Genomic DNA, 45,464 nt, shown 5'->3' on the forward strand with positions numbered 1-45,464 from the left:
TGGTTGCGGGGGCACACAACCAATGTAGCCTGCACCTTGTGAGCGGTTTCGTGAAGAAGCTCACTGCATGACATTGTCGATTGACAAACCGTTGTTTTTATCAAAATTTTGTTTTGACAGCGGCCTCTGTAGCCTATTCCGCAGCAATACCCGAATACGGAGGTTACATAATGTCCCATTATGCGCTCCCACGCCAATACGCTTACGTTCAGAAAGCGCCCGCCGCCATGTCGCAAAAGCTCACTCGCTTGGTGATCCAGGAAATTCGACTCCTCTATCTGGAGGCCCCACCCCAGGTTCTGATCACACATATCCTCCGATGATCCGTCTTCCGTCGAACCCATCAAGCAGGGGGCGCCTCATACATATTTAAATAAATAATAATTAAATTATTACAAAATACTTACAAAAATAATTTTGATAATTTATATTATTTTTAAGTGTTTCAAAGTATTTCATAGAAATATATTTTCTATAATTATTTTATATAGATGTACTAATTTAGGTATGCTCATTAAAACTTGTTTTCCTCTTAAAAAACCCAAAATTACGCATGATATTATGCGATATTTATTTCTCAGCACTCGAAATTTAACCGTCAGAAGGAATCGTTCCAACCATACTTTATTATTTTGACATCAGATCGTTCTGCAATATAGTCTCTACACACAATGTAACGATACTCTATCAGTGCCGGTGGAGAGTCGGGTTTGTCCGGTCAGGACGGAGACGCATAGGGTGGATCAATGGCGGTCCACTGGCCCTAAATGGGCGATGACGCATCCCTGTTTGATGTGTCGTCTGGAAATGTATTGTGGACAGGGGTTTCCTGAAAGCCGGGCACGCACCAACCCTGCTGGCCGCTTTTCTATATTTCGACGTCTCATTCATGATCTGGGTTTTGTTAGGTCCTCTCGGCATTGCGATTGCGCATGACCTTCACCTGAATGCTGGGCAGAAAGGACTGCTAGTCGCAACGCCTGTGCTGGCCGGGGCCGCCTTTCGTGTGTTGGCTGGGGGCCTGGTGGATATGTTCGGCCCGCGCCGCGTCGCGATTGCCGCACAGCTTACAGTCATTTTCGGCCTTGCCCTGGTCTGGTACCTTGCACCTCATACTTACGGTCAGATGTTCGGACTGGCGGGCATTCTTGGCGTTGCTGGGGCATCTTTCGCCATTGCCCTTCCCCTTGCCTCCGTCTGGTATCCTCCGCAGTATCAGGGAACCGCGCTCGGCATTGCAGGCGCAGGCAACTCAGGAACCGCGCTGGCCTCACTTTTTGCGCCCGGACTGGCGGTTCTGGTGGGATGGCGCAACGTCATCGGCCTTGCGACGCTTCCGCTCATCTGCGTTCTGCTACTTTTCCTTATTCTGGCCAGAGAGCCTGTCAATCGGCCAGCATCTCCGGGCCTGCGCTCATGGGGTCCAGTTCTGGGATCCGGCGATAGCTGGCTGCTGATGTTTTTCTATAGCGTGACCTTTGGTGGGTTTGTGGGTCTTGCGTCGTTCCTCACCATTTATTTCAATGACCAGTACAATCTCTCTCCCACCGTTGCTGGTGCGTGTACGGCATTTGTCGTTTTCATAGGCTCTTTTGTGCGGCCAGTTGGAGGAGCCTTCGCCGACCGTGTGGGCGGCACGAAAGCCCTGACCATCCTGTATGCGGTCGCGGCAGGCTGCTTTTGCGTCATTGCCCTTGGACTTCCGACGATCTATCTCGCATTCCCGGTATTCCTCTTGGGGATGGTAACGCTCGGGCTGGGCAATGGCGCCGTTTTTCAGCTTGTTCCAGCCCGCTTCCCGCGTCAGGTCGGCATTCTGACAGGGCTGGTCGGTATGGCCGGCGGGGTCGGCGGCTTCTACCTGGCGCTCTCACTGGGGGAAGCCCGACAGATCGTCAATTCTTACGGGCCGGGATTTCTCGCTTTCGCCGGGATCTGCCTGATTGCCTGCATCGCCGTTGTACTGTGTCACCATCGCTGGCGGGAGATCGGCTGATGACTGGTCTTTCCGTCTTCTCTCCCCTTCCCTATGCGCCCATGCTGGCAGGTCTTGCTTTGGGGGGGCTGGCATTCTCCAGCCCCGTGAAAGCTGACGATACTCCCAACCCCCATGTCGGGGTTCATCTGTCCGAACGCTCCAGAACAAAAGCCGTCACTCAGCCGGTTCACACCCAGCAAAACCGCTCCGCGCACTCCCCGGACTGGGATGCTTTCAATGCGGGGAACGGAGCCGCATCCGGTTTCGGGTCAATGGCGGGCTTTGGTCAGGTTCGTTGGGCGGAAGACTGGAGCGATATCGTTAATACCCCGCCGGAACAGCGCAGGAATGACTGGTTCAGCCGCCTGAAATATATTCGCCTGAATGAAAGCGGAAGTATCTGGCTTTCTCTGAACGCGGAAGAACGCCTCCGTTATGTCTATGAAAACCAGCCCATGATGGGAACGGCAGGCAAGACCAACGCCAACCGGGTTCTTCTGCGCAATCTTTATGGCGCCGATCTTCATCTGGGAGCGCATGTCCGCGCTTATGCCGAGTTCCTGTACGGCGTCGCAGGAGGCTCCAATACCTACGGATACCAGACAGGGGTGCAGCGGGAACGACTGGATCTCCAGCAGGGTATTCTGGAAGTGAAGGGCAATCTTCTGGGAGCCAAAGCCGGCATTATTGGTGGTCGACAGGTCTTCCTTGATACGCCTGTCTTCATGCAGTCCGCCCGGGACCTGACGAATGCACAGCAGACCTGGGATGGTATCCGTGGCTATGCCATCTGGAAACGTTTTCGGGTGGATCTGTTTGATTTCATGCAGACCAACAAACTGCCTGATGCTGTCTTTGGAGATGGCACGAACTACAGTGCCCGGATGTATGGCGCCATGACGTCCACGGCGCTTCCTGCATTCAGAGCCATGGGAAAGAAGAGTCAGCTTTTCGCAGACGTCTTTTACATCGGCTATCTCTACAGTGGCTCCACAGCATCTATCCCGACGACAACGGGTACAGAGGCAGGTTCCAGCCGTCGGGACAATGTCGGCATGCGACTATGGGGAAATATCGGCCCTTTCTCGACGAGCCTGAGCGGTGTGTTTCAGGGAGGCCAGTTTCGGCCAGCACAGGAAAGGCAGCCCACCCGTGCTGTACGGGCTTATGCTGTTAATGCATCCCTGCTGTATAACCGTCCTGATCTTGCGACCAAGCCGAGCGCTGGTCTGCAGGCCGATCTTTTTTCCGGCGGCTCCTATCATAGCAAGGATGGCGCAGTCGGGACGTTTGCATCCCCTTATTTTCCCTTGCCGTACTATAACGATGTGACGTTGTCCGTAACGTCCCAGAACCTGATCGGTGTGGGGCCTCTGGCGACATTTGCTCTGCGGAAAAACCTTCACATCAAGCTGCATGTGCCTTTCTTCTGGCGGGAAAGCACACAGGATGCGGTGTATGGCACAGGCAAGATCTATTCTTGGCGCAATGGGTTATCTGGCGGCTTTATTGGGGCCACTCCCCAGACGCAACTTGCCTGGAACTTTGCTCCACATTGGACCTGGACTCACGACATCGCAGGCTTCATCGCATCTCGCAGCATGCGCACGGCAGGCGCAAAAAGCGACGCGTTCTACATGCAGACTCTCGAATTCAAGTTTTGACCATGACTGCCTCAGAGAACGGACAGATGACCATGAAAGAGAACATCATCATCATCGGCAACGGAATGGTTGGACATTACTGTGCCGAGCAGCTCGTCATGCACGGTCTGCATGAAACGCATCAGATCCATGTCTTTGGCTCCGAGCGCCACCATGCCTATGACCGCGTTCATCTTACGGAATACATGACGAGTCAGGATGCGCTGGCCCTGCGTTTGCATGAGGAAGATTTTCACTCGGCTCACGGCATCATCATGCATCTGGGTGTTCCTGTCATGCGGATCGACCGTGACGCCAGGGCCGTGGAAAGCGAAGAAGGTATTCTTCCCTACAGCACACTGATTTTAGCGACAGGCTCCGTCCCGTTCGTGCCGTCAATACCAGGCAATACCGGAAGTGCAGGTCTTGTCTACCGCACGCTTGAGGACCTGGACATCATCCGCGCTGCCGCTAAAGGAGCCAGCCATGGAACCGTCATTGGTGGCGGCCTGCTGGGACTGGAAGCCGCTCATGCCCTGAAACTTCTGGGGCTGGACGTCAGTGTCGTACAGCTTGGAACGCATCTGATGTCGGCCCAGCTTGATGAAGAGGGCGGTCGCGCGCTTCGCAGGCGCATTGAGACGCTTGGGATTGATGTGAGAACCTCCCACGCGACCAAAGAGATTGTCGCCGGCGAACAAAAACGTCATCGCTTGGTGTTTGCGAACAGTCCTTCTTTTGAAACCGATATGGTTGTTTTCTCTGCCGGTATCCGCCCGACCGATCAGCTTGGCAGGGCTTGCGGGCTGGCTGTGGGCGCACGGGGCGGCCTCGTGATCGACAATCAGTGCCGGACGTCCGATCCGGACATTTTCGCCATCGGTGAATGTGCGCTCTGGCAGGATCAGGTCTTTGGTCTGGTCGGACCGGGATACACCATGGCGCGGACCGTTGCTTCCCTTTTGGCCGGAGAAGACGCCGCCTTTACGGGCGCGGACATGTCCACCAAGCTCAAGCTTCAGGGTGTGGATGTAGGTTCGATCGGCGATGCGCACGGACGGGAGCCCGGCGCCACGAGCTATCGCTTCATCGGCGAGGCCGATGGCTCCTATCGGCGTCTCGTTCTGTCCGCGGACGGCCAGCGTGTGACAGGGGCGATCCTTGTTGGGGACAATTCCTATTACGACACGATCTTCCAGTATGTTCAGAACGGCATCAAACCGCCGGCTGACCCCGCCGCACTGATCCTGCCGCGTGGTGAAGGGGCAGAGCTTCTGGGCGCGGACGCCCTGCCTGATACGGCCATGATCTGCTCCTGCCACAACGTTACGAAAGGCTCGATCTGTAGCGCCATTGATGCGGGTTGCGCCGATCTGGCCACGCTCAAGCAGAGCACAAAGGCCAGTACAGGCTGCGGCGGCTGCGCGGCTCTGCTCAAGAGCGTGTTCGAAACGGAACTTTCCGCCCGGGGCATCGAGGTCGATCACAGCCTTTGCGAGCATTTTTCCCATACACGTCAGGAGTTGTACTCCCTCGTTCGTGTCCATGGCATCCGCAGCTTTGAAGAGCTGATGACACGCCATGGTAATGGCGGTTTAGGCTGCGATATCTGCAAACCAACCATTGGCTCGATCCTTGCCTCGGCATGGAACAAGCCGATCACCGATCCGCTCTATATTCCTTTGCAGGACACGAACGACACGTTCATGGCCAATATGCAGAAGAACGGGACCTATTCCGTTGTTCCCCGCATTGCAGGTGGCGAAATTACCCCGGACAAGCTGATTGTCCTGGGGCAGGTTGCAAAGAAATATGGCCTCTACACCAAGATCACCGGTGGCCAGCGTGTCGATCTGTTTGGCGCTCAACTCCACCAGCTTCCCGAAATCTGGGGAGAGCTTCTGGAGGCAGGATTTGAGACGGGCCATGCTTATGGAAAGTCCACACGGACGGTAAAATCCTGTGTTGGCAGCACATGGTGCCGTTATGGCGTGCAGGATAGCGTCGGTAAGGCGCTGGATCTTGAGAACCGCTATAAGGGGCTGCGCTCTCCGCACAAGCTCAAATTCGCCGTATCCGGCTGTACGCGGGAATGCGCCGAGGCCCAGAGCAAGGATGTGGGCATTATCGCTACGGAAAACGGCTGGAACCTGTATGTCTGTGGCAATGGCGGGATGCGTCCGCGCCATGCAGAGCTTTTCGCGACCGATCTCGATTCAGAAACGCTCGTGAAATACATCGACCGCTTCCTGATGTTCTACATCCGTACCGCAGACAAGCTCCAGCGCACGTCTGTCTGGCGGGAAGGTCTGGAGGGCGGTCTCGATTATCTCAAAGACGTCATCATCAAGGACAGCCTTGGCATTGCCGAAGAGCTGGAACAGCAGATGCAGCATGTGGTCGAAACATACCACTGTGAATGGAAGGATGCCCTGACGGACGGCGAGAAGCTCAAGCGCTTCCGCACTTTTGTCAATGACAGCCGCCCCGATCCAAACGTTCAGCTTGTTCCCGAGCGCGATCAGGTCAAACCAGCCCCCAATCAGGCTACCCTTTTGGAAGGCGCGGGTCCGGTGGAATGGACGGCCCTGTGCGACAAGAACGATCTGGTCCCACGATCAGGCGTGGTTGCCTGGTATGAAGGTGCGCAGATCGCCCTGTTTTATCTGCCGGAAACGGAAAACACATCCGCCCGCGTTTTTGCCGTGGACAACCATGACCCATTCTCGAAGGCCAATATCATCGGACGCGGCATCATAGGGGATCTGCGGGGGCAGCTCGTTGTCGCCTCCCCGCTTTACAAACAGCATTTCAATCTGGAAAACGGGATCTGTCTTGAAGATTCCAGCAAATCCCTGCGAACGTGGGACACGCGTCTGACCCCCGAAGGCAAGGTTGAAATCCGCGCCAGGGTTATGGAGACCATCGCAGAACGCCTGTCTGCTTAACTGTTCATGACACGGGAAGACATCCGTTCTGTCTGCCCCTATTGCGGTGTCGGCTGCGGCATCGTGCTGGAGGTTGAGAACCATCAGATCGTCAAGGTGCGCGGAGATACCGAGCACCCGACGAATGGTGGTCGCCTATGCACCAAAGGAAGTTCCTGCGACAAACCGGTGTCATCGTCTACACGGCTGGATATGCCGCAGATCCGGCCGCACAGGACGTCTCTGCCCGTTCCCACCCGAATGGACGCAGCCATCAGAGAAACAGCCCGTCGCCTGAAGCAGATTCTGGAAGAATACGGCCCGGATGCGATCTCCCTTTACGTCTCCGGCCAGATGTCTCTGGAAGCGCAGTATCTGGCGAACAAACTCGTCAAAGGATACCTGAGAACCCAGCATATCGAGTCCAACTCCCGTCTGTGCATGGCGGCGGCGGGAGCTGGCTACAAACTCTCCCTGGGCGCAGATGCCCCTCCGGGAAGCTACGAGGATTTCGACTGCACGGACCTGTTCTTCGTGATCGGCGCCAATATGGCCGACTGCCATCCGATCCTGTTCCTGCGCCTGATGGACCGCAAACGTCAGGGAGCTAAACTCATCGTCGTTGATCCACGACGGACCGCTACGGCAGACAAGGCGGACCTGTTCCTTCAGATCCGCCCAGGCACCGATCTCGCCCTGCTGAACGGCATTCTTCACATTCTGGTTCGTGATGACGCGATAGATCCGGACTTTATCGCCAGTGCAACGAAGGACTGGAGCGATATGCCAGCTTTTCTGGCAGATTATTCTCCCGAACGCGTTGCCGGGATTACCGGCCTTCCACAAGATGATATCGAAACAGCCGCCAGATGGATTGCGGAAGCCGATGCGTGGCTGACGCTGTGGACCATGGGACTGAACCAGAGCACTTCAGGAGCCTGGAATACCAACGCGATCTGCAATCTTCATCTTGCCACTGGCGCCATTTGCCGCCCGGGCGCCGGACCGTTTTCCCTCACAGGACAGCCCAATGCCATGGGTGGTCGAGAAATGGGCTATATGGGCCCCGGCCTCCCCGGCCAGCGCTCGGCATTGGTCGATGATGACCGGGCCTTTGTCGAGCAACAATGGAAGCTGCCCGCAGGAACCATTCGCAAAGCAGGTGGCCATGGCGCGATAGCCATGTTCGAAGCCATGACCCGCGGTGAAATCCGTGCCTGCTGGATCATCTGCACAAACCCTGTCGCGACTGTGCCACGCCGTGCCAACGTTACCGCGGCTCTTGAAGCCGCTGATCTGGTCATTGTTCAGGATGCCTACGCCGACACGGAAACGGCGGCTTATGCGGATATTCTTCTGCCGGGTGCGTTATGGGCCGAAGGAGATGGCGTGCTGGTCAACTCTGACCGCACCATGACGCTGGCCCGGCAGGCTGTCTCTCCGCCCGGTGAAGCCATGGCAGACTGGGACATCATTGCACGTGTCGCCTGTGAGATGGGCTTTGAGGAGGCTTTCACTTTCTCATCTTCTACTGAAGTCTTTGACGAAGCCAGCCGTTTCGCCAATCCCAGGACAGGCTACGATATTTCCGGAGTCAGCCACGACCGTCTGAAATCCGGTCCCGTCCAGTGGCCTAGCCAGACGGGAGACGCCCTGCCCCGCCATCCGATCCGCTACCGGCCTGACCCGAATAAACCGCCTGTTTTCGCCACTGACGACGGAAAAGCGGCTTTTCATGCCCGACCTTATCTCCCCTTGGAAGAACAGCCGGACGACGAATTCCCTTTCCTGCTCAACACCGGGCGCCTCCAGCATCAATGGCACACGCTCACCAAAACTGGTCGGGTCGATGGACTTAACAAGCTCAATTCCGGCCCTTTCGTGGAAATCGCTCTTGCTGATGCCGAACGGCTGGGCCTGTGCAAGGACGATCCCGTCGAACTCCGTTCCCGCCGGGGCACCGCAATCCTTCCCGCCCGTCCAACTGACCGCGTTGCGCCGGGAACATGCTTTGCACCCTTTCACTGGAACGACCGCTTCGGCGAAAATCTGACAATCAATGCTGTCACGGCCGATTTCACGGACCCCGTCTCCCTTCAGCCCGGGATCAAACACTGCGCAGTGTCCCTCTCGCGCATCGAAACTGTTTCTGTTCCCGCAGAGGAGAACGCTCCTGCCATGCCGCTTGATTATCTGACACAGCATCTTGGCCTCGCTCGAGCGGAACCCCTGGTCCTGTCCGTTGAAAGTCGCCAGTGGTTGACGGGATTCATGGACGGCCTGAAACTTGCCCCACCGGCAAACGAGCTTCCCTTTGTTCCCCCGAGTGCTCCTTTGCCGACAGAGCAGAAAGCCAGAATTAATGGCCTTCTGGCTGGTCTGTATGCCCGCAGCCCTGTGTCGAAGGATCCTGCTGTTTCGGAAAGTCCGACCGGTACCCAACCAAGGCTTCTTCTTCGGTGGGCGTCCCAGACAGGTCGGGCAGAAGGTCTGGCTGAAGAACTCGCTGTCTGGCTGAAAGAAAGCGGCTACGGTGTCGATGCCATGAGTCTGGATACCAGCAAACCCGCCGATCTTTGCGGAACGGTCCTCTTCGTCGTTTCCACCTTCGGCGACGGAGATGCCCCTGATAGCGCCAGTGCTTTCTGGGATGAGCTTCGCAATGCCCAGGAACTGCGCGAAGATATCCGTTACGCCATGATAGCGCTTGGGGATTCTTCATACGCCAGTTTCTGCGGGTTTGGTCGGGCTCTTGATGACCGCCTGATCGCGCTCGGCGCAACCCCGCTTATGCCACGACAGGATTGTGAGCCCGATTACGAAGAAACCGTTGAGGCTTGGCAGCACAGATTTCTGGCTGCCCTGGGTGCCAAAACGGTCCCAGTCCCAGCCGTTCCGTTACCGGACGCACCAGCCATCACCCGAGCCAACCCTGCGATTGCACGCATCAGCCTTAATCACTGCCTGACGGGAAGGAACAGCGACAAGGAAACACGACAGATCGTTCTGGATCTCTCCGGGACAGGATTGCACTATGAACCTGGGGATGCTCTGGGGGTCTGGCCCTGCAATGCTGACTCAACTGTTGAGAGCGTTCTAAGCTCTCTGGGACTACCTTCCGGCACAACAGTCTCAGTGCGAGGTCATGGAACTGTGTCGCTCGCAGACGCCCTGACCAGACATTTCGATCTGTCCCGACCGTCTCCGGCGTTGCTGGAAAAATTGGGGGCGCCGTCTTCCAGCTACCTGCCGGAGCTGCTGGCAACAGCCAAAATCGGCGTGCAGGCTCAGGATATCCCGAACCTTTTCCGCCGGATGCAGCCTCGCCTCTATTCAATCGCATCATCGCTGAAAGCATACCCTGACAGCGTACACATCACGGTGGGTGTCAATAATGAGCCCTACCCTGGTCTGTGCTCAAACTGGCTGGGAAGTTTACACGAAGATTCCGAGGTCCCGGTTTTCCTACAGACCACATCCCAGTTCCGTTTACCTGACGATCATACCAAATCTGTCATCATGGTGGGGCCAGGCACAGGAATTGCCCCCTTCCGTGCTTTCCTCCAGGAGCGGGCGGCCTGTAACAGCCCGGGCCGAAACTGGCTTTTCTTCGGAGAGCGTCATGCAGAAAACGGGTTTTACTATCGCGAGGAGCTGGAAGGCTTCATGGAACAGGGATGCCTGACACATCTGCATACGGCATTTTCCCGTGATCAGGACCAGCGGATCTATGTCCAGGACCGCATGGAAGAAAACGGCGAAGAACTCTGGAGATGGCTGCATGGAGGCGCATATTTCTACGTGTGCGGAGATGCTGCGCGAATGGCCAGGGACGTCGATAGCGCCCTGCGCCGTATCGTAGCCCGCTATGGCGGTATGTCCACGGAACAGGCCGATGAGTATGTCAGTAACCTTGTAAGAAATGGGCGATACGTCCGTGATGTGTACTGATATAGCTCCATGACAATGAAAATTCTTCTCGCAGACGAGAACTCCCAGCGGGCTGGCGCCCTGTCAGAGATTTTGAAAGCTGATTCTTCATTGGAGGTCATTCGACTTGAAGGGTACGAAAGTCTGATTTCAGCGGTCAAAGCTCACGTTCCTGACATTGTGCTCGTGGACATCTGCCGCGCCGACCGCGACGGACTGGACAGTGTGCGGGCGCTATCCTCCTCCGGGTTGGAGCGCCCCGTCGCCCTGTTTGTCGACGAAGATGACGAAGCGCTCATGGAAGATGCTTTTGCGGCTGGCGTCTGTTCCTACAACGTGATGGATACGCCGCCTCGGGACGTCAAACCCCTGCTTCGGTCGGCGATTGCACTATACCGTCGCTTTCAGGAAACAGCAGCCGAGCTGAAAGCGGCCCGACAGGTCCTTTCGGATCGGGAAACTGTCGATACAGCAAAGAAAATCTTCATGCGTAACGAACGCTGCAGCGAGGCAGAAGCCTATCGCTGGTTCAGACGCCGAGCCATGCAGCAGGCCCGTAAGCTGGTGGATGTTGCCACTGACTACCTCCGGGTTCACACCAAGGATGATGCATCATGAGTTCTGCCATCAGAATAGGCCTGCTGAGGCTGGCAGATAGCGCCCCTCTGATTATCGCCCGCAATCTCGGAATATTTGAAAAACATGGTCTGGATGCGGAACTGATAGTCTCGCCATCGTGGGCCAATATCGCAGATGGTCTTGTCTGGAATGGACTGGACGCTGCGCTGGTTTTCCCTCCTTTGGCGATCATGACGGCGCTGGGTCATCGCGGTCGGGAAATCGGCCTGCACCGGGGTATCCCTATCAGCCGTGGCGGCAACACGGTTGTTCTTCGTGGACAGCACCTCCCACCGTTCCTGGGAACGGATGACGTGACAAAGCACCGAAATTTTGAAAGCTGGCGTACGGGTTTAAGCCGGCGCCCCAAGCTGGCAGTAGTACATCTGTATTCGACCCATTTCCTCATTCTGATGGACTTCCTCAAAAGTTTGCATGCCCATCCAGAACAGGATGTGGAAATCGTCATCATGCCCCCCGACCGCATGATAGATGCTCTGGCCGCTGCGGAAATTGACGGCTTTTGTGCGGGCCCACCTTGGGGAACGGAAGCCGATCTGCATGGTCTCGGATCCATCGTAGCTGGATCCGCCAATATCCATACCGGTCATCTGGAGAAAACTCTCGTGACGACACAACGCTGGGGTCAGAGTGCGCCGGCGCTGACGCAAGCTTTGCAGGCCGCCATTGGCGAAGCAACACGCTTCTGTATGAACCCCAGCAATTCTGCGGAGATCGTTCGTCAACTTTCCAGCCCCCTGGCGAACGGCGGCCTGGCCCTTCCACGCGAAGCGACAGAAAAGATCATGCCTGATCAGCACAACCTCAACGCCATGCAATTCGATTTTTCGGCTTCAGACGTCGATCTTTCAATCAGTTGGATGATCCGGGCCATGCAGGCACAGGGTTGGTTAACCCCTGCGAATATGAAGCGGCTTTACGAACTTGGCTGGCTCACACCGGCCCCTATTTCCTAAGCTACACAGATCTTCCGGAGACAGAACCATGAGCACAGATTTACAGATATTTGAATTCGAACGTGATTTCGCCGATACGCTTCGCTGCATTCCAATGAGCGTGCGCATGAAACTCGATGAATGTGGAATAAAACTCAGTCTCCGCCAATGGAGCCATTTCAGTTACAACGATCGTTACGAACTCTGCTACCGTCCGACAGAATCAGATCCTGATAGGCTGACCTATCGTCGTTTCCTGAAAGACTTGATTCGCACACGCACCAATGAAGAACCTGTTTTTCTTGATCAGCCACAGTCTACTGAATGGCAGGATAGCCAGTCGGTGCCCCTGTGCCTCCAAAAGCAGATTATGGAGAAAGAACTTTCCTCTATACCACTGCAAAAATGGGCAACCTTAACGCCCTTGCAACGCTTTTCGCTTGTAAAGCTTTGCCGATCTGGCCACGAAAATCATAATCTTCCTGTCGCTTTGAAAGAATTTATTTTTCAGGGCCGCGAATAGTATATATTCAAAAAAAATTTTGTGAATGACGGACCAAAATCGATATATTTTACAGTCGATAGATATCCCATTTGTCCTTATACACGGAGAAATTTGGCTGCATATTTGTTAATATTCTTGTTTTTTTGAAAAATAAGTGAATGTTAAAATATTCCTTTTTTGTTTCCACTAACCTTACTTTGGATAATTCTTCGGAAATTCTCTATTGCCGCTACAGAGACGATGAATTGCCTTTCCCGCGATCTGGAGAAAACCAGAGCATTAAATGCAATCCACGGCTCACGCCTCAGGGAAGAACCAGAACATAACTCGTGCTTCTGCCACCCGCCGCCTCCTTATCCAAGACACCGCGCTCTACGAGATCATTGATATCCCGCAGGGCTGTATCTGGTGACGTCTTTGCGAGCTTTGCCCATTTGGATGACGTCAGCTTACCCTCGAACCCGTCCAGCAGACGGTTCAGCATGAGACATTGCCGGTCATTGATTGATTGACCTACCAGAGTGTCCCAGAAGCGGGCCTTCTGAATGACCTTTCCCAGGACCAGTTCAGCACGGTCAAAAGCACGATCCAGAGCCCCCAGAAACCAGCGCAGCCAGGGCGTGATGTCCATGTCTCCTTTCTGGGTGGCCTCAAGAATGGCGTAATACTCTTTCCGCTCCTGACGGATCTGGGCTGACAGGCTGTAGAAACGCTGGTCTGTCTGCTCCGAACGCGCCAATATGAGGTCGCCAATGGCCCGCGCCATGCGCCCGTTCCCGTCCTCGAATGGATGAAGGGTAACAAACCACAGATGTGCAATGGCCGCCTTGAGCACAGGGTCCAACGCCTGCCCAGCATTGCACCAGTCGAGAAAAACCTGCATCTCCGCGGGCACGCTGCTGGCGGACGGGGCTTCATAGTGGACTTTCTCGCGTCCGACAGGCCCTGATACGACCTGCATCGGACCGGTTCTGTCATCACGCCATTCTCCGACCAGAATGCGCGACATGCCGTTTCGGCCAGTCGGGAACAAGGCCGCATGCCATGCGAACAACCTCTCTGCGGTCAATGGATCGGCATAATGCCGGGTCGCGTCCAGCATCATCTCCACGACACCTTCAACGTCCCGATCCACTGGTGCCAGCGCGCCAATATCCATGCCCAGCCGTCGCGCGATGGACGAGCGCACCTGCTCACGATCGAGATTTTCGCCCTCGATCTCGCTCGATTTGAGGACATCTTCCGTCAGGGTCTGGAGCAGGGCTTCCGATCTGAAATCGAACCCCAGACTTTCCATGCGTCCCAGAAGCCGACCCTGTCGGTGACGCACGGCGGCCAGTTCATGGGAAATGATCTCTTTGTCCCATTGAAAATTCGGCCATTCCGCGCGCTGATAGATATATCGCACCATTTTCCCTGCATCCTTTGCGGAGAATATGCCATCTAATCGCCGCAGGGTGCAACGTCAATCACCGCAACAGATGCGGCTATTCCCTCAGGCCAGCGATCCCGAGTTCGTCCCACATGCCCCTTTATGCGTGAATGTCTTTCGCGCATATTTATCATTGACAGATCTACGTTCATGCTCCTTATATAATCGCATGAAACACCTTCACGCAGATAAAGCGGTCCTTTCAGACATCGCGGCAGTCGTAGCGGGACACCCGTTCCGAGGGAAAATCGACCCGACCGATGGGGCGGAAACGGCTGTCGTGCAGATGCGGGACACGTCCACGTCGGGCGTGGACTGGACGTCCTGCGTGCGCACCGAAGTGGCCGGACGTCGTGAGCCGGACTGGCTGCGTCCGGGGGATATTCTCTTCCCCGCGCGGGGCAATGTGTCACTGGCGGTTCTGATCGATGAGCGCATTGGCAGCCTTCAGGCCGTCGCCGCTCCACACTTCTTTCTGCTGCGCGTGTCGCGTCCAGACGTGCTGCCCGCCTGGCTGGCCTGGTGGCTCAATCAGGAACCGGCGCAGCGGCATCTGGAGCAGAACGGCCAGAGTTCCACCCTCGTCCGCAACATCGCCCGACCGGTGCTGGAGGCCACGCCTGTTATGCTGCCTCCCCTGCCCCGACAGGAACAGATTGTGGGTCTGGCCAACGCCATGCAGCGCGAGGAAGAGCTTCTGCACCGCCTGCGCCAGACCAACCAGCAGATCATGACCGGGCTTGCCAGAGACCTTCTGGCGGACTGACACTCCCTTGACGTTTTGAAACAGGATTTGACCTCGTGACCGAGCAGATTTCACAGGATACGATTAACAAGGCACTATGGAGCGCCTGCGATACCTTCCGTGGCACCGTCAGCCCCGATACCTACCGCGATTACCTGCTGACCATGCTGTTCCTGAAATACATCTCCGATGTGTGGCAGGACCATTATGACGGCTATAAGAAAGACTATGGCGACAACCCCGCCCTGATCGAAGCCATGATGGCGCAGGAACGCTTTGTTCTGCCCAAAGGTGCGGACTTCTACACCCTCTATAAAGAGCGCAATGTCCCCGGCAATGGTGAGCGAATTGATAAAGCCCTGCACGCCATTGAAGAGGCCAACGGCACCAAGCTGAAGGACGCAGGCAAGAGCGTCTTCCAGGACATCAGCTTCAACTCCGACAAGCTGGGCGACGAGAAGCAGAAGAACACCATTTTGCGCCATCTGTTGGAAGATTTCCACAAGCCGGACCTGAACCTGCGCCCTTCCCGCGTCGGCAATCTGGACGTGATTGGCAACGGCTATGAGTTCCTGATCAAGAACTTCGCTGCCAGTGGCGGGCAGAAGGCCGGGGAGTTCTACACCCCGCCGGAAGTCAGTGAACTGCTGGCCCGTATTCTGAGCCCGAAGCCGGGCGAGACGATCTGTGATCCGGCCTGCGGCTCGGCGTCCCTGCTGATGAAATGCGGACGGCAGGTGACGCAGAACCACAAGGGCAGCCGGGACTACGCCCTGTATGGGCAGGAAGCCATTGGCTCCACATGGTCCTTTGCCAAGATGAACATGTTCCTGCACGGCGAGGACAATCACCGCATTGAATGGGGCGACACGATCCGCAACCCCAAGCTGCTGGATGACAGAAACCACCTGATGCGCTTTGACGTGGTGACGGCCAACCCGCCTTTCAGTCTCGATAAATGGGGACATGACGAGGCGGAAGGCGACGTGCATCACCGCTTTGCCCGTGGCGTGCCGCCGAAAACCAAGGGCGATTACGCCTTTATTCTGCACATGATCAGCACCCTGAAAGACCGCACGGGCCGCATGGGCGTGGTCGTGCCGCATGGGGTGCTGTTCCGTGGCAGTTCGGAAGGCAAGATCCGCCAGAAACTGATTGAGGAAAACCTGCTGGATGCCGTGATCGGCCTGCCGGAAAAGCTGTTCTTCGGCACGGGGATTCCAGCCGCCATCCTGATCTTCCGCAAGGACCGCAAGACGAAGGACGTGCTGTTCATTGATGCGAGCCGCGAGTTCAGGGCGGGCAAGAACCAGAATGTGCTGACCGAAGAGAACATCACCAAGATTGTAGACACCTACCGCGCCCGCAAGGACGTGGACAAATACGCCCACCTCGCCACGCCGGACGAGATCAGGGAGAACGACTACAACCTGAACATTCCGCGTTATGTCGATACATTTGAGGAAGAAGAGGAAATCGACCTGAACGCCGTTCGGGCCGAACGGGCGGAGATTAAGGTGGAACTGGCAACGCTAGAAACACAGATGGACGTTTATCTGAAGGAGCTGGGTTATGCTTCCTGAGGGGTGGAGAAAAGCGTCACTAGAAGATGTTGCCGATATCCGTAGCGGCATTGCCAAAAGTCAGAAGACCATCGTAAATCCGATCAGTCTTCCGTATTTACGCGTTGCAAACGTGCAAGATGGTTATCTTGATCTTAGAGACGTCAAAACTATCGAAATAGATAAAGAGAAAATAAATCGTTTTTCCCTTCACTCCGGCGACGTTCTGATGAACGAAGGCGGTGATTTCGATAAATTGGGCCGTGGAGATGTATGGCGAGGCCAAATAATGCCTTGCCTACATCAAAATCACGTCTTTGCCGTAAGGCCAGACCAGAATAAACTTGATTCTTACTTTCTAGCCAATCTCTCGGCCAGCCCCTACGGCAAAGGATATTTTTTGTCCTGTGCGAAACGCAGCACAAATTTGGCAAGCATCAATTCCACACAATTAAAACAGTTTCCCGTAATCCTCCCCCCACTCCCCGAACAGAAGAAGATCGCAGCGATCCTCTCGACGTGGGATCGTGCGATTGAAGGGACTGAGAAGCTTCTGGCCAACAGTCAGCAGCAGAAAAAAGCCCTCATGCAGCAACTCCTCACAGGCAAAAAACGCCTGCCGGGGTTCACGGGGGAGTGGAAAATTTGCTCTCTTTCAGATGTTGCCACGGTACAAACAGCAACATCTAAAACTCAATATATCTGTGAAAATGGAGAACGATTTATTGTCGATATGGGTTCTGTAAACCGGTTAGGAAATCTCGTTTGCACGAAATCCACTCAGCATAATGCCGACCTTTTGCCAAAAGGTACGTTGGTCATGCCAAAAGATGATATCGGAGGCGGAAATATTATAGGTAGAACTTCTTATATTGATCGAGACGATCTGTATGTGCTGGGAGACCATGTTTATGCCCTCCATATTGGCGATTGTGACAGTAAATTTCTTCACTTTCTAATAAATTCACACCCAATAAATAAGAATTTACGTCGCAGGGCTAACGGCACGGCTCAGTTGGGCTTGGGAAAAAAGGATGTCCTTAGACAAAAAATAAAGATCCCGTCCGAATTTTCTGAACAGAAAGCCATCGCCGCCGTCCTGACCACAGCGGACGAAGAAATCACGGCCCTTGAATCCGACCTTGCGCGCCTGCGTCAGCAAAAGAAAGCCCTGATGCAGCAGCTTCTCACGGGCAAGCGCCGCGTGAAGGTCGATTAAGGTATTTCAGCTTACAGGACATTTGAACATTATGGCTCCCGCCCCAAAATTTCAGGAAGAATACAGCGCCAAGCTTCCGGCGCTGGCCCTCCTCAGCACCCTTGGCTGGCGGTTTCTGTCGCCATCCGAGGCGCTGGCGTTGCGGGGAGGCAAACAGAGCACCGTGGTGCTGGTTCCTCTCCTGCGAGCGGAGCTGAAAAAGCGGCGCTTTACGTTTGAAGGCCAGGAACACAGCCTGTCCGATCAGGCTATTGATGCGCTGGTGTCGCACGTCACGCATCCGGACTTTGTCTCCGGCCTCCGCGATGCCAATGACAAGATGACGACGCATCTGCTGTTCGGAATTGTTGCACACGAGTTCATCGGTGGGCGCAAGGCCAACCCGACCATCGCGCTGATCGACTGGCAGAACCCACAGAACAACAGCTTTACCTTCACGGAAGAATTCAGCGTCCTGCGCACGGATCTGACACAGACCCGCAGGCCGGACATTGTCTGCTTCGTCAACGGCATTCCGCTGGCGGTGATCGAGGCCAAGCGCCCCGATGGTCAGCCGGGCAAAGTCCCGACCGTGGAGGTCGGGATTTCCCAGAGTATTCGCAATCAGAACAAGGATGAAATCCCCCAGCTTTTCGCCTACAGCCAACTTCTGCTCTCCATCACCGGGCATGACGGGCGCTATGGCACCTGCGGCACGCCCAAGAAATTCTGGGCAAGCTGGAAGGAAGAGGACATTCCCGAAAGCCGGATGGAGGCGCTCAAGAACACGCCGCTTTCTGGGGCCCAGAAAGACGCGCTATTTGCCATACGCGAACCGTCTGACCGGACGTGGTTCGATGACTGGGCCTCCCGCCCGCTTGCCATCACGGATCAGGACCGGCTTCTGATCGGCCTGCTCTCCCCTGAGCGTCTGCTGGAGATGGCGCGGTTCTTCACGCTGGTCGACCGCAAGGCCGGCAAGATCGTGGCCCGCTATCAGCAGGTCTTTGGCATCAAACGCCTGCTGGAACGCATCAAGTCCCGCCGCAGCGATGGCGGGCGTGAAGGCGGCGTGGTCTGGCACACCACAGGGTCGGGAAAGTCCTTCACCATGGTGTTCCTCAGCCGCGCCCTCATTCTGGATGACGATCTCAAGCAGTGCCGTATTCTGGTGGTGACAGACCGCAAGGATCTGGAACGCCAGTTGAGCACCACCTTCTCCACCGGCGGCGAACTGGCGGACAAGAAGGACAAGGACGAAGCTCTCGCCACCTCTGGCCGCCGTCTGGCGCAGCAGATCGGGCGTGGGCAGGAGCGCATCATCTTCTCGCTCATCAACAAGTTTCACACAGCGACCACGCTGCCCGAGTGTCATAACGACAGCGCGGACATCATCGTGCTGGTGGATGAAGGCCATCGCAGTCAGGGCGGCGAGAACCATGCCCGCATGAAGCACGCTTTGCCCAATGCCGCCTTTATCGCCTTTACCGGCACACCGCTGCTCAAAGGCAGTGAAACCACCAGTCGGTTCGGCAAGATCATCCATTCCTACACCATGCAGCAGGCCGTGGCGGATGGAACGGTCACACCCCTGCTCTATGAAGAACGCAAGCCTGATCTGGATGTGAACGACCGCGCCATTGATGCCTGGTTCGAGCGCATCACGCAGGGACTGACCGAGGAGCAGGTTACGGACCTCAAGAAGCGTTTTGCCCGCGCCAATCAGGTTTACAAGGCGGATGACCGCATCCGGCTGATTGCCATGGATCTGGCCACGCATTTTGACAACAATATCGACAGCGACCTCAAGGGCATGCTGGCCTGTGACAGCAAGCTCTCCGCCATCCGCTACAAGCAGTATCTGGATGAGGTCGGGCGGTTTGAAAGCGCCATCGTCATGAGCCCGCCCTATACGCGCGAAGGCCATACGGAAGTCGATGAGCGCAAACAGCCCGAGATTCAGGACTGGTGGAAGGATAATGTCGGCAGCCAGAGCGAGGATGACTACACACGCGGCGTCATTGAACGCTTTGAGAAAGACCCGGACCTCAAGCTGATCATCGTGGTCGACAAGCTACTGACCGGCTTTGATGAACCGAAAAATGCTGTGCTCTATATCGACAAGCCGCTGAAGCAACACAATCTGCTTCAGGCCATTGCCCGCGTGAACCGGCTGCATGACCAGAAAAAGCACGGGTTGCTGATCGACTATCGCGGCATTCTGGCAGAACTGGACACCACACTGGCCCGCTATGACGAACTGGCAGCAGAAAATGTCGGCGGGTATGACCCGAAAGACATTGCCGGACTGTATAGCCAGATGAGCACGGAATACCGCGAACTCCCGGCCCTGCATAAAGCGCTCTGGGCCATTTTTGAGGGCGTGAAGAACAGAAGCGACCTCCAGCAGCTTCGTGCCGTGCTCATGCCCCGCATGGTGGAGGAGCACGGCCAGATGGTGGACGTGAACCTCAAGCGCCGGGATGATTTCTATGAGGCGCTGGCGAAATTTGCCGCCTGCCTGAAGGTTGCGCTGCAATCCGTGTCGTTCTTCGAAGATACCAGTTTTACGGAAAAAGACCGCGCCACCTACAAGGAGACGCTGAAGCAACTGACCAGCCTGCGCCAGATGGTCATGCAGGATACGGGGGAAACAGTCGATTTCGACCAATATGCCGAGCAGGTGAAAAAACTGCTGGACCGGCACGTGGCAGGCGTGAAGGTGCATGAGTCTGAAGGGCTCTATGCGGTCGGCAAGATGGGCCAGAAGCCGGACGACAACGAGCCTAAAAACTGGACCGAGGAAAAGACCCGCAACGAGACGGATCTGATCCGCACCCGTGTGACGAAAATGATCGACCACGAGATGCAGGATGACCCTTACGCGAAGGAAGCGTTCTCAGCCCTGCTGCGCAAGGTCATCGCGGAAGCGGAAAGCCTGTTCGACCATCCACTCAAGCAGTTCATGCTGTTTCAGGAGTTTGAGGAACAGGTAGCCAACCGCAAGCTGGAAAACATTCCGTCTGTTTTTGACGGGCACCGCTATGCACAGGCCTATTATGGCGTGTTCCTGAAAACACTCGCGGCCATTTTCAACCATAGGCAGACGGATGAGGAAAACCAGCGCTGGATTGATCTGGCGTTCGAGATTGACGCAATCGTGGACAAGGCCGTGCGGGAGAATTCGCTTAGCCGCCCAGATATGGAAAAAGCGGTTAAAAAAGAACTGCTGCCCCTTCTGTTCAGCGCGGGCCAGAAAGCGGGCTTTGGCGTGGACAAGGCGCAGGAGATCATCGAGCAGGTCATCCAAATCATGCGGGCTGGGCCTGCTGATACCCTACGCGGCTAAACATGGAAGAAACTCCCACTCGCGTCCTGACCTATGGGGGTGAGCAGATCCGCGTGAACCTGGCCCCCCGCACCCGCCCCGGCACAACCCTGCGGATCAAAGTGCATCCTGACCTGCGTGTGGAGGCTTCTGTACCAGATGGCACAACAGAGGCTGATCTGGACAAAGCGCTACACCAGAAAACCCGCTGGATCTGGCAGAAGCTACGAGACTTCCGGGCGGCACAGGAACATGCCACGCCGCGTACCTATGTCAGTGGGGAAAGCCATTTCTATCTGGGGCGGCGGCATCTGCTGAAGGTGCAGCATCAGCCTGATGCGCCAGAGACGGTGCGGATGTTGCGCGGGCGGCTGGAGGTGTCCGTGCAGGACCGCAACGTCTTGCGGATTCAGAAGCTGCTGGAACTCTGGTATTTTACGCGGGCGCAAGAGGTGTTTCGCCATCGTCTGTCTGCCCTTCTCCCCACAACGCTGTGGGTCAGAACATCTCCCGCTCTGAAGCTTCAGGTCATGCAGACGCAGTGGGGCAATTGCTCACCGGGAGGCACCATCACGCTGAACCCGCATCTAGTCAAAGCCCCACGGGACTGCATTGATTATGTGATCCTGCATGAACTCTGTCATTTGCAGGAGCACAATCATGGCCCAGCCTTCTGGTCACTTCTGGAGCGCGTGATGCCGGGCTGGGAACGGCATAAGGCAAGGCTGGACGGGATGGCGGAAATGATGCTGCAAGAATAGCTCTATGTGACTGCAATGGGGGGCAAGCGGAAGGTCCGTTTTTGGGCAGGAAATTCTTAAAGCAGAATTCTTTGCCCGTCTCAGGCCGATTCAACTCCTTAAGCGCAAGAAACTTGTGCGACGCAATGCAAAACATCAGGCGAAATGAGAGAAAGACAGTGAACGGAGCGGCGGAATGAATGAAGGCAATATGAGCGGTATTTTCGCCAATTCCGTGGCTTCCATCAAAATGGGAATCGAGGACTACGCGCTAGACACGCCGGCCCGCGCTCTGTCGGCAGTGCGCAATTTCTATGCAGGCGTCCTACTGCTCGGGAAAGAGGTACTAATCCGTGCAGTGCCCCTTGCCAATCCTAATGACGTCATTGGCGCCAAGTATGCTCCTGTGCCCGACGGAAAAGGTGGTGTCGATCATGTGATCGAGGGCTACCAGACGGTCGATTTCAACACGCTCAGCAAGCGTTTCAAGGATTTCAAAATCTCGATCAATACAAAGGGGCTTCAGGAACTGAACGTCCTGCGAAACCATATTGAACATCGTTATACCGATCAGCCCGCCCACGCAGTTCGCGAGGCCATTGCTCGCGCTTTCCCGATCACAGTCGCCATGTTCCAACAGGTCGGTGCGCATCCGGCCGAAGTACTCGGCGAGGCTTGGGCGATCATGCTCAACGTGCGCGGCCTCTACGAAGCGGAACTCATCCGATGCCGCGCCACACTTGCCGATGTCGATTGGATTTCAGCGACAGTTGCGGAGAAGCATCTAAGCTGTCGGGAATGTCATTCTGAACTGATCGAGCAGCGCGACAACACCAATACGGAGCAGGAGGCGCTTGAGCTTGTCTGCCGAAGTTGTGGAGCCGAACCCGATTGGAATGACGCGATCGTCGATGCTGTCGATCGCGCACTTTCCAACGAAACGTATGCTCGCGCAAAGGATACCGGTGAACCAGGTCCTGTCTACGACTGCCCAGCATGCAATCGGCACACCTATATCGATTTCGAAAACGCCTGCGCGGCGTGTGGCGAGAGCATTGAGTACGAAACCGAGTGCGCGCGCTGTAGCAACGACATCTCACTTGAAGATGCCTTGGACGGATTGGATGAGGGATTATGCAGCTATTGTTTGTACGTCATGGGCAAGGACGACTGAACCTATGGCGCATGAGGAATTTTGTGCCTTAATTTGGAGGCAATGGTATTGTTTGTCTTCATCCCTATAACCCTCCCGGTTATGCAGCCCGATTTCGATTAGGAGAGACGCTGTGCACCTACATTCAGTTTCGGAAGAGCGCAAAATCCCTCTAAACGACGGATTTTGGGGGAGAAGAGACAGTCTGCTTGCTATAAAAAGGCCAAAAACCAGACATTTATCGGTCGCTTCGCATGAAGCCTCAAACCGCATCTAGATGTCGTCCGACAAACTCTGCGGACGAATCCCAAGCCTTTTTTATGACCCCATTGTCAGGGTCTTTGTACCACGCTTGTCCCCAAGTATTTTGCATATTCCATTCCCATGCCACAGTTTCACCCTCCCGGAAATGGATTTGAGTGCTTGGAAAGATGCGAAAACTCTTAACCATGCCGCCGGCTGAAGTTGTCTCAAGGATTACTCCTTTCGCATTGGCTATTGGTATGAGGCAGTCTTTATCGCGGAAGAGATTGACTCCGGAATGGAAAACAACATTCGTCTCCTTTGGCAACGCGTTAAGTGCGCGTAGAATTGTAAGGCCAGAATCAAGCGCGCTGACCGCGTCGTCATCGGTGGCGGTCTTGCCATGGACGATTTTGTTTCTGACGTCCATGAAGAGCCTTACCGAACCTATTAAATTAGGCGGAAACCCGTAAGCACCAAGCTCTCTGAGTGCCTCAGTTATCGCGACGTGCCGCCGATCTTTTAGAAGTCCTCTCACTGCAAGCTCCTGCCGTGCTTGCTTCTCCAATTCAGCCGAAAGTGCAATTAGAGCCAGCTTTGGGGTAACTTTCGCTTGGTCGAGAATCGTGGCAACTATAGCCTCAAATTTCTCCTCTTTCTCATCAGATCGTTCTGGTGGAGGCGCCGAAACTTGCATATCGCCTACTCTCGCCTCGAAACTGGCGGCTGATGCTGAAGCCTGAAGTTCCTGAAGCTCCTCACGTAGCTCAATTTTCTGACCAAATAGCTCGGCTTTTGAAAGACGTCCAAGTGCACTAATGATGCCTGAACGAAGAACGAATAGGGCAGTGAATGCAAACCCTGCCCACGCCACAGAAGCAACAGCTTGTAAAATTGGCGCAATATTTTCCATACGTTCTAATTCAGCCTATTCGTCGGATCTACTTGGTAATAACCACTTTTTGGCTGCTAACCGGAATGAGTATGGCGACTAGCAGCTCAGGTTAAGCAGGATGCCATTTCAAGGCAAGGTCCGCTTTCGGCAACGTGTGAATTTTGGTCGAGCGTCCGACATGAAGGCGAAAGCGGCTGGTCCGCTTACGCCTACAAGGCAGACATCGAAATGATGATGGTGATTGCCCGAAAGCCGACATTGTTAGGCTAACCGCGATAGACCGCGTTGGGGACTCAGCTGCCGTTCGCGAGAACGAACGCTAACGACGGGTTTTGGCAACATCCGACATTCGCGCGGCTGCGTCATCAGCCCTTGAATGAGCAAAGCTGGCGGTTAACTGCCCGGCAGTTCCCAAGTGGACAGCCAGAAGGACCGGATTTTCCCTCTGGCTCGCGGCAACCTATGAGGCGTAGACAACACCTAGTACGAGGCGAGCATTGATCATTACAGGTAAGTCTGGTGCCCCTTCTACTCGCTCGGTTGCGAGAACAACGGAGGCTCCGAGCCCACCGATCGTCTCGAACTGCCGGAGATATGGCAGACTCCTCGATAGCGGCGCGCCGATTCGCTTCAGGATGCTGTCACCGTCTTCTAGAGTGACAGCGACCATTTCGCCTTCCATGGCGTCCAGCTGATCTGGAGTCAGAACCGCTCCACCAAGGATGATCTGCCCCGGCATCACGCGGGGGACGGCGCTTTCTTCGCGGACGCGATACGCAATCTCGACTCGCCCAAGGGCGGGATGTCCTTCGAGGAGAAACGCCTCTTCCCGCCCCGCCGGCGGAGGGGCCTGAACGAACAGAGCTCCAACGACGCGATGCAAGTCGAGTTCATGATTCTCGAAAGCCAGCGTTGGCCGACCACCACGAGGGTCTATCGCTTCAGCGGCCAGGGAGTATCCCTCGCCGTTGCGCGGACGCAGCAGCCTGCGAGCGAAGGCTTGCGTCCCGCGGCGGCCAATAACCAGCTCATGATCGGCCGGCGAAGAAGGCGTGGCCTCAACGATCGCGATGGATCCGGCTGGGATTGTGAAGCCCATGGTATCCCTGCGGACGTAAAACAGCGACTTGTCATCAAACCACTGGCTGGAGAGCATCTCCAAGCTGCCATCCTGGCTGCCACCGCTCGGAACGTGCCTGCTAAACGCAGCAATGTCCTGAACGATCGGGACGTTGAACGCTGGTGCGGTAACGACAGCCAGAGGTACGACATTGTCCAGGAGAGCCTCCTGAAGCGGCTCCCGCCAACGATAGCGCCGGAATTCCTCGTGGACTCGTTCAACAGCCGAGCGCAATCGCTTCAGGTCCGCATCAACGTTCTGCACGTCGATGTAGCTCAAAGCGTTGGCGTCGCGGTGATGGGCTTGGTTGAGCACTCGTCGCGGCTCAGCACCATCGGCCAATGCAGGATCATCGCAGAAGCGCGAGAGTATTGGGCTTCTGAATAGTTCGTTGCTGCGAGCGGTGACCAATGAACGGAGACGCCCCATCAGCGGCATCAACGTCGGCGCGTCAGTGGGCGCCGAAAACGCGGGATAAGCTGGATCGTCGAACAAGTCCCCGAGGCGGGCCTCCAAGAAGATACGAGCCTGATTCGCATAGTCCTGCGCGTGAGCTGCCGAGTCCGGGTTCGAGAGGAATTCGTTCCTCTTCCGATCCAAGTCCTCGATAGCCAGAGAAGTTTCGAGGGTGCTACGAGATGCGTGCACCGGATGGACGGCCCTGTGCTCAACACGATTGGTACCCCGAGCCTCAGCGACGAGGATCCGGCCGAAGCTACGGTCGTAGGTGGTCGCCAAAACCTGAGCTCCATCAGCCGCCAGCTGATCTAGGGCACGCGCCAGACGAGCGCGATTGTCATAGTCTAGGAGATCTTGGGGATCATCCAAGATCATGAGCGACAGGCCGCCATCCGTCCGGAGGACATGTTCTCGGAATGCGAGGTAAAAGCCCATGAGTGACGCTCTCAGAGCCGAAGCGTTCGAAACATGTTGGGCAGGCGCATGAACGCCCTCGCGTCCCACTTGGATTGCAATTGCTCCTTGGGGCGTCATCCCGGTTCGATGCGGTTTGGGCGATAGGGTCGTCGCGTTCTGGTAAATCGCGTTCCGCCAAAATTCCGCTCGATCATGCAAGCGGGCCTGCAAGCCTTCGACCTGCGCGGTGGCAAGATCGCCGATGGGAATGATTTCATCCAGTGCCGCCGCGGCCGTCCCGCAGTCTTCGATCGCTTTCAGCTTGCGCTTATGGGCGGTCTGAGCAGTATTTATTCGCTTCGATAGGTCGATGGCTGCACTGATGGGCGCAACGCCCTTCACGATGGCATCGAGGCGTAACAGCTGAGATCGCAGGCCTGTCGCCCGACCGTCGCCTCCATCGGCTTTGCCGCGGACTTCTTCAAGCGCCGCAGCAAGTTCCGCTCGGTGGGCCGTCATCCAATCGACAAATGCCAAAGCCCGGATAAGGCGGTTCAACGTCTTGCTCAGCTTAGCCGCGTGGACACCAACTCGGCTCGGCAGAACTCGCTGCACCGGCTCTGTGAACGAAGGCAGGTCTGCCATCGCCTTATCCGTTAGTGCTTCCACCTTAGAACGCAGCGAACGAAGGACGCCTGTAAAGCCTTCCGTGCTGAAGAGGTCGTCCAGCCACGCGGTTCGCAAGATTGCACTGGGAGATTCGGGCAGGTCCTTCTGCAAATCGCGCCGAAGCGTGTCAGGCAGATCGCGGGCCAGCTTGCCGGTCCAGGCCTCGGCCCATTGCGCAACCGTCTTGGAGAGGATTTCGCTGTCTTCAGCAACCTGGCGAAGATGATCGGCAACAAGCCCGCCAGTCTCGGCGTCGACGACGCCCGAGAGGGAATGACGGCAGACCGCACAATGATCATCATGGGGCTTCCCATGCTCGCGCATCCAGTCGGTCACGCGTGCGTAGAGCTGGGTTCGGCGCTCCAGCACCGGGTTCGCCGAGAGCTCTTCGAGGGCCGTCGCCTCCTCGAACATACGATCGATGAGGTCGTCCACCTCTTGGCGAGCGTCGGCCTCCAGCTTGAGAGCAACCAGCCTTTCCATTGATGGGAGCTGCGACAAGCGGCGCACCTGCTCTAGCGCAGGGGCGATGCATTGCTCCAAGCTCTGCCGCTGCGATTCCTCTGAAGCGTCAAACGTATCGCCAAGAACGTCTCGGGCATGGGCGAGACCGCTGGCTTTCAGATTCTCGAAATGCTGTCCTAGCGCGATAAACGCAGCCAGCTCATCCGTGATCGCCGGGAGAGCGGTGGCAGGCGCCATCTCCGAGAATTCGGAAATCCGCTGCTCGAGATCGCTGCGATGCTGCCGATAGTCCGTCTCGATCCGTTCGAGTTCGGTTGTGCGCTCCTTCGTGATGTCCCCCGCAATCTTCGTTCTCGCACGCCCAGCGTGCCTTGCCAGGGCTACAAGTTCGGAAAGGCCTGTCAGCTTGGCCACCGCCAGCCCCAACTCCGAGGGGTTGCCCACCTGAAGATGGGGCAGCAGCCCTGGCATGGTGGTCCCGAGATTGAACGCGATCGGATCGAGGCCAAGATCCGCCGCATTGGGCCCGATCTCTTCCAGCTTGCCGTTCGTCTTTCGTGACTGCATTCGACGGATCGGCGGAAGGCGGGTCCCATCCTCCCGTTCGAAGGTTAGCTCAACCCAAGTATCCGCTGGGACAGTTTTAGCTGATGCCGCAGGCGTCCAGTGCTGGGCGCTCGGCAGGGGAGTCACCGCGCTGATCTTGTGCTGCGACGCCTCTTCAGTAGTCCCGCGATCGATCTCGCAGTCGAATTCGGCTTCGCCGCTTTCGGGCAGGCGTTGAGGCCGAAGCAGCTTACCGGTGAGACACCAGATCACCGAATTCATCAAGCTTGTCTTGCCCGACCCGTTCCAACCTTCAAATACCGTGATGGGGCTGTTCGGTTCGAACACGAAATCCGTGCTCGGCTCGTCTGCGGACCCGTAGGCATGGAGCCCTGCGAACCTATGTGCGACGATCTTCGCCAGCCTAAGAACTCGGCGCTCCCGATCTGCGGAAGCGGAAGGAGGCGGCACTTGGACTGGGGTAGCGTTGATGCTGGCTATGATCGCTTCGCAGTCAGGCGTCATTACATTGCGAGCCCACTTGGAGCGCGCGCCGCGATACCAGGACAGCACGCCTCGAGCGGCATCGCTACCGAGCACCAGCCGGTGGCCCTCATCTGTGGCGATCGGACGTCCGGAAACCAGCTCAGCAAGAAGCAGGTCAGTAGTGAGCAAGTGAAGTGCGCGAACGGGAGTCACGCCTGACAAATCTGCATCCGAATCAGTCAATTGTGCGCCCCCTAATCCTTGGGTCAGTGTAGTCTCCGGTTGACTCCGCATCATCTGCGAACTCAATCGGGCATCGCCATGAGCCGTTGTTGCCAGCGCTTACTCTTGGCCAAACAAGTTGGCTTGCGGCGGCACGTCCTTTTCGACCTCTTCCGTCATTGCATGGGCGGAGGCGGTGGCCGTAACGGGGTCCGCCTTCCAAGCATTCGCGAAGCGCTCGCGATCAACATTTGCATAGTCGAGGAGCGCACCGAGCATTGACTTGGTGTGGACGCTGAGGCCGTCGAACGTCGGCAGTGCGACGTGATAGCTTGCCATCTCCAGCTCCCGCCCGGTCATGAAAAGCTGATCCGACTTCAGAAGGCGGACGGCTTGATCTGCGACAATCTCAGCCGGGATTTGGTCCAAGTCACGCTTCAGCCCCGCCTCAACTGCGGTCGCAGTGCCGCGACCGCCGGGGGCGTATTTCTCGACTAGCGCCATCGCCAAGCGAAGCGTTTGCTGACCATTATCGTCGCCTAAGGCTCCGAGCCGCACGGCCCGTAGGATCAGGTCGCGCCTTTCGTCAATTGTTCGGAACGCTGCACCCACGCTAACATAATCGAGGCTCTGGCAGACAATAGCCCCGGCGAGATATGCTAGGCGGCCAGCCGAGCGAGCGGCCTGTGAATCTGGATGGTATGCAACGGCGGTTGTCGCTAACCGTGAGAAACCTTCCAGAGCTCTGACAGCCGATGGAGCGCCAAATCCCTCGGAGAGCGCCGACAGGATGTCTAAGCGCGCATCCTGTAGGTTCTTGTTTCGGAAGCTCTTATCGACCGCCTGCAATTCGGCGATCAGTTGCTCATCACTCCTTCGGTCCGGGTAGAGAACGGACTGACTATTCTGAATGCGCTGAATGTCCGTGCCGTCGATCAGCTGCAGATTGAGCTTTTCCGCCACAGAACGCAGGCTTTTCCGCTTGTCGGTCGTTGCAACATAAGCCCCGTCAACATCGAGCGCATCGGCTAGTCCGCTCGTCCAAAAGATGCGCTCAACAGCCTTCGGGCGTTGCTTGTATTTGATGTCGCAAATCTGCACCCGGCGAGAAGTTCCCGTGGGACGTTCATACAACCAAAGGTCGACGTCGGTGAGATCTTCGTCCGCAAATCGAAATGGGACACCGCGAATGACGAAGAAACCAGCGCGCAGGAAGTAGGCGCGCAGCACCTCTTCCAACACGGCCCCCTTGGGCGTTTGTACCTTGTCGCTCATCACAGCACACGCCCGCCGCGAACGGCCTCTAGCACATCCCTTGTCGCCCGCTTGCTCAACGGGGATTGGCTCTTGCGAACCGAGGTGCGGCTTTCTTCGGGACCGATGTATCCCGCCATCGGCGCGCTGGGCAGATCCGCGAGAGATTGGGCATAGGCGTTGCCTTGGGTGAGCACCTGCAACGCGAGCTCGCCTACCTCCCTCTTGAGCAGTCGCAGATAGTACCGATTGGCGTAGTTCGCGTCCCGCCTGAGCTTTACGACGCCGTTGACCTCAAGAACCCGATAGTCCTGTCCGATGGAGGTCGTTGGGCCGACGTCGCGGCCAGAAATCAGCTTGTTCACGAGAGCAGGCAGCTGGGTGATCCGGCCTTGGGAGGATGAGCGAGAAAGCATGCCATAGGTGAGCGCCGCCACCAGCGATTTCGCCATGTCGAAGCAATCATCCACCATGGGGTCGACAAATTTGTGAAAGGCGGCGGGTGCGGTGACATAGACGTGGCTGCCCTGTTCGTTCGTGACCTCGTTGAGGTCATAGACGGCTGCCGCAACCAGCTTCTCAAAGAGCGGCTTCGACAAAACGTGCTCAACGTGCTGGACACTCAGACATCCGCTCTTGGATAGCTGCTCGGCGATCTCGCTGACCAAGCGCTGTTCAGCATCGTTCAGCGAGGCCAGCACTTTCTGGGTTTTAACGACGGACGAGCGGCGGAACAGGTTGCCGTTGAACAACAGCCGATCGTTGCCATCACCTTCTTTATCGACAAACCCAATACCCTCGGCACGGTCGAGGAAGTCGCCGGCCTGAGCATTGGTGAGCTTGTGGGTATCGCCAATCCGTTGGGAGACATCGGAGCGTCGGATTGGCGCTTCCGAGGCGATTTCCGCCAACGTGATCGACGCTTCTTCGTAGGTGCTCGGCTCCGCCTCGTTGTAGATATCGGTAGCATGACCGAGCGAGCCGCGCGTGGTGACGCCCAAGATCGAGATGTCCTTGGTGGACTGATCGATCAGGCGCTTGCGTTCAAGCACCTGGAGGAGCCCGTTCAACTCCAGCCGGGGGTCGAGCCCAGATGCGACGGCGATAGCGCGCGCCTCGACCTTGGTGACGGTAGCCTGATTTGTTTGGCCGAGCTTCGTTAGTAGCGTCGCGGCCTTTGCCGCTTCGTTGATAGCAGGAAACTCCGCTGGCCCGTTCACGTCCAGAACGAGCTTGCGGCCGTGGTGGATCACCCAGGCGCCCTTGAGTTCCTTTTCGCTCGCCGTAGTCATAGATTCCCCGCGTGTCTGGCTGGTAAGCAGCCATGGCGGAGGGCTGACCAACTTGCTTGCCCTAAAAGTAGCGCATACCGCCGGCGTGATCCAGCGTGCCCGCCCTTATTGGGCGCGTTGCCATCGGGTGGGTTTGCGCGATGGGAATGGCAGGTTTCAGCACGAGCGGTCGTTCACGCCCCGGCCGCTGAAGGTCCTGAGTTGGTCGGTAGCTGTCATGAACGTGAACACTGCGAATGGCGGCTTTCGGTCATCCCTTCCCAATAACCGACATCCCGCTTTCCCCCCAAAGCTGACAAGCTTCTCCTCACCAGCACCAGTCAAAACCTGGAGAGCAGGATATTCCCCCGACTGCGGGAACGGCGCTCATACCCACAGCGCCGCAGAACCGGAAAGACGTCCTGGGCCCACCGCCCATGCTCGCTGTCTTCCATGATGAGATGATCGGGCCATAACGCTGCCGGCGCCTCGCGAAAAAACGGCAGTAACGCCCGGTCTTCGTAGCCCTCGATGTCAATTTTCAGAACATGCACGGCTGTCACATCGCAGGACTGCAGAATGTCCAGAAGCGGACGGATCCGCACCGCAGCACCGTGTCCCGCACCAATCCTGCCGCCGCCAAAATCCCTGTTCACCTGCACGAGCTGACCAGAGCCCTCCTGATCGCCCACCGCGACACGCAAGAGATCGGCCTGCATCCCGTTCAGTCTCATATTGGTCGTCAGACGCTCGAACAGCACCGGGTTCGGCTCGATGGCGATGACACGGGCCTCTCTCTGGGCAGCATAGAGCGAGAAGAACCCCATATTCGCGCCAACATCCACGAACGTCCCGCCTTTCGGTAGATGACGACGTAGCCATTTCAGCTCGCGATAATTGTAGCACACGCCATTGACCGCCGATTTTGCATCTGTCTGGTTATCCTGCGGGTGAAACCGCACCTTCAGCCCGAACAGGGTCGCATCGACAGGACCTGAGGAGCAGTCTCGTTTGAACCGTTCCATGAACGGCCGACGCAAACGGCTGTACCCCAAGGGCGTGTTGAAGAAGATTTTCCGGATCTTCTTCTGCACGTCCGTCAGCGGATAGGACCCAAAAGGAAGCGCACGCACAGGAGAGTGTCCGTCCAGCACAACGTGCTCAGAAGACGGGTCTGAGTGTTCTGACATAAGAGATGATGACCGTATGGAAGGGAACAACAGGGCTTCGACGAAGCCAGACGACAGGGTCAGGACGGACTGTGTCCGATGGACCGCTCCGTCACAGCTTCCCGACCTCGCGACAAAGTTGGAGCAGGCTGCCCATCCGCTGTTGCAGCACGGCCCCGAGCACCATCACACCCTCCAGCAGGCGTGCGCCTTCCGTATCCGCCCGCAGACTCTCCAACCGCCCTTTGAGCAGCGCATGCTCGATCTCGATCAGACGCAGGACATCGTGCAGGCCGGCATGCAGGTCCTCAAGACCGGCTGGACGGGGTGGTGGCAGCAGTGGATCTTCAGGCATGACAATCCCTTGGACAAAAATGTCGGTTTCATGCGAGGATCTGACGATGACGAGTCACGGGCCACGCAACATTTCGATGCCAAGAGATACGGTTTTCCGACTTACATATCAAGCGGAATATCGTATTCATGCCTCATTTCCGAATGAGGACCCTCTGCGTGCCCCGACATTCCAGGCGAAAGCGTAAACTCATGGACGACCAGATCCGCGTGATGCGCGAGCGCGGCGAGCGCCTCCGCGAAGCGGCCCAGAGTATTGGCATCACCCATGCCGCCAAGGCAGCGGGCGTGCCGTATACGACCCTGAGGGATTACATGAATGGCGGGGAGATGAAATTCTCCGCCCTTGCGTCACTGGCCCGGGTTTGCGGCGTGTCCCTGGACTGGATCGCTTTTGGCACGGCTGGCGGCTCACCTTCCGGGGTGACAGCGGTCCAGACCACCTCGACGCGTCAGATCGTCGTGCCCTGGTATGATCATCATGAAGATGGCCTGCGGATTGGTCGTGACTGGTTGCAGAGCGTCATTCCCCGGGACCTCACGTCCCTCTGCCTCATCAGCAATGCAGGGGATGCGATGGAGTCGACGTTGTCCTCAGGCGATCTGGTCATCGTAGATCGAAGCATCACGACCGTGACGGGCAGCGCGCTCTATGCCCTGGAGAGCGCTGGCGCCGTCCTGATCCGTCGCCTTGATCCCAAACTCGGTGGCGGGGTCCGGGTGATTGCTGACAATCACCGCTATCCGCCCCAGGACGTCGAGGCTGATCGTCTGGACTGCTTCAAACTGCTCGGCGAAGTGGTCTGGATCGGCGGCGTGCCTCATCCCTGAGGTATTCTTGATATACGGGAACCTGTTTTTACAAATGGGCGTATATCCGTATTGACGATGCGCGGGAAATCGTAGATCATCAGGTTCGTTAAGTTCATCGTGTGTGCAGGGCTGTCCTGCCACACAGGAACCTCAAGGAGCTGGCGATGATGTCTTTATCCCGTTGTGTCTTCCGGTCTGGCCCCTGTTCCTGCCTTTCAGGGGGCGCCTGACATGGTCGTCTCCATCCTCCTTGTCCTGATCGTTCTTCTCCTGCTGGTGCTGGCGCTCGGATCGTCGGTCAGGCTGTTCGCCTGGCTCAAGGCCCGCGACATTCTGCCGCCTGCGGCTCTGATGCTGGGCACGGCATTGGTGATCCGGGTCGTCTTCCACGCCCACTGGGGGAGATAAGCGCTCATGACGTCTTCAACAGACGGTCTGTACAGCGAGGCGACCGAAGCAAAACGCGCGGCCCGTCTGGCTGCCTATCTCGAAGAATATGGTGCTGAGGAAGACGAGACACGGCTTCTGCTGAGATATGTCTCGTGGTTCGGAGCGGGTGCCTGTCTTTTGTGCGGCATCGCCCTGGCTCTGCCCTGGCATCCGCTCTTTGCGTTCGTTCTGGGCATGAGCTGTTGGACGGCTCCGCGTGAACCGTTTCTGCGAAAACTGAAAGCCGCTAAAGACCGCCGCCACCTTCGCGGGCTGGACTGAGACAGTCCGTTCGTTTTTCGGCAGGTCGCCCGCTTTTTTCCAATTGTCCCGTCATCGACTGTTTTTGCAAAAACAGCAAAGGATCCCGCATGTCTGCACGTCTTCTCAGAACCCTGGCCGTCACTCTGTCTCTTACGGGGCTAATCGCCCTGACAGGCTGTGCCTCGGAAGGAAACGAAACACTCAAAAACGAGACCAGTGCCTCCATTGACCAGAAGATCCATGATGGCGTGACCACCAAGGACCAGATCCGGGCCCTGTTCGGAGATCCGCGCGAGAGCACGTTCACCGACAGCGGCCATGAACAGTGGCGCTATGCGTTCACCAATGCCTCGTCTGACGCCGCAAACTTCATTCCGCTTTATGGCGATCTGCATCAGGGCACCCATGGCACGGAAAAGACTCTGACCGTGATCTTCAATGGCGATGTCGTCTGGCACCACACCATGAATGCCTCCGCCGTCAAAACCGGCAGCGGGTTGTTCTGAGGCTACATAAGAGAGAGCCCCCCTCTGCTGTTGAAAGCAGAGGGGGTAGCCCAGGCCGCTGAAGAACTGGATGCATCGTCCGGGTCTGAGGACATTTTCAAACCTTCCCAAGTCATCGTCGACGCCTCCGCTGGTCACTCAGTCTTCCAGCATGGCAGGACCTTGAGGCAGACAACTCCACTCTGCGGCCTGACCGAAGGGTTCCTCCTCGCCAGGCGGTGGAGAGACGACATTGCCTGACAGCACCAGCAGCCGGTTCAGCGGCTCCCACTCAAGAAGTGTTTCAAGCAGAGCAGTTGCGCAGTTCAAACGCAGAAAAGGGCTGTCCTGCGTCAGTTCTGTCATCAGGTCTGTCCGTAGTTCGAGGACGGATTCCTGCAACCCGCACGGCCGCAACCAGGACGCCCGCTGTCGTGCGAGCCGGTACAGACAGAGATCATGAGGCGGTCGATCCTGCGGCCCACCCAGCACGCGGCGCAGGAACGACATGTGAAACCCCGCCAGAATAAAGGGTCTCGGGGCATCCACCGGCATCAGGGCCCGGAACAGGGGATCACTGATGGTCAGAGCGGGCTGCCCGTGCTCGTCAAGACTTTCCTCAAGATGACCCGAGGTGCGCTGGGGTTCCCCCAGCCAGAGCAGGCTGCGCCCTTCGACAAAGCCATCTCTCTGCAGCAGCGTGACGGGAGCGCCCGCATAGGGCGCTCCCTTCTGATCGGGCGTCATGTCGAGCAGTTTCAGGCGCGTGATGGGCCAGCGCGGCAGCCGGATCGGACCCTGGGTCATGACCCGCCTCCCGCGCGCAGCTGCGCCACAAGGGCGAGGAAACGCTTCTGTAACTGCGCTGGCTCAAGCAGATCGTTGAGATACCAGATCTCGGGCGTAAGACGCTGCTGCCGGTAGACCTCCAGTCTTCGGTCGAACTGCGCTAGCAGATGGGATTCCCAATTGTTTCGGGTCACGCGGTCCGCACCGCAGGCACCCACGATCTCAACGTACCGAACCCGATCCTGAAACCGGATCCCCAGATCCGAAAAGAAGCGTTCCGGTGCCGCGATCTGGATGGGGGGCTCGACGTCCAGTGTAATGTCGGAAGGGGTAACCGGACACAGGGCTTCCCACGCGATCCGCTCGGGCGTGGAGTTGAGCTGCGTCCCATCTTCGGCAATTTTCCCTCCTGTCGGCAGATCGTTCCAGCACGCCATGGCCGCTTTGATGACTGCCGCCCAGGCCCAGGTTCCGCAGTCGCCAAGCCGGGTCAGGTGTTGCCCGGCCGGTGTTGGGATATAACGAAACAAGGAGCTGGGCGGCTGAGCGCGCAGACGCAGGCTCAGTTCGCGGTAGAGACGGAGGTCGTCCGGTGTGGGCTCGAAGAAAGAGCGCGCGACAGAGCACCCAGCACCCGTCCGGGTGCTGGAGGAAGGAAAGAGCAACATGATCGATTGTCCTGAATAAGAAGAGCACAGCGGCAACGCGCAGGGATGCTGCCGCGGGATAGAAGCGGAAACGAAGCTGACGTCAGCGGGCGACGGCGAGCACTTCGGAAAGCGGAAGCTCACTCAGCACGCCAGAGAGAATGCGGCCGGCGACGAACACGTCGTGAATCAAAGAGGCCGGATGATATGGAGCGCTTGTTTGCGGATCGTAGAGCTTCCAGATGCGACGATAATCGTCGTGACCGACAATCAGGTTTGAAAACAGGCCTCTCATCAGCCTGTCAAAACGCAGAACTCGCAGATCATCCCCGTGAGGCAAAGGCGCGAGCCAGCACTGGACACGACCGTCCAGTGGAACGATCAGTGTCGGTGCGCCATGCTCCTTTCCCACGCCCTGGCCGTTCTCGATCGCCTCAAGAAAAGGTCGATGAACAAGATCGTTCCGCAGTTCCGGATCAAGACTCAGGAAGACCGACGTATTGATCGTATCATGCGGAATGTGCGTCACGGTGAACTGTTCGGTCGGAGACCACAGACACATGCGTTCAGCAGAGTGGCGAGCACTGCCGGAATTACCGACCAGCAGATCGAGCAGGCAGGCTTCAATCAAAGTGGAGGCACCACTCCTTGGATGAGCAGGAGAGCCTGTGGGAGCGAGCCCGATAATCCGCGCTGGAATGTCAGAGGGAGAGAAAGACATAGGAGATCCAGTAAAAGACTGTGATCACCCGCAGGGTCTTGCCATCAGGCAGAGAGAACCTCTGGGGCGAGAGCCGCAGCGCAGCTCCCCTCCCCTTGTCTGCAGAAGAAAAAGACCTCCTCCGCTCAGACGTGATGCAACTCCCAGCCCATGTATGTTGCAACTCTACCGGTTTTATAAGCCGCGCCAGCCGGCTATGACCCTACCCTACCTTTCAGGCGAACGCCGATGCAATGACCATCAGGTTCAGCATTTCAGATGAGCTTTGCTATTTTCTCAAAAATCCACTGCCACGCACCAAGGGTGCCTTGGTCTGTGATGAGAGACTTTTCAGGATAAATGTCACGCTTTCCGATACAGGCCCTGATTGGGATTCAAATGACTTCATGAATGATGAAATCACGATTCTCACACGATCTTCCAAATAAGTTTTTGATTACACCAAAAAATAAACAGTGCATATTTGAAAAAAATATGACTGATTTATTTTTATTTAATCACACAATCGACGGTGTTTTATTCTTAAAATCCGAATTTTTAAAGAAATATCCTGATATCATTAATCAATAATTCTTTGTTATTTTACGAAAAATCACTCAACGAAATTTTTTATACTTCTCGCGCACAACGAATTTTTTTTATGAAGCACACTCTGTCAGCTTCAGTGATGTCGCAACAGACACTCACACCAGCGATGACGCTGAGCAGAAGGATATACTTCAAATGACAAAAATTAGCAAAGCAGACATGCGCCGCGCGATGGAAAACAGTCGTCAAAAGCTCAAAGGGCACACGCTCTCGGAGATTTTGGACAGGAACTTTGCCGTCATTGAAGACATCATCGGTCAACGTGCTGACTGGGCCATTGTCAGCGACGCGCTGGCAGCTCTCGGGATCACAGACTCAGACGGTAATGCTTATGCTGAGACGACGATCAGACAGAACTGGTACAGGGTCCGTCAGAGACGTCAGAACGCTATAAAGCGAAACGGTGTTACTCTCAAAGCGAACAAGACACCACGCCTCGATCCGCAGGCGCAGCAGGAGAGTCGTCCTGCAGAGCAAAAAATTTTCTCAGAAGATCATCCACAACATTCTGAAGATCTCGGCAAACCAAAATCGCTGTTCAATCAAAGAAAATCGATACTCAATAACAGATAAAATAAATCTCAAAATTTGAAAATCCTGCCACAAATTCAGACGCTACGGTGATCCATCATGTGTGCAACCTCTGACAAGAGGCACGTCGCGCAGGAAGATATTCTCGCGATCCTCAGTGTTATTCTTGAAACACTACAAATTCAGGACAAAAAACTTGAACTCCTTTTAAAGGCTTTGAGCGCTCCCGAAAAAGACGAGCAACTCCTCCCGGATACGCTGCAATCTCTTGCGACCGTTCTGAAAGCTTATGATGCAGCGCTCTCTGCAAATAATCAGCTGATATCAGCTTTTCCGGAGGTCATGAGCCGCGCGATCAATCAGGCATTCGAAAACCACGTCGTGGATGGTTTCTGAAATGATGACGTATCGCACAGGCATCGCAGACCGGCCGTCGGATGCTTCTTTTATGATTGCACATCTGAAAGAGCCGACTGTCTCAATCAGCGAGGCCTGTCAGGCTGCATATTATACAGGTGTCGATACAGTGCAGGCCGTCACAACCAGTGAGACAGTGGCGCGCCTGGGTTCGACAGTCCATCCACGCGCGCAGAAGGGACTGGGCCTACGACCAGGTCATCCCATCACAGATCTTGAACTTGCGAATGTCATGAGCGGACGACGTGCGGATGGAAACCGCGTCCCAGGCAAGCAGATTCAGAAAACAACAGCCAGCATAGCTTCGGTGCTTGAACTGTCGTCAAACAGTCTTCCTGACGCGCTCACATTAAAACGCATCTCTGGAATTCTGCGAAAGAAAATCCCCCGAACGCAGAAAGCTCTTCTCCGACAACAGGCCGCGGCAAAGCGGTTGTTTGCACTGTACGGGCTTCCGTCCGATCAGAAAGCAGGACCGGAGCTTCTGCGGCGTTTTGGAGACGGTTTTGACTATAATGGCCTCTCCATAAACCAGGATCGGTTCTTAAAATCTTTAGGACACAAACATGAGTCAGTTGGTTATATCGATCTGACTTTTTCAGCCGATAAATCCCTTTCGGTTGCATGGGCGCTTGCAAGAACACCCGCGGAACGCGCCTGTCTCTTGCAGGCGCATCAGGATGCTGTGTCGCGTGTCATGCGTGATGTCGAGGCAATAATCGGACGCGCGCGGCGTGGCAAGGCGGGACGTGATGGGTATGACTCTGGCGCCATCGCATGGTTCGGGTTCCTGCACTATACGGCGCGACCAACGGTTTATGTCCCTGAAAACGGTCAGGACAATAACCTACAGACGCAACTGGTGACGGTCCGAACACCCGGTGATCCTCAATTACATACGCACTGCGTTATTCCGAACTTCGTTTTCACGGAATCAGGGCATGTCGGCGGTCTTGATCTTGCGCGTCTCCAGGGACGCGTCAAAGAGATCGGGGCGCTCTATCAGGCCTATGTCGCAGACAATCTTCGACAGAATGGTGCAGAAGTCGCCCTCAATCAGAAAACCGGAGCGGCTCAGCTGGTGCAAGTGCCAGAAGAAGTTCGCACAGCGTTTTCAAAAAGAACACGCCAGGGAGAGGATGCAGCCCAGGACTATGCCCGACAACAGAATGTCGACTGGTCCCGTCTTGATGCTGATCAGAAAATACGTTTCCTGAAGCAGGGGATACAGGGGAACCCGCGACAACCCAAGACAGACGATCTGGCAGATCAGGATGCATGGCAGCAGACAATAACTCAACTGGGATGGACGATTCCTGATTTTCTGACCGGACACGACACGGGGACATTACACGATCCAGCGTCCCGGCTTGACGCGGCTCACCGCCTGACCTGTGCGTTTCTTGAAGATCCTTTCCAAAAAAGCGCCGTTCTGGACGGATCGATTATTCGACTTTGCGCAGCACGCGCCTTGATTGATGTCGGCATCGACACCTCCGCAGACATCGACACGGTCGTTTCTATGGTCCGCGAGAACCCGATCATGATCGACGGTATTCGGACTGAAGTTCTCTCCATAGTTAATGAAGACCGCCGAGGAGATCCTCGCCTGCGCATCACCACAAGACTTCAGGCAGATCACGAGAAGGAGGTTATCGATCGCGCCCTTAAAGCCGCCAACAATCATTTCGGCGCTTTAAGCGAGGCTGAAATCGATCTCGCGATCGCTGCTGGTGGTCTTAATTTCCGGGGCAAGCATGGAAGAAGCCAGCGTCAGGCCATGAGCATACTGGGCACCCAAGGGCGTCTGGCTGTACTCATCGGCGTTGCCGGCTCCGGAAAAACGACATTGCTGACGCCACTTGTACATGCCTGGGCGCAAAGCGGTCATACGGTTTGGGGAACGGCCGTGGCCTGGAGACAGGCCGACGATCTTGTTGGTGCAGGTATCGCTCAGCACCGCCTTGTCGCGACCCATCCTCTTCTTTGCGGGATAAAGAACGGCAATATTCGACTGGATTCCCGATCGGTCCTGATTGTCGACGAACTGAGTCTGCTGAGTACGGTGCAGCTTCTGGCGCTGCTCCGCGCCCAGGCTATGACGGGCTGCAGGCTGGTAATGATTGGGGATGCCCGGCAATGCCAGTCCGTCGATGCGGGACCGACCGTTGGCCTGCTTCAGCGCGCATTGGGAAAAGAAAAAATCCCGGAATTACTCTCCAGTGTGCGACAGCAGACAGAGACTGAACGGGCCACAGCTCTCCTTTTCCGCCATGGCAGAGCATTGGAAGCACTGCGCCGAAAATTTGAAGATGGATCCCTTCTCTTTGCAGACGGCGACGACCATCAGGTCGCTGAACACATCGCCGATCTCTGGCTGGAACGGCATATTGTCTTGAAAAAGGAGACACAAAATACACTGACAGTCAGCGCGCCAACGAACGCTGACGCCCGTATGATCGCTTCTGTAATCCGCGACCGGAGGCGCTCTATTGGCGAGCTCGACAAAGACCTTGTGATCCTCAAAGCGATGGATCAGCACGGGACGCCCTACGATCTCCCTTTGGCACGTGGCGACAGGGTTCGTCTTTTCAAGAGAACAAATGCAAAACGCGATGATGGTAAGCGCGGGATCATCGGCAATAATGGCAGTGTGCTGGAAGTGCTCGATTACAGATACGGCGGTCTCTATCTCAGAAACAGTCATGGCACTTGCGGCTGGGTCGACCTGGAAACTCTGGCAAGCCCGCAAGACGACCGGGTTCTTCTGGGATATGGCGATGTCCTGACAATCGATGCATCACAGGGACTGACATCGACCGAACATATCCTGGCCATGCCACGGGGGTCGGGACATCTTGACGCTCATCGCGCCTATGTAGGCGCGAGCCGACATCGCTTCAGGAACTGGATCGTGACATCTGAGCGCGCTGAGCGACGGAATATCATGTCACGACGCGGCATGGGGAGCAGGCAATCCATCGGCCGCGACGACATCCTGACAGCCATGGCCGATAATCTGGACCGACGCGACCAGAGGCTGTCCGCCCTTTCCTTACTGGAAGACGCCAGAACACTCCGCGCGGATGCTTTAAAGAGTTTTCATAAAACACTGCTTCAGGCCGAGCGGCGCAATGCCCCCTTATCCCTTAAACTGCGGTTGAAACAGGCGCGTCAGAAGCAGATCCTGCAGGGCAGTTCGTCTCTCAAGCCTGTTGAAGAACTCCTGAGGTCCCCCTTGCCTGAAATCGGCTTCCGATCACAAGACATGACCGAAAATCTGAAAACATCCCTTCGAACACAGACCTACATCGCCATCGCAAAAAACAGTGTCTGGTTCGAGAAGTCACATCGACGTCGACGTCGACGCGAGGCTGTCGCCGAAGCGCTTCAACGAACCGGCCTGTCAGATAACCCTCAGTGGCATTGCATTGCCCGCGATGTCTCGCCTGAAGACCTCGATCTGACAGCGGATGCGGAATATCGCGCTCTTTTGTCACGCGGGAAAAAAGATGCAAATGGTCTCTGGATTGATGCAGATGCACTCCGATCGATTCAAAATCGACTTCTCAGACAAGGACGGGATGCAAGGCGCCTGAAACCCTGTGGTCTGAAATACGCGACAGCGCAGGTTGAGCGATTATTTGACCTGACAGCGCGTCATCTGGACAGACCAGGAGCAGACAATCCGGCAAGTTCCCTCGCCCTGCTTCTGTCTTCGCCTGCGCGCCAGTCGTTTAGCGCTGCGGCAACACTTGTTGCCGATCTTCAGGAGATGGGGATGACAATCTCCCGCGATCCGACATCCGTCGCCAATCGTATCTATCTTGACCAGAAGCATGTTGCACAGGCGCTCTCGAGATACGATGTAAAGACAGTAACAGCTGTTTGCGATCGACTTTTGCTGGTTCACGATTTCACAACGAGAAGAGCGCGCTCAACGCCAAGCCCAGCACTGAAAAGAGAAAATCGGAAGAATAGTCCGGCCATGAGGCGATCGCGCAGGGAACAGAAAGACAGAGAGCGAGACTGAACAATGATCCGAAAACGACCAGGCCGCCCCCGTCACAAAGCTCCCGCGCCAATTCCTCCCCTTGAACTGCCGATGTCGTTGCCCGCAGAGAGCATGAATTTGAGACTGCAGGCCGTTCTCCTTGAAGCCGCATACGCATTTGCTTCGGACCCCAAGGCAGGACCGGAAAAGAACCGGCAGGTCACGGAAGTCATCCCCCCTCGGATGAAGGTCAGAACATATTTTTACGGACGTCTGCGTCTCATGAAGATGCAGCGGGAGATGAATTTCCTGACCAAAACCCTGACTGATCCTGACCATCGTGTTTTTGGAGATTTTTGCTCACTCGCGCAAAAATCTCTTCCTGAGCTGAATTCATGCCTGAGTGCAGCGATGGCCAGACGAAAAACGGGAGCGCAATCCGAACCTCAGGACGACAGAAAACTGGCGGCTTTAGGAGAACATATCCGTCTGCAGGCACTGACATCGGCGATTAAAACGCTCAGCAGGAAACTTGCCGTAGTGGATGAGGATCGACTTTTCGAGAATTATAATCTCTTCTGGCGTCCCCTTCTGCAAGACGCATGCGCGGTCATCGGATTTTCAGTTCACGTCGCAATTCGTCTTCGTCTTTTTCATCCTGAACAACCTCCCAGATGGGGAAGACTGGCATTTCTTTTCGATCTCAGTCGAGCTGTAGAACGTGGACACTTACCACCTGCTGCCCGGCTCATAGACGGATCCGCACCCGCTGCAAGACACGCTCAGGATGCATATGTTTGTATCCGAAATGGAAGAGCGGGTGCGCCTGAGACAAGTACCTGTCGAACCAGATTTATGCTTTTGAAACATCATTTCCACTCCGTTGGACATATTCTGGGAGCGATGAATATTCTGTCCTCAGCTGTCGAAGATCCATCAACAGGAGCAAGAGCCGACTGGCCAGAGACTAAGGAAGATCTGGGTTATCGCGACATTCGGGCCGGACACACGATCCTGCACCATACAGACTGGGACGACCTGACCACAGGTACCATTGCTCTGGCTTTAGCACTGCAAAACGAACTCACCGTCAAGCAACAAACGAAACCATCCCCTGAACCCATCTTACGCCTCCATGAACTCGTTCTCATCAAAAGCGATATCAAAGCTGCCGAGCTTCGGAGAGGCCATCGTTTTACACCTGAGTATCGAAAAAAAAGGCGTCCCATCAGTCCTTTGACGGGTATTGCATTTGAGCCAGAACCTCTTTTTGGTCCGAAAATTCCAAAAGGTTTCAATTCTTCGACTTGGATCACCACCTCTGCTTTCTCTTGTCAGGCCGTCCCCTCCTATCGTGAAAATGATCTTTTCCCAACATCGCTGGCCTCGGTGGGACAGGATAAGACAGAAGAGGCCATTGATCATGACGCAGAGGACAGGACGCTTTGCGTAATTACTTTTTCCGAAGTGCCAGAGGTTTTTCTTGATATCTTCAGGAAATATATTCCTCCCAATCAAAAATAAGGCAGCCTCCAAAAAGGATACTGGAGCGCACCTGATCAGCAACGTTCAGAGGTAACGAGCAACACCCCCCTTTTTTGATGACCTTGGATCACACGTGTAGACATTCATTAAGATTATTTAATATTTCAGCGACAACGAATTTTTTTCTCTCATACTGACGAGCGATGAATGAAGCACCGTTGTCGGAGCTTCATCATGTCCTCGCAATTTTCTTCAGAGTCATCGCGCAAAAAGCCTGAGCAGAATCGTGAGCCCTCAGACGCCCTGATTATTCTTGTCCGTTTTTTAGCCCGCGAAGCGGCCCGACAATGCTACGAACATCAAGCTGCTCATTCCCTGACCAAGATCACGTCACCCTCAAAAAAGAAAACCCCACCATGAAAGTTGTCCTTTATGCGCGTTACTCCTCGGACAACCAGCGGGATGCGTCCATTGAGGATCAACTCCGGGCCTGTCGCGGTTATGCTGACACACAGGGTTGGACGATCGTTGACAGTTACAGCGACCGGGCGATTTCGGGGGCGTCCTTGATCCGTCCTGGTATCCAGGAGCTCATCACGGATGCCAATGCGGGTCGCTTCCAGATCCTCCTGACAGAAGCGATGGATCGCCTGTCCCGTGATCAGGAAGACATCGCCGGTCTGTTCAAACGCATGAGCTTTGCAGGGGTAAAGATCGTCACCCTTTCAGAGGGTGAGATCAATCATCTCCATATTGGCCTGACCGGCACGATGAATGCGCTCTACCTCAGGGAACTGGCCAACAAGACCCGGCGGGGTCTGCGTGGCCGCGTCGAACTGGGCAAATCCGGTGGCGGCCTGTGCTACGGCTACGATGTTGTCAAACAGCGCGACAGTCATGGCGAGGCGATCTGCGGCGAACGCGCCGTCAATGACGAGCAGGCGCAGATCGTCCGCCGGATCTTTCGGGACTATGCCGACGGCAAATCTCCCAAAGCCATTGCTCTTTCTCTGAATGCTGAAGGCCATCGCGGCCCTCTTTCCGGAGCATGGAGCCCATCAACGATCAATGGCAACCGGGAACGCGGCACCGGCATCCTCAACAACGAACTCTATATCGGCCGACTTGTCTGGAACCGCCTGCGCTACATCAAGGACCCGAGCACCGGGAAACGGGTGTCACGCCTGAACCCTGAATCCGAATGGGTTCTTCAGGATGTTCCTGATCTGCGCATTATCGAGCAGGATCTCTGGGATGCGGTCAAAGCCCGTCAGAGCAAAACGACCTGGTCCCAAAAATCCCGCGGTAACGGCGTTCATCCCCTCAACGCCCTGCAACGTCCGACCCATCTTCTGACAGGCCTCATCAAATGCGGCTGTTGCGGCGGTGGCTTTTCAATGATCTCGAAACACCATCTCGGCTGCTCGACAGCCCGGAACAAGGGCACCTGCGAGAACCGCCTGACAATTCGACGGGACGTTCTGGAAAAATCCGTTCTCAACGGTCTGCGGACCCAGATGATGGATCCCGCCCTCTTCAAGGAATTCTGTGACGAGTTCACACGAGAGGTCAACCGGCTGCGGATGGAAAAAGGAGCCGATCTGACTACCCTGAAATCCGAACTTCCCAAAATCGAGCGCGAACTGAACAAGGCCGTTCAGGCGATCCTGGATGGCTTTGCCAGTTCTGCTCTCAAAACACGCATGGAGCAACTTGAAGCGCGCAAGGCCGAGATCGAAGCGCGGCTGGCCGAAGCCCCTTCCCCGCCGCCTCTGCTGCATCCGAACATGGCGGAGCTCTATCGTCAGAAGATCGGCGCCCTTCACGACAGCCTCCAGAACGAGGTCAGCAGAACACAGACGGTAGAAGCGATCCGTTCTCTGCTCACACGGATCAAACTCATTCCGGAGAATGGAGAACTAGAGATTTTCCTTGAGGGCGACCTTGCTGCGATGCTGGGCTTTGCATCAAACAGGAAGAGCGCCATGCATCACCCTGATGCTGGCGTTCTTGATCGGTTCTTGGTGCAGGGTTCAC

Annotated in this window: 32 protein-coding genes; 22 read left to right on the plus strand and 10 right to left on the minus strand. The window is 56.0% G+C overall.

Annotated features, from left to right (window positions below; all coding sequences use genetic code 11):
- The first annotated feature begins 814 nt into the window (after positions 1–814).
- Genes GFJ39_RS09175 through GFJ39_RS09205 form a run of 7 tightly spaced genes read left to right on the plus strand, consistent with a single transcriptional unit; the run spans position 815 to position 12,575 of the window.
- Positions 815–1,996 (plus strand): nitrate/nitrite transporter, encoded by a 1,182-nt coding sequence (locus GFJ39_RS09175; RefSeq protein ID WP_211556018.1) that lies wholly within the window; start codon positions 815–817, stop codon positions 1,994–1,996.
- Positions 1,996–3,642 (plus strand): alginate export family protein, encoded by a 1,647-nt coding sequence (locus GFJ39_RS09180; protein WP_153431050.1) that lies wholly within the window; start codon positions 1,996–1,998, stop codon positions 3,640–3,642. The genes GFJ39_RS09175 and GFJ39_RS09180 overlap by 1 nt, the downstream gene beginning before the upstream one ends.
- A 26-nt stretch (positions 3,643–3,668) precedes the next feature.
- Entirely contained in the window at positions 3,669–6,569 is a 2,901-nt protein-coding gene (gene nirB, locus GFJ39_RS09185; protein ID WP_153431051.1) for a nitrite reductase large subunit NirB, read from the plus strand.
- Positions 6,570–6,575: 6 nt separating this feature from the next.
- Entirely contained in the window at positions 6,576–10,499 is a 3,924-nt protein-coding gene (locus GFJ39_RS09190) for a bifunctional nitrate reductase/sulfite reductase flavoprotein subunit alpha (protein ID WP_153431052.1), read from the plus strand.
- A 15-nt stretch (positions 10,500–10,514) separates the two neighbouring features.
- Positions 10,515–11,096: an ANTAR domain-containing response regulator gene (locus tag GFJ39_RS09195; protein WP_034881312.1), complete on the plus strand. Its 582-nt coding sequence runs from the start codon at positions 10,515–10,517 to the stop codon at positions 11,094–11,096.
- A complete protein-coding gene (locus tag GFJ39_RS09200; RefSeq protein WP_153431053.1) occupies positions 11,093–12,073 on the plus strand; it encodes a CmpA/NrtA family ABC transporter substrate-binding protein in 981 nt (326 codons plus the stop codon). The genes GFJ39_RS09195 and GFJ39_RS09200 overlap by 4 nt, the downstream gene beginning before the upstream one ends.
- A 28-nt stretch (positions 12,074–12,101) precedes the next feature.
- On the plus strand, positions 12,102–12,575 hold the full coding sequence (locus GFJ39_RS09205; protein ID WP_153431054.1) for a nitrate reductase associated protein: 474 nt from the start codon (positions 12,102–12,104) through the stop codon (positions 12,573–12,575).
- A gap of 286 nt (positions 12,576–12,861) precedes the next feature.
- Here GFJ39_RS09205 and GFJ39_RS09210 read toward each other — a convergent pair whose 3' ends face one another.
- The gene (locus GFJ39_RS09210) at positions 12,862–13,968 is read right to left on the minus strand and encodes a Fic family protein (protein WP_153431055.1); all 1,107 of its coding nucleotides are present in this window, start codon (positions 13,966–13,968) and stop codon (positions 12,862–12,864) included.
- 190 nt (positions 13,969–14,158) lie between these two features.
- Between GFJ39_RS09210 and GFJ39_RS09215 the strand changes: the two genes are divergently transcribed.
- The 6 genes from GFJ39_RS09215 (at position 14,159) to GFJ39_RS09240 (ending at position 22,736) form a co-directional block, all read left to right on the plus strand.
- Positions 14,159–14,755: a restriction endonuclease subunit S gene (locus tag GFJ39_RS09215; protein ID WP_153431056.1), complete on the plus strand. Its 597-nt coding sequence runs from the start codon at positions 14,159–14,161 to the stop codon at positions 14,753–14,755.
- A gap of 35 nt (positions 14,756–14,790) precedes the next feature.
- Positions 14,791–16,317, plus strand: a complete 1,527-nt coding sequence (locus GFJ39_RS09220; RefSeq protein ID WP_211556024.1) for a type I restriction-modification system subunit M — start codon at positions 14,791–14,793, stop codon at positions 16,315–16,317.
- On the plus strand, positions 16,307–17,515 hold the full coding sequence (locus GFJ39_RS09225) for a restriction endonuclease subunit S (RefSeq protein WP_153431057.1): 1,209 nt from the start codon (positions 16,307–16,309) through the stop codon (positions 17,513–17,515). Before GFJ39_RS09220 ends, GFJ39_RS09225 begins: the two co-directional genes overlap by 11 nt.
- Before the next feature lie 31 nt (positions 17,516–17,546).
- Positions 17,547–20,843 (plus strand): type I restriction endonuclease subunit R, encoded by a 3,297-nt coding sequence (locus tag GFJ39_RS09230; protein ID WP_153431058.1) that lies wholly within the window; start codon positions 17,547–17,549, stop codon positions 20,841–20,843.
- Between the two features lie 2 nt (positions 20,844–20,845).
- A complete protein-coding gene (locus GFJ39_RS09235) occupies positions 20,846–21,583 on the plus strand; it encodes a M48 family metallopeptidase (protein ID WP_153431059.1) in 738 nt (245 codons plus the stop codon).
- Between the two features lie 175 nt (positions 21,584–21,758).
- Entirely contained in the window at positions 21,759–22,736 is a 978-nt protein-coding gene (locus GFJ39_RS09240) for a hypothetical protein (RefSeq protein WP_211556028.1), read from the plus strand.
- Positions 22,737–22,977: 241 nt separating this feature from the next.
- Here the strand turns inward: GFJ39_RS09240 and GFJ39_RS09245 are convergent, their stop codons facing one another.
- The 6 genes from GFJ39_RS09245 to GFJ39_RS09270 form a co-directional block, all read right to left on the minus strand.
- Positions 22,978–23,871, minus strand: coding sequence for a hypothetical protein (locus tag GFJ39_RS09245; RefSeq protein WP_153431060.1), 894 nt, complete (start codon positions 23,869–23,871; stop codon positions 22,978–22,980).
- Positions 23,872–24,313: 442 nt separating this feature from the next.
- Positions 24,314–28,303 carry an AAA family ATPase gene (locus GFJ39_RS09250; RefSeq protein WP_228391878.1) on the minus strand — a complete coding sequence of 1,330 codons (3,990 nt, stop codon included), beginning with the start codon at positions 28,301–28,303 and terminating at the stop codon, positions 24,314–24,316.
- Positions 28,304–28,336: 33 nt separating this feature from the next.
- Positions 28,337–29,491: a hypothetical protein gene (locus tag GFJ39_RS09255; protein ID WP_153431061.1), complete on the minus strand. Its 1,155-nt coding sequence runs from the start codon at positions 29,489–29,491 to the stop codon at positions 28,337–28,339.
- A complete protein-coding gene (locus GFJ39_RS09260; protein ID WP_153431062.1) occupies positions 29,491–30,762 on the minus strand; it encodes a hypothetical protein in 1,272 nt (423 codons plus the stop codon). The genes GFJ39_RS09255 and GFJ39_RS09260 overlap by 1 nt, the downstream gene beginning before the upstream one ends.
- A gap of 320 nt (positions 30,763–31,082) precedes the next feature.
- Positions 31,083–31,931, minus strand: a complete 849-nt coding sequence (locus GFJ39_RS09265; protein ID WP_153431063.1) for an FkbM family methyltransferase — start codon at positions 31,929–31,931, stop codon at positions 31,083–31,085.
- 91 nt (positions 31,932–32,022) lie between these two features.
- Positions 32,023–32,265, minus strand: a complete 243-nt coding sequence (locus GFJ39_RS09270) for a hypothetical protein (protein WP_153431064.1) — start codon at positions 32,263–32,265, stop codon at positions 32,023–32,025.
- A 191-nt stretch (positions 32,266–32,456) separates the two neighbouring features.
- Between GFJ39_RS09270 and GFJ39_RS09275 the strand changes: the two genes are divergently transcribed.
- From GFJ39_RS09275 to GFJ39_RS09285, 4 genes are all read left to right on the plus strand, one after another.
- Entirely contained in the window at positions 32,457–33,095 is a 639-nt protein-coding gene (locus GFJ39_RS09275; protein ID WP_153431065.1) for a LexA family transcriptional regulator, read from the plus strand.
- Positions 33,096–33,308: 213 nt separating this feature from the next.
- On the plus strand, positions 33,309–33,485 hold the full coding sequence (locus GFJ39_RS14065) for a hypothetical protein (protein ID WP_194285332.1): 177 nt from the start codon (positions 33,309–33,311) through the stop codon (positions 33,483–33,485).
- A 6-nt stretch (positions 33,486–33,491) separates the two neighbouring features.
- The gene (locus tag GFJ39_RS09280) at positions 33,492–33,788 is read left to right on the plus strand and encodes a hypothetical protein (protein ID WP_153431066.1); all 297 of its coding nucleotides are present in this window, start codon (positions 33,492–33,494) and stop codon (positions 33,786–33,788) included.
- Between the two features lie 89 nt (positions 33,789–33,877).
- Positions 33,878–34,276 (plus strand): outer membrane protein assembly factor BamE, encoded by a 399-nt coding sequence (locus GFJ39_RS09285; RefSeq protein ID WP_153431067.1) that lies wholly within the window; start codon positions 33,878–33,880, stop codon positions 34,274–34,276.
- Positions 34,277–34,414: 138 nt separating this feature from the next.
- On the opposite strand, the gene GFJ39_RS09290 is transcribed toward GFJ39_RS09285, so the two are convergent.
- The 3 genes from GFJ39_RS09290 to GFJ39_RS09300 all read right to left on the minus strand — a co-directional run bounded on the left by GFJ39_RS09290 (position 34,415) and on the right by GFJ39_RS09300 (position 36,322).
- Positions 34,415–35,062 (minus strand): hypothetical protein, encoded by a 648-nt coding sequence (locus tag GFJ39_RS09290; protein WP_153431068.1) that lies wholly within the window; start codon positions 35,060–35,062, stop codon positions 34,415–34,417.
- Positions 35,059–35,712: a hypothetical protein gene (locus tag GFJ39_RS09295; RefSeq protein WP_153431069.1), complete on the minus strand. Its 654-nt coding sequence runs from the start codon at positions 35,710–35,712 to the stop codon at positions 35,059–35,061. Before GFJ39_RS09295 ends, GFJ39_RS09290 begins: the two co-directional genes overlap by 4 nt.
- A gap of 82 nt (positions 35,713–35,794) precedes the next feature.
- Entirely contained in the window at positions 35,795–36,322 is a 528-nt protein-coding gene (locus tag GFJ39_RS09300) for a hypothetical protein (protein WP_228391879.1), read from the minus strand.
- An 813-nt stretch (positions 36,323–37,135) separates the two neighbouring features.
- Between GFJ39_RS09300 and GFJ39_RS09305 the strand changes: the two genes are divergently transcribed.
- The 5 genes from GFJ39_RS09305 to GFJ39_RS09325 form a co-directional block, all read left to right on the plus strand.
- Positions 37,136–37,573 (plus strand): hypothetical protein, encoded by a 438-nt coding sequence (locus GFJ39_RS09305; protein ID WP_153431071.1) that lies wholly within the window; start codon positions 37,136–37,138, stop codon positions 37,571–37,573.
- Positions 37,574–37,630: 57 nt separating this feature from the next.
- Positions 37,631–37,927 carry a hypothetical protein gene (locus GFJ39_RS09310; RefSeq protein ID WP_153431072.1) on the plus strand — a complete coding sequence of 99 codons (297 nt, stop codon included), beginning with the start codon at positions 37,631–37,633 and terminating at the stop codon, positions 37,925–37,927.
- Position 37,928: 1 nt separating this feature from the next.
- Positions 37,929–41,981 carry a MobF family relaxase gene (gene mobF, locus GFJ39_RS09315; protein ID WP_194285333.1) on the plus strand — a complete coding sequence of 1,351 codons (4,053 nt, stop codon included), beginning with the start codon at positions 37,929–37,931 and terminating at the stop codon, positions 41,979–41,981.
- Between the two features lie 72 nt (positions 41,982–42,053).
- Positions 42,054–43,466 (plus strand): hypothetical protein, encoded by a 1,413-nt coding sequence (locus GFJ39_RS09320; protein ID WP_153431074.1) that lies wholly within the window; start codon positions 42,054–42,056, stop codon positions 43,464–43,466.
- 377 nt (positions 43,467–43,843) lie between these two features.
- The coding region (locus GFJ39_RS09325; RefSeq protein WP_153431075.1) for a recombinase family protein at positions 43,844–45,464 on the plus strand (1,621 nt) is incomplete at its 3' end.

It is taken from the genome of Gluconobacter aidae, assembly GCF_009547075.1.
GTDB classification, from domain to species: domain Bacteria; phylum Pseudomonadota; class Alphaproteobacteria; order Acetobacterales; family Acetobacteraceae; genus Gluconobacter; species Gluconobacter aidae.

Bases quoted from the DNA above. Each gene is read 5' to 3' on its own strand.
- GFJ39_RS09295 (WP_153431069.1), bottom strand. From the start codon at position 35,712: ATGTTGCTCTTTCCTTCCTCCAGCACCCGGACGGGTGCTGGGTGCTCT.
- GFJ39_RS09190 (WP_153431052.1), top strand. From the start codon at position 6,576: ATGACACGGGAAGACATCCGTTCTGTCTGCCCCTATTGCGGTGTCGGC.
- GFJ39_RS09240 (WP_211556028.1), top strand. From the start codon at position 21,759: ATGAATGAAGGCAATATGAGCGGTATTTTCGCCAATTCCGTGGCTTCC.
- GFJ39_RS09205 (WP_153431054.1), top strand. From the start codon at position 12,102: ATGAGCACAGATTTACAGATATTTGAATTCGAACGTGATTTCGCCGAT.
- GFJ39_RS09275 (WP_153431065.1), top strand. From the start codon at position 32,457: ATGGACGACCAGATCCGCGTGATGCGCGAGCGCGGCGAGCGCCTCCGC.
- GFJ39_RS09215 (WP_153431056.1), top strand. From the start codon at position 14,159: ATGAAACACCTTCACGCAGATAAAGCGGTCCTTTCAGACATCGCGGCA.
- GFJ39_RS09310 (WP_153431072.1), top strand. From the start codon at position 37,631: ATGTGTGCAACCTCTGACAAGAGGCACGTCGCGCAGGAAGATATTCTC.
- mobF (WP_194285333.1), top strand. From the start codon at position 37,929: ATGATGACGTATCGCACAGGCATCGCAGACCGGCCGTCGGATGCTTCT.
- GFJ39_RS09320 (WP_153431074.1), top strand. From the start codon at position 42,054: ATGTCGTTGCCCGCAGAGAGCATGAATTTGAGACTGCAGGCCGTTCTC.
- GFJ39_RS09285 (WP_153431067.1), top strand. From the start codon at position 33,878: ATGTCTGCACGTCTTCTCAGAACCCTGGCCGTCACTCTGTCTCTTACG.
- GFJ39_RS14065 (WP_194285332.1), top strand. From the start codon at position 33,309: ATGGTCGTCTCCATCCTCCTTGTCCTGATCGTTCTTCTCCTGCTGGTG.
- GFJ39_RS09195 (WP_034881312.1), top strand. From the start codon at position 10,515: ATGAAAATTCTTCTCGCAGACGAGAACTCCCAGCGGGCTGGCGCCCTG.
- GFJ39_RS09305 (WP_153431071.1), top strand. From the start codon at position 37,136: ATGACAAAAATTAGCAAAGCAGACATGCGCCGCGCGATGGAAAACAGT.
- GFJ39_RS09255 (WP_153431061.1), bottom strand. From the start codon at position 29,491: ATGAGCGACAAGGTACAAACGCCCAAGGGGGCCGTGTTGGAAGAGGTG.
- GFJ39_RS09200 (WP_153431053.1), top strand. From the start codon at position 11,093: ATGAGTTCTGCCATCAGAATAGGCCTGCTGAGGCTGGCAGATAGCGCC.
- GFJ39_RS09235 (WP_153431059.1), top strand. From the start codon at position 20,846: ATGGAAGAAACTCCCACTCGCGTCCTGACCTATGGGGGTGAGCAGATC.
- GFJ39_RS09280 (WP_153431066.1), top strand. From the start codon at position 33,492: ATGACGTCTTCAACAGACGGTCTGTACAGCGAGGCGACCGAAGCAAAA.
- GFJ39_RS09260 (WP_153431062.1), bottom strand. From the start codon at position 30,762: ATGACTACGGCGAGCGAAAAGGAACTCAAGGGCGCCTGGGTGATCCAC.
- GFJ39_RS09230 (WP_153431058.1), top strand. From the start codon at position 17,547: ATGGCTCCCGCCCCAAAATTTCAGGAAGAATACAGCGCCAAGCTTCCG.
- GFJ39_RS09180 (WP_153431050.1), top strand. From the start codon at position 1,996: ATGACTGGTCTTTCCGTCTTCTCTCCCCTTCCCTATGCGCCCATGCTG.
- GFJ39_RS09225 (WP_153431057.1), top strand. From the start codon at position 16,307: ATGCTTCCTGAGGGGTGGAGAAAAGCGTCACTAGAAGATGTTGCCGAT.
- nirB (WP_153431051.1), top strand. From the start codon at position 3,669: ATGACCATGAAAGAGAACATCATCATCATCGGCAACGGAATGGTTGGA.
- GFJ39_RS09270 (WP_153431064.1), bottom strand. From the start codon at position 32,265: ATGCCTGAAGATCCACTGCTGCCACCACCCCGTCCAGCCGGTCTTGAG.
- GFJ39_RS09245 (WP_153431060.1), bottom strand. From the start codon at position 23,871: ATGGAAAATATTGCGCCAATTTTACAAGCTGTTGCTTCTGTGGCGTGG.
- GFJ39_RS09210 (WP_153431055.1), bottom strand. From the start codon at position 13,968: ATGGTGCGATATATCTATCAGCGCGCGGAATGGCCGAATTTTCAATGG.
- GFJ39_RS09265 (WP_153431063.1), bottom strand. From the start codon at position 31,931: ATGTCAGAACACTCAGACCCGTCTTCTGAGCACGTTGTGCTGGACGGA.
- GFJ39_RS09290 (WP_153431068.1), bottom strand. From the start codon at position 35,062: ATGACCCAGGGTCCGATCCGGCTGCCGCGCTGGCCCATCACGCGCCTG.